This is a genomic window from Streptomyces sp. NPDC040545 (assembly GCF_055595065.1).
Window position 1 is genome coordinate 114371 of the sequence record NZ_JBVIWA010000016.1, and the last position, 56461, is coordinate 170831.

50 protein-coding genes and 1 tRNA gene (2 of these 51 cut by a window edge) are annotated in these 56461 nt (G+C 71.5%); 26 read left to right on the top strand and 25 right to left on the bottom strand.

What is annotated here, in order from left to right:
* Positions 1-1004: the 5' portion of a serine-threonine protein kinase gene (locus ACZ573_RS27285; protein ID WP_471308667.1), read on the bottom strand. 346 nt of this gene lie to the left of the window's left edge; only the first 1004 of its 1350 coding nucleotides appear in the window; it begins with the start codon at positions 1002-1004; the stop codon falls past the left edge of the window.
* 83 nt (positions 1005-1087) lie between these two features.
* Positions 1088-2374: an exo-beta-N-acetylmuramidase NamZ family protein gene (locus ACZ573_RS27290; RefSeq protein WP_471308670.1), complete on the bottom strand. Its 1287-nt coding sequence runs from the start codon at positions 2372-2374 to the stop codon at positions 1088-1090.
* A gap of 53 nt (positions 2375-2427) precedes the next feature.
* Between ACZ573_RS27290 and ACZ573_RS27295 the strand changes: the two genes are divergently transcribed.
* The 3 genes from ACZ573_RS27295 to ACZ573_RS27305 all read left to right on the top strand — a co-directional run bounded on the left by ACZ573_RS27295 (position 2428) and on the right by ACZ573_RS27305 (position 5689).
* Positions 2428-3234: an SDR family oxidoreductase gene (locus ACZ573_RS27295; RefSeq protein WP_471308674.1), complete on the top strand. Its 807-nt coding sequence runs from the start codon at positions 2428-2430 to the stop codon at positions 3232-3234.
* Positions 3219-5015 carry a class I adenylate-forming enzyme family protein gene (locus tag ACZ573_RS27300; protein ID WP_471308677.1) on the top strand — a complete coding sequence of 599 codons (1797 nt, stop codon included), beginning with the start codon at positions 3219-3221 and terminating at the stop codon, positions 5013-5015. Before ACZ573_RS27295 ends, ACZ573_RS27300 begins: the two co-directional genes overlap by 16 nt.
* Before the next feature lie 68 nt (positions 5016-5083).
* Positions 5084-5689, top strand: coding sequence for a TetR/AcrR family transcriptional regulator (locus ACZ573_RS27305; RefSeq protein ID WP_030010409.1), 606 nt, complete (start codon positions 5084-5086; stop codon positions 5687-5689).
* Positions 5690-5783: 94 nt separating this feature from the next.
* On the opposite strand, the gene ACZ573_RS27310 is transcribed toward ACZ573_RS27305, so the two are convergent.
* The 8 genes from ACZ573_RS27310 to ACZ573_RS27345 form a co-directional block, all read right to left on the bottom strand.
* The gene (locus ACZ573_RS27310; protein WP_471308680.1) at positions 5784-6983 is read right to left on the bottom strand and encodes a S8 family peptidase; all 1200 of its coding nucleotides are present in this window, start codon (positions 6981-6983) and stop codon (positions 5784-5786) included.
* Positions 6984-7172: 189 nt separating this feature from the next.
* Entirely contained in the window at positions 7173-8417 is a 1245-nt protein-coding gene (locus ACZ573_RS27315; protein WP_471308684.1) for an acyl-CoA dehydrogenase family protein, read from the bottom strand.
* Positions 8418-8428: 11 nt separating this feature from the next.
* Entirely contained in the window at positions 8429-9487 is a 1059-nt protein-coding gene (locus ACZ573_RS27320; RefSeq protein WP_471308688.1) for a phosphotransferase family protein, read from the bottom strand.
* A gap of 177 nt (positions 9488-9664) precedes the next feature.
* Positions 9665-10576, bottom strand: a complete 912-nt coding sequence (locus ACZ573_RS27325; RefSeq protein WP_471308691.1) for an MBL fold metallo-hydrolase — start codon at positions 10574-10576, stop codon at positions 9665-9667.
* A 182-nt stretch (positions 10577-10758) separates the two neighbouring features.
* A complete protein-coding gene (locus ACZ573_RS27330) occupies positions 10759-11055 on the bottom strand; it encodes a hypothetical protein (protein WP_471308694.1) in 297 nt (98 codons plus the stop codon).
* 86 nt (positions 11056-11141) lie between these two features.
* On the bottom strand, positions 11142-11459 hold the full coding sequence (locus tag ACZ573_RS27335; RefSeq protein ID WP_471308697.1) for a DUF202 domain-containing protein: 318 nt from the start codon (positions 11457-11459) through the stop codon (positions 11142-11144).
* Positions 11456-11854, bottom strand: coding sequence for a YidH family protein (locus ACZ573_RS27340; protein ID WP_471308700.1), 399 nt, complete (start codon positions 11852-11854; stop codon positions 11456-11458). Before ACZ573_RS27340 ends, ACZ573_RS27335 begins: the two co-directional genes overlap by 4 nt.
* A gap of 9 nt (positions 11855-11863) precedes the next feature.
* Entirely contained in the window at positions 11864-12385 is a 522-nt protein-coding gene (locus ACZ573_RS27345; protein WP_471308702.1) for an NUDIX hydrolase, read from the bottom strand.
* A gap of 85 nt (positions 12386-12470) precedes the next feature.
* On the opposite strand from ACZ573_RS27345, the gene ACZ573_RS27350 reads away from it, so the two are divergent.
* On the top strand, positions 12471-14126 hold the full coding sequence (locus ACZ573_RS27350; protein WP_471308704.1) for an FAD-binding dehydrogenase: 1656 nt from the start codon (positions 12471-12473) through the stop codon (positions 14124-14126).
* Between the two features lie 70 nt (positions 14127-14196).
* Here the strand turns inward: ACZ573_RS27350 and ACZ573_RS27355 are convergent, their stop codons facing one another.
* On the bottom strand, positions 14197-14622 hold the full coding sequence (locus ACZ573_RS27355; RefSeq protein ID WP_471308709.1) for an ASCH domain-containing protein: 426 nt from the start codon (positions 14620-14622) through the stop codon (positions 14197-14199).
* A 265-nt stretch (positions 14623-14887) separates the two neighbouring features.
* On the opposite strand from ACZ573_RS27355, the gene ACZ573_RS27360 reads away from it, so the two are divergent.
* The 5 genes from ACZ573_RS27360 to ACZ573_RS27380 all read left to right on the top strand — a co-directional run bounded on the left by ACZ573_RS27360 (position 14888) and on the right by ACZ573_RS27380 (position 20207).
* Positions 14888-15835, top strand: a complete 948-nt coding sequence (locus ACZ573_RS27360; protein ID WP_471308713.1) for a hypothetical protein — start codon at positions 14888-14890, stop codon at positions 15833-15835.
* Between the two features lie 117 nt (positions 15836-15952).
* Positions 15953-17524, top strand: coding sequence for an APC family permease (locus tag ACZ573_RS27365; RefSeq protein WP_471308716.1), 1572 nt, complete (start codon positions 15953-15955; stop codon positions 17522-17524).
* 228 nt (positions 17525-17752) lie between these two features.
* Positions 17753-19192: an amino acid permease gene (locus ACZ573_RS27370; protein WP_437184661.1), complete on the top strand. Its 1440-nt coding sequence runs from the start codon at positions 17753-17755 to the stop codon at positions 19190-19192.
* A 140-nt stretch (positions 19193-19332) separates the two neighbouring features.
* Positions 19333-19800: a hypothetical protein gene (locus ACZ573_RS27375; RefSeq protein ID WP_471308718.1), complete on the top strand. Its 468-nt coding sequence runs from the start codon at positions 19333-19335 to the stop codon at positions 19798-19800.
* A gap of 44 nt (positions 19801-19844) precedes the next feature.
* The gene (locus tag ACZ573_RS27380; RefSeq protein ID WP_471308721.1) at positions 19845-20207 is read left to right on the top strand and encodes a hypothetical protein; all 363 of its coding nucleotides are present in this window, start codon (positions 19845-19847) and stop codon (positions 20205-20207) included.
* On the opposite strand, the gene ACZ573_RS27385 is transcribed toward ACZ573_RS27380, so the two are convergent.
* Both ACZ573_RS27385 and ACZ573_RS27390 read right to left on the bottom strand, forming a co-directional pair.
* Entirely contained in the window at positions 20204-21973 is a 1770-nt protein-coding gene (locus ACZ573_RS27385; protein WP_471308724.1) for a SpoIIE family protein phosphatase, read from the bottom strand. The two genes, ACZ573_RS27380 and ACZ573_RS27385, sit on opposite strands and share 4 nt — an antisense overlap.
* A 105-nt stretch (positions 21974-22078) precedes the next feature.
* The gene (locus tag ACZ573_RS27390) at positions 22079-22462 is read right to left on the bottom strand and encodes a hypothetical protein (protein ID WP_471308727.1); all 384 of its coding nucleotides are present in this window, start codon (positions 22460-22462) and stop codon (positions 22079-22081) included.
* Positions 22463-22584: 122 nt separating this feature from the next.
* On the opposite strand from ACZ573_RS27390, the gene sigJ reads away from it, so the two are divergent.
* Positions 22585-23514, top strand: a complete 930-nt coding sequence (sigJ, locus tag ACZ573_RS27395; RefSeq protein WP_471308732.1) for an RNA polymerase sigma factor SigJ — start codon at positions 22585-22587, stop codon at positions 23512-23514.
* Positions 23515-23631: 117 nt separating this feature from the next.
* On the opposite strand, the gene ACZ573_RS27400 is transcribed toward sigJ, so the two are convergent.
* Positions 23632-23719, bottom strand: a tRNA-Leu gene (locus tag ACZ573_RS27400).
* A gap of 165 nt (positions 23720-23884) precedes the next feature.
* Here ACZ573_RS27400 and ACZ573_RS27405 point away from each other — a divergent pair.
* The 3 genes from ACZ573_RS27405 to ACZ573_RS27415 all read left to right on the top strand — a co-directional run bounded on the left by ACZ573_RS27405 (position 23885) and on the right by ACZ573_RS27415 (position 26553).
* Positions 23885-25210: a M20/M25/M40 family metallo-hydrolase gene (locus ACZ573_RS27405; RefSeq protein WP_266598360.1), complete on the top strand. Its 1326-nt coding sequence runs from the start codon at positions 23885-23887 to the stop codon at positions 25208-25210.
* Positions 25211-25340: 130 nt separating this feature from the next.
* Positions 25341-25574: a chaplin gene (locus ACZ573_RS27410; RefSeq protein WP_301372169.1), complete on the top strand. Its 234-nt coding sequence runs from the start codon at positions 25341-25343 to the stop codon at positions 25572-25574.
* Positions 25575-25734: 160 nt separating this feature from the next.
* Positions 25735-26553 (top strand): chaplin, encoded by an 819-nt coding sequence (locus ACZ573_RS27415; protein WP_471308738.1) that lies wholly within the window; start codon positions 25735-25737, stop codon positions 26551-26553.
* A 39-nt stretch (positions 26554-26592) separates the two neighbouring features.
* Here ACZ573_RS27415 and ACZ573_RS27420 read toward each other — a convergent pair whose 3' ends face one another.
* A complete protein-coding gene (locus ACZ573_RS27420; RefSeq protein ID WP_030009118.1) occupies positions 26593-26781 on the bottom strand; it encodes a DUF5703 family protein in 189 nt (62 codons plus the stop codon).
* Between the two features lie 47 nt (positions 26782-26828).
* On the opposite strand from ACZ573_RS27420, the gene ACZ573_RS27425 reads away from it, so the two are divergent.
* Positions 26829-27479, top strand: coding sequence for a hypothetical protein (locus ACZ573_RS27425; RefSeq protein ID WP_471308741.1), 651 nt, complete (start codon positions 26829-26831; stop codon positions 27477-27479).
* A gap of 74 nt (positions 27480-27553) precedes the next feature.
* On the opposite strand, the gene ACZ573_RS27430 is transcribed toward ACZ573_RS27425, so the two are convergent.
* The gene (locus ACZ573_RS27430; RefSeq protein ID WP_471308743.1) at positions 27554-29806 is read right to left on the bottom strand and encodes a hypothetical protein; all 2253 of its coding nucleotides are present in this window, start codon (positions 29804-29806) and stop codon (positions 27554-27556) included.
* Complete coding sequence (locus ACZ573_RS27435; protein WP_471308745.1) at positions 29803-30786, bottom strand: aldo/keto reductase; 984 nt, start codon at positions 30784-30786, stop codon at positions 29803-29805. Before ACZ573_RS27435 ends, ACZ573_RS27430 begins: the two co-directional genes overlap by 4 nt.
* Positions 30787-30886: 100 nt before the next feature.
* On the opposite strand from ACZ573_RS27435, the gene ACZ573_RS27440 reads away from it, so the two are divergent.
* Both ACZ573_RS27440 and ACZ573_RS27445 read left to right on the top strand, forming a co-directional pair.
* A complete protein-coding gene (locus ACZ573_RS27440; protein WP_471308748.1) occupies positions 30887-31936 on the top strand; it encodes an LLM class F420-dependent oxidoreductase in 1050 nt (349 codons plus the stop codon).
* 211 nt (positions 31937-32147) lie between these two features.
* Positions 32148-32978: a ferritin-like domain-containing protein gene (locus ACZ573_RS27445; protein ID WP_471308751.1), complete on the top strand. Its 831-nt coding sequence runs from the start codon at positions 32148-32150 to the stop codon at positions 32976-32978.
* Here ACZ573_RS27445 and corA read toward each other — a convergent pair.
* Positions 32956-33948: a magnesium/cobalt transporter CorA gene (corA, locus tag ACZ573_RS27450; RefSeq protein ID WP_471308753.1), complete on the bottom strand. Its 993-nt coding sequence runs from the start codon at positions 33946-33948 to the stop codon at positions 32956-32958. The two genes, ACZ573_RS27445 and corA, sit on opposite strands and share 23 nt — an antisense overlap.
* A gap of 54 nt (positions 33949-34002) precedes the next feature.
* Here corA and ACZ573_RS27455 point away from each other — a divergent pair, with 54 nt between their 5' ends.
* The 4 genes from ACZ573_RS27455 to mshC all read left to right on the top strand — a co-directional run bounded on the left by ACZ573_RS27455 (position 34003) and on the right by mshC (position 37547).
* The gene (locus tag ACZ573_RS27455; protein WP_471308755.1) at positions 34003-34722 is read left to right on the top strand and encodes a histidine phosphatase family protein; all 720 of its coding nucleotides are present in this window, start codon (positions 34003-34005) and stop codon (positions 34720-34722) included.
* 79 nt (positions 34723-34801) lie between these two features.
* Complete coding sequence (locus ACZ573_RS27460) at positions 34802-35392, top strand: DUF3090 domain-containing protein (RefSeq protein ID WP_030011536.1); 591 nt, start codon at positions 34802-34804, stop codon at positions 35390-35392.
* A complete protein-coding gene (locus tag ACZ573_RS27465) occupies positions 35356-36207 on the top strand; it encodes an SCO1664 family protein (protein WP_471308758.1) in 852 nt (283 codons plus the stop codon). The genes ACZ573_RS27460 and ACZ573_RS27465 overlap by 37 nt, the downstream gene beginning before the upstream one ends.
* 110 nt (positions 36208-36317) lie before the next feature.
* Complete coding sequence (mshC, locus tag ACZ573_RS27470) at positions 36318-37547, top strand: cysteine--1-D-myo-inosityl 2-amino-2-deoxy-alpha-D-glucopyranoside ligase (protein WP_471308759.1); 1230 nt, start codon at positions 36318-36320, stop codon at positions 37545-37547.
* A 293-nt stretch (positions 37548-37840) separates the two neighbouring features.
* Here mshC and ACZ573_RS27475 read toward each other — a convergent pair whose 3' ends face one another.
* From ACZ573_RS27475 to ACZ573_RS27495, 5 genes are all read right to left on the bottom strand, one after another.
* Positions 37841-38866, bottom strand: a complete 1026-nt coding sequence (locus ACZ573_RS27475; protein ID WP_471308762.1) for a PAC2 family protein — start codon at positions 38864-38866, stop codon at positions 37841-37843.
* A 127-nt stretch (positions 38867-38993) separates the two neighbouring features.
* The gene (locus ACZ573_RS27480; RefSeq protein ID WP_301372185.1) at positions 38994-40601 is read right to left on the bottom strand and encodes a glycerol-3-phosphate dehydrogenase/oxidase; all 1608 of its coding nucleotides are present in this window, start codon (positions 40599-40601) and stop codon (positions 38994-38996) included.
* Positions 40602-40642: 41 nt separating this feature from the next.
* The gene (gene glpK / locus ACZ573_RS27485) at positions 40643-42169 is read right to left on the bottom strand and encodes a glycerol kinase GlpK (RefSeq protein WP_390801643.1); all 1527 of its coding nucleotides are present in this window, start codon (positions 42167-42169) and stop codon (positions 40643-40645) included.
* A gap of 81 nt (positions 42170-42250) precedes the next feature.
* Positions 42251-43033 (bottom strand): MIP/aquaporin family protein, encoded by a 783-nt coding sequence (locus ACZ573_RS27490; RefSeq protein WP_301372187.1) that lies wholly within the window; start codon positions 43031-43033, stop codon positions 42251-42253.
* Between the two features lie 313 nt (positions 43034-43346).
* Entirely contained in the window at positions 43347-44114 is a 768-nt protein-coding gene (locus ACZ573_RS27495) for an IclR family transcriptional regulator (RefSeq protein ID WP_382538375.1), read from the bottom strand.
* 277 nt (positions 44115-44391) lie between these two features.
* Between ACZ573_RS27495 and metH the strand changes: the two genes are divergently transcribed.
* The 4 genes from metH (at position 44392) to ACZ573_RS27515 (ending at position 52572) form a co-directional block, all read left to right on the top strand.
* Positions 44392-47916 carry a methionine synthase gene (gene metH / locus ACZ573_RS27500; protein WP_471308766.1) on the top strand — a complete coding sequence of 1175 codons (3525 nt, stop codon included), beginning with the start codon at positions 44392-44394 and terminating at the stop codon, positions 47914-47916.
* Between the two features lie 113 nt (positions 47917-48029).
* Positions 48030-48731 carry an HAD family hydrolase gene (locus tag ACZ573_RS27505; protein WP_471308767.1) on the top strand — a complete coding sequence of 234 codons (702 nt, stop codon included), beginning with the start codon at positions 48030-48032 and terminating at the stop codon, positions 48729-48731.
* A gap of 581 nt (positions 48732-49312) precedes the next feature.
* Positions 49313-50917 (top strand): ABC transporter substrate-binding protein, encoded by a 1605-nt coding sequence (locus ACZ573_RS27510; protein ID WP_471308769.1) that lies wholly within the window; start codon positions 49313-49315, stop codon positions 50915-50917.
* A 71-nt stretch (positions 50918-50988) separates the two neighbouring features.
* Entirely contained in the window at positions 50989-52572 is a 1584-nt protein-coding gene (locus tag ACZ573_RS27515; protein WP_471308772.1) for an ABC transporter substrate-binding protein, read from the top strand.
* 104 nt (positions 52573-52676) lie between these two features.
* On the opposite strand, the gene ACZ573_RS27520 is transcribed toward ACZ573_RS27515, so the two are convergent.
* Together ACZ573_RS27520 and ACZ573_RS27525 are read right to left on the bottom strand one after the other, a co-directional pair.
* Positions 52677-53348 (bottom strand): response regulator, encoded by a 672-nt coding sequence (locus ACZ573_RS27520; protein WP_030016364.1) that lies wholly within the window; start codon positions 53346-53348, stop codon positions 52677-52679.
* Positions 53349-53412: 64 nt separating this feature from the next.
* Positions 53413-54306: a RecB family exonuclease gene (locus tag ACZ573_RS27525; RefSeq protein WP_471308775.1), complete on the bottom strand. Its 894-nt coding sequence runs from the start codon at positions 54304-54306 to the stop codon at positions 53413-53415.
* 221 nt (positions 54307-54527) lie between these two features.
* On the opposite strand from ACZ573_RS27525, the gene ACZ573_RS27530 reads away from it, so the two are divergent.
* Positions 54528-55661 (top strand): site-2 protease family protein, encoded by a 1134-nt coding sequence (locus tag ACZ573_RS27530; RefSeq protein ID WP_471308861.1) that lies wholly within the window; start codon positions 54528-54530, stop codon positions 55659-55661.
* Positions 55662-55679: 18 nt separating this feature from the next.
* Positions 55680-56461, top strand: the 5' portion of a protein-coding gene (locus ACZ573_RS27535) for a tRNA (adenine-N1)-methyltransferase (RefSeq protein ID WP_202202287.1). Its footprint extends 115 nt past the window's final position; only the first 782 of its 897 coding nucleotides appear in the window; it begins with the start codon at positions 55680-55682; its stop codon lies off the right edge, out of view.

Consider the following 56461-nt stretch of genomic DNA (forward strand, 5'->3'; position numbering starts at 1 on the left):
AGCCCGCGCAGGGCACCGCCGTTGCCCTTGTCGTGCGGCAGCCGGTCGGCGAACGCGTAGTGGGAGAAGGCTCCCTGGAGCAGGGTCACGGATTTCACGTACCGGGCCCGGTCCGGCACCGCGCGCAGGGAGAAGGAGACGACGCGCGCCCCGAAGCTGTGCCCGATCAGATGGAACCGCAGGGCGGGGCGGGCGGCCGCCAGCTGGGCCAGCACGGGGCCGAGGCCACGTTCGCCGACCACACCCGCCCGCTTCTTCATCTTGTAGTACGTCGCCTGCCGCAGCAGTTCCTTGGCGCCGCCCCACAGCCCGCGAAGCCCGCCGCCGACCGTGAGCCCCGGACCGTAGGGGCCCGCCGCGGCCGGTGCCCCCGGCGTGCCCGCCCTGACCAGGGCGAGGGAAAGGGCCCGGCACACCTCCAGCACGTCGTCCGTGAAGATCGCGGGTACCGCCGGCACGACCACCGCGGGCACCGCGTCCACCCCGGCCAACTCGCGTACCAGGGCGCCGAACTCGATGAAGGCGGCCGCCGAATCCGGCTGTTCCTCCAGCAGTTCCGCCACCCGGTCCAGCTCCGCCCGCCGCTCCGGCCAGAACTCCCCGAGCGCCCGGCGGGTGAGCGGGTCCAGCGCGCTGCCGAGGCCGGGCTCCGCGAGGACGCCCGGTGGGTCGAAGTCCGGTATCGGCTCGTCGGAGAAGCGCATCGCGGGCCATACGACACCCACGTACCCCAGGCGCACCCCCGACCCCACCAGCCCCTCGAAGGGTGCGAAGAACCGGTCGTAGAGGCGCGTCGCCGTGGACCGGTCGCTGTTCCAGCCGTGCGCGAAGACCAGCAGGTCGGTCGCCTCCATCCGGGACACCGCCCCCTGCGTGACCCGGTCCACGTCCCCCTCGGAGTCGAAGGTCAGCTCCGCGTACGGCCGCACCCCGACGCCGATCCCGACCCCGAACCGGCCCCCGACCCCGCCCCCGACCCCGAATCCGCCACCGATGTCCGCCATGACGTCCCCCTCCACGCCGTGCCTCCGGTGCAGTCAGCATCCTGCTGCGGCGCCCGCCCGGCCAGTCCCCCGACGCGGTCGGATCACGGATACAGCAGGTACCCCTCGCGCACCGCCCCGAAGCGCGCCAGCCCCGCCGCCCAGTCACCGGCCACCTCGTCCACGTCCGCCCCCGCGTCCACCAGCGTCCGCACCCGGTCCGAGCCGGTCAGCCGGTCGATCCAGTGGTCCGCGCGCCAGCCGAATCCGCTCCACACCCGCCGCGCCGTGATCAGCAGTCCGATCCCGGCCCGCACCGGGTCGAAGGCCTCCCGGTCGTGCACGATCAGCCGGACCCCGCCGCACACCTTCCCCACGTGCTTGGAGAAGGTCGGCGTGAAGTACGCCTCCCGGAACCACACCCCGGGCAGCCCCAGCGCGTTCGCCGCCTCCGCCCACCGCCGGTCGATCCCCTCCGCACCGACCACCTCGAAGGGCGTGGTCGTCCCGCGCCCCTCGGAGAGGTTCGTCCCCTCGAACAGACAGGTGCCGGCGTACGCGAGGGCCGTGTCCGGGGTCGGCATGTTCGGGCTCGGCGGCACCCAGGGCAGCCCGGTCTCCGCGAAGAACGACTCCCGCCGCCACCCGGACATCGCCACCGTCCGCAGCCTGGCCGGGCGGTCCGTCAGGAACTCTGCGTTGAAGAGCCGGGCCAGTTCGGCCGCCGTCATCCCGTGCGCGAGGGCGATCGGCTCCCGGCCGACGCTCGCGTACGGCCGCTCCAGCACGGGCCCCGCGGCCCGCCGACCGCCCACCGGATTGGGCCGGTCCAGCACCACGACCGCCTTGCCGGCGAGCGCGGCCGCGCGCATGCAGTCGTAGAGGGTCCAGATGTAGGTGTAGAAGCGCGCCCCGACGTCCTGGATGTCGAAGACGACGGTGTCGATCCCCGCCGCCGTGAACACGTCCGCGAGCTTCTGCCCGCTCTTGTCGTACGTGTCGTACACCGGCAGCCCGGTCGCCGGATCCCGGGAGGCCCCCTCCGAGTCGCCCGCCTGCGCCGTTCCGCGGAAGCCGTGCTCGGGCCCGAACACCGCCACCAGGTCGACCCGTTCGTCCGCGTGCAGCACGTCGACCAGGTGCCGGGCGTCGGCGGTGATCCCGGTGGGGTTGGTGACCACCCCGACCTTCTGCCCGGCCAGCGCGGCGTACCCGTCCGCGGCGAGCCGCTCGAAGCCGGTACGCACCCGGCCGGCCGCCGCAGCGGCCCCGGCCGCCCCGCCCGCGCCGGACCCGGCGGGCCCGGACCGTCGCGGCCCCGCCGCCCCCAGGGCGCCCGCCGATCCGATGGCCCCCGCCAGTCCCAGCACCCCGCGTCGCGACAGCGTCATCCCGCCACGCTAAAGGCCGCGCCCCTTTCCTCCTGACATACCGACCAGTTAGTATGCCCGCCATCCGGCATCCGGCCGCACGAGAGGTGGACCCCGTGAGCGCGTACCAGGACCAGCGAGTCGTCGTCACCGGCGCGGGCGGCGGCATCGGCGCCGCCCTCGCCCACCGCTTCGCGGCCGAGGGCGCCACGGTGGTCGTCAACGACCTCGACCCGGCCAAGGCCGCCGCGGTCGCGGCCGCCATCGGCGCGCAGGCGATCCCGCTTCCGGGCGACGCCTCGGCGATCGTGGCCGAGGCCCGCGAGGCCCTCGGCGGCACGGTCGACGTCTACTGCGCCAACGCCGGACTCGCCTCGGGCGGTGACGCCTTCGCCGACGAGGCCGTCTGGGAAGCGGCCTGGGACACCAACGTCATGGCCCACGTCCGCGCCGCCAGAGCGCTGCTGCCGGACTGGCTGGAGCGGGAGAGCGGCCGCTTCGTGTCCACCGTCTCGGCCGCCGGGCTCCTGACCATGATCGGAGCGGCCCCGTACAGTGTCACCAAGCACGGTGCGCTCGCCTTCGCCGAATGGCTCTCGCTGACCTACCGCCACCGCGGGCTCCAGGTCCACGCCATCTGCCCGCAAGGGGTGCGCACCGACATGCTGACCGCCGCGGGCTCGGCGGGCGAACTCGTGCTCGCGCCGACCGCGATCGAGCCGGAGGCGGTCGTGGACGCGTTGTTCGACGGCATGGAGAAGGGCCGGTTCTTGATCCTCCCGCACCCCGAGGTCGCCGATTTCTACGCCGCCCGCGCCACCGAGCCGGACCGCTGGCTGAGCGGCATGAACCACCTCCAGCAGAAATGGGAGACCCGGTGACCCCCTCCCGGCACGCCTCCGACGCCTCCCGGTACGCTGCCAAGCCGTGGCTCGGGCTGCTCGCCGCGGCCCAGCGGGCGCCCGTCGCCCCGCCGCCCACCGTGCTGCACGCCTTCCGCGAGGCCGTCGCCCGGGCCCCCGGACGCGTCGCCCTCGCCTACTTCGACGGCCGGATCGGCTACGCGGAGGCCGACGCGCTCTCCGACTCCGTCGCAGGCCACCTCGCGGCGCGCGGCATCCGCCGCGGGGACCGGGTCGCCGTCATGCTGCAGAACACCCCGCACTTCGTGCTCGCCGTCCTCGCGGTATGGAAGGCCGGGGCCGTCGTCGTCCCGCTCAACCCCATGTACAAATCAGGCGAGGTCGGGCACATCCTCCGCGACTCCGGGGCCGCCGCACTGGTCTGCGACGGCGGCGCGTGGCCGGCGTACCTGCGCGAGGCCGCGCGGGACAGCGCCGTGCGGACCGTGCTGACCGCGTCGGAGCTGGACTTCCAGACGCGCAACGACCCGCGCGTCTTCGGCCCGGAGCGGGACCGGGACACGGCCCCCGCCCGGCCGTTCGTGCCCGCCCAGGCGGACGCGCCGGACACACCGGAAGCGCCCGACGCCGTGCCCCACCGGGACCGGCCGGCCGGCCCGGACGCCGTAGGCCCGAGCACCGCCGACCTCCTCACCGTGGCCCGCGGCAGGCGACCCGCCCCGGCCGACCCCTCCCTCACCGCCGCGGACATCGCCCTCATCAGCTACACCTCCGGCACCAGCGGCACCCCCAAGGGCGCGATGAACCCGCACGGCGCGCTCACCTACAACGCCGTCCGGCAGGTGACCTCCCACCCCCTCCCCGAGGGCGCCGCCTACTTCGCCCTCGCGCCCCTCTTCCACATCACCGGCATGGTCTGCGAGCTCGCCGCCTGCCTCGTCAACGCTGGCACCCTGGTCCTCGCCCACCGCTTCGACGCCGGCGCCGTCCTCGACGCCTTCCTCGAACACCGCCCGGCCTACACCGTCGGCCCGGCCACCGCCTTCATGGCCCTCGCCGCCCACCCCGGGGTCACCCCGGACCACTTCGCCTCGTTCCAGGTGATCTCCTCCGGCGGCGCCCCGCTCCCGCCCGCGCTCGTCGAGCGCCTGCGCACCGCCTTCGGCTTCTACCTCCGCAACGGCTACGGCCTCACCGAGTGCACCGCACCCTGCGCCAGCGTGCCCGTCCACCTCGAAGCCCCCGTCGACCCGGCCTCCGGCACCCTCTCCGTGGGCCTGCCCGGCGCCGACACCGTGGTCCGCATCCTCGACGAGCAGGGCGCCGAGGTCCCCTTCGGCGAGACCGGCGAGATAGCCGTCCGCGGCCCCCAGGTGGTGCCCGGCTACTGGGGTCTGCCCGCGGAGTCCGCCCAGGCCTTCCCCGGCGGCGAACTGCGCACCGGCGACGTCGGATTCATGGACCCCGACGGCTGGCTCTACGTCGTCGACCGCAAGAAGGACATGATCAACGCCTCCGGGTTCAAGGTCTGGCCGCGGGAGGTCGAGGACGTGCTCTACACGCACCCCGCCGTCCGTGAGGCCGCCGTGGTCGGCGTCCCCGACGCGTACCGCGGGGAGAGCGTGAAGGCGTACGTGAGCCTGCGTCCCGGCACCGCGGTGGAGCCGGCGGAGCTCGCCGCCTACTGTGCCGAGCGCATCGCCGCGTACAAATACCCGCGCCAGGTCGAGATCCTGCCTGTCCTTCCGAAGACGACCAGTGGCAAGATCCTGCGACGGGAACTGCGCGATCGCGGCTGAAAACAGTCGGACGGTCGTACAGCTGGTCGCCGTGACCAGGCAGGAACGAGGAAGGGAAGGTCAGCGCCATGGCGGCACGGACCACGGAACCCGCAGGCACGCACGAGGCCCCGGTACCGCAGCGGCTGCTGGCCGTCGCCACCCGGCTGTTCGCCGAGCGCGGCTACGACCGCACCTCGGTCCAGGAGATCGTCGAGGCGGCCGGTGTCACGAAGGGCGCGCTCTACCACTACTTCGGGTCCAAGGACGATCTGCTGCACGAGGTGTACGCGCGGATGCTGCGGCTCCAGCAGCAGCGCCTGGACGCGGTGGCCGATTCCGACGCACCCGTCGAGGAGCGGCTGCGCACCGCGGCCGCCGACGTGGTCGTCACGACCATCGAGAACCTCGACGACGCGATGATCTTCTTCCGGTCGATGCACCAGCTCAGCCCGGAGAAGTCCAAGCAGGTGAGGGCCGAGCGCCGGCGCTACCACGAGCGCTTCCGGGCGCTGGTCGAGGAGGGCCAGCGTACGGGTGTCTTCTCCAGCGCCACCCCGGCCGACCTGGTGGTGGACTACCACTTCGGCTCCGTCCACCACCTGTCCACCTGGTACCGGGCGGACGGCCCGCTCACGCCTCAGCAGGTCGCCGATCACCTCGCCGACCTGCTGCTGCGCGCGCTGCGTCCGTAGGACCGGCGCACGGGGCCCCCGCCTCGTACGGATCCCCCCGGGTCCGTACGAGAAGAGGGCCCCTGGGAGCTTCGGGACGCCTATCGGGTCACCGCTACGGGGTGACCTTCAGCAGCTTGTTCGCCGTGCCCGCGGACGGGTTGGTGACCGCCCCGGACGTGGCCGCCCCGGTCAGTGCCGCGGCTGCCTGCGCCGGAGTCGCGGACGGGTGGCCCGCCAGGTAGAGCGCCGCGGCCCCGGCCGCGTGCGGGGCCGCCATGGACGTGCCGGAGATGGTCTTCGTCCCCGTGTCGCTGTCGTTCCAGGTGGACGTGATGTCCGAGCCCGGCGCGTACAGGTCGACCACGGAGCCGAAGTTCGAGAACGAGGACTGCGCGTCGTCGATCGTGCTCGACGCCACCGTGATCGCCTCCGTGACCCGGGACGGCGAGCCCTGGCCGGCGTCGGCCGACTCGTTGCCCGCCGCCACGGTGAAGGTGACACCCGCGGCGACGGCCCGGCGCACCGCCTCGTCGAGGGCCTCGTCGGCGCCGCCGCCCAGGCTCATGTTGGCCACCGAGGGCCCCGAGTGGTTCTTCGTGACCCAGTCGATCCCGGCGACCACCTGCTCGGTGGTGCCGGAGCCGTTGTCGTCCAGCACCCGCACCGCGACGACCTTCGCCTTCTTGGCGACGCCGTGCGTGGTCCCCGCGATGGTGCCGGCCACGTGCGTGCCGTGGCCGTTGCCGTCGTCGGCGCTGTCGTCGTTGTCCACCGCGTCGAACCCGGACGTCGCACGGCCGCCGAAGTCCTTGTGGGTGGTGCGCACGCCGGTGTCGATGACGTACGCCGTCACGCCCTCACCGCCGCCGTCGGGGTAGGTGTACTTCTTGTCGCCCGCCTTCGCGGTCTGGTCGATCCGGTCCAGCCCCCATGACGGCGGGTCGGTCTGGGTGGCGTTGATGGTGAACTTCTTGTTCTGCACGACCTTGCCGACGGCCGGGTCCGCGGCGAGCCGCTTCGCCTCGGTCTCGCTGAGGCCCGAGGCCGAGAAACCGTTGACCCCGGAGCCGTAGGAGCGCTTCAGCTCGCCACCGTACTTGCGGGCGAGCTGTTCCTTGTTCGCGGATGCGTCGAGTATGACGACGTAACTTCCGCTGATCGCGCCGGGCGCGCCGAGGCCGTACACCGTGCCTTCGGGCGGTGTCGCCGCTCCCGCGAGGGGGGTGGCGAGCAGGGCCACGGCAGCGGCTGTGGCCACTCCCGTGCCCACTGCCGCGTACCGGAAACCGCGCGAGCGCTTATGAGTTGCCATCTGGAGGGTTCTCCTCGTGTTGACGTTGGGGGCGTCAGACCTTCTGGAGAACCCTGTTCCGATTGACAGGCGCAAATCAAGAACGCTTTGGGGTTACGGGGTTGTTCAACAAGGTTTCTTAAAGGGTCCCCCGCACCGCCTTCACCTCGCACACGAGTTCATATGAACTCCCGCACGATTCCCACACGTTCACGAGCGGCCGGCCGCGTACCGCTTCAACTCCCGCCTCGCCAAAGACCGCTGGTGCACCTCGTCCGGCCCGTCGGCCAGCCGCAGGGTCCGCGCCGCCGCCCACAGTTCGGCCAGCGGGAAGTCCTGGCTCACCCCGCCCGCGCCGTGCAGCTGCACCGCGTCGTCCAGGATCCGCACCACCGCCCGCGGGGTCGCGATCTTGATGGCCTGGATCTCGGTGTGCGCGCCCCGGTTGCCGACCGTGTCCATCAGCCAGGCCGTCTTCAGCACCAGCAGCCGCAGCTGCTCCACCGTCACCCGGGCGTCGGCGATCCAGTTCTGCACGACGCCCTGGGCGGCCAGCGGCTTGCCGAACGCGGTACGTTCCACCGCGCGCCGGCACATCAGCTCGATGGCCCGCTCCGCCATCCCGATCAGCCGCATGCAGTGGTGGATGCGGCCCGGGCCGAGCCGGGCCTGGGCGATGGCGAAGCCGGAGCCCTCCTCGCCGATCAGGTTCGCCGCCGGGACCCGGGCCCCGTCGAAGACCACCTCGGCGTGGCCGCCGTGGTCGTGGTCCTCGTACCCGTACACCTTCATGGCCCGGTGCACCTCGACCCCCGGGGTGTCGCGCGGCACCAGGACCATCGACTGCTGGCGGCGCGGATCGGCGCCTTCCGGGTCGGTCTTGCCCATCACGATGAAGATCTCGCAGTCCGGGTTCATCGCCCCGGAGATGAACCACTTGCGGCCGGTGACCACGTACTCGTCACCGTCGCGCTCGATGCGGGTCTCGATGTTCGTCGCGTCCGAGGAGGCCACCTCGGGCTCGGTCATCGCGAAGGCGGAGCGGATCTCGCCGGCCAGCAGGGGCTCCAGCCAGCGCTTCTTCTGCTCCTCGTTGCCGAACTGGGCGAGCAGCTCCATGTTCCCGGTGTCCGGGGCCGCGCAGTTGGTGGCCATCGGCGCCAGGTGCGGGCTGCGGCCGGTGATCTCGGCGAGCGGCGCGTACTGGAGGTTGGTCAGCCCCGCGCCGTGCTCCGCGTCCGGCAGGCTGTGCTGGTCTACGAAGAAGAGGTTCCACAGGCCCTGTCGGCGCGCCTCGGCCTTCAGTTCACCGAAGACGGCCGGGGTGTCCCAGGGCGAGGCCAGCCGTGCGCGCTGCTCGGCGGCGACGGGCTCCGCCGGGTAGACGTACTCCTCCATGAACGCGAGCAGCCGCTCGCGGAGTTCCTCGGTCCGGGTGTCGAATGCGAAATCCATGGGTGAGTGCCTCAGCCTTCCTGGCGGTCCTGGCGGTCCTGGAGAGTGGTCAGTCCGTGCTCGATGAAGACCGGGACCAGCTCGCCGATCCGGTCGAAGCCCGCCCCGACGGTCTGCCCCAGCGTGTAGCGGTAGTGGATGCCCTCGAGGATCACGGCGAGCTTGAACCACGCGAAGGCCGTGTACCAGGCGATGGCCCCGGTGTCCCGGCCCGAGCGGGCGGCGTACCGCTCGACGAGCTCGGCCGGCGTCGGATGGCCCGGCGCCCCGCTCGTCGTACTCACCGGCGATCCGGTCAGGCCCAGGTCCGAGCTGTACATCACCAGCAGCCCGAGGTCGGTCAGCGGATCCCCGAGCGTGGACATCTCCCAGTCCAGCACGGCCCGGATGGTGTCGGTGCCGGACGGGGATCCGCCGATCAGGACGTTGTCGAGCCGGAAGTCCCCGTGCACCACGGTCGGGGCGGGGGAGTCGGGCAGCGCCCGGCCGAGCGCGCCGTGCAGCTCGTCGATCCCGGCGAGCTCCCGGCCCCGGGAGGCCGCGAGCTGCTTGCCCCAGCGGCGCAGCTGCCGGTCCAGGAAGCCCTCGGGCCGCCCGAAGTCGCCGAGGCCCACCGCTTCCGGGTCCACCGCGTGCAGGTCGACCAGGGTGTCCACCAGTCCCAGCACCGCCCGCCGGGTCCGCTCCGGGCCGATCGCGGCGAGCTGCCCGGCCGTCCGGTACGGCACCCCGTCCACGAACTCCATGACGTAGAACGGCGCCCCGAGCACGGCCTCGTCCTCGCACAGGAGCAGCGGCTCGGGCACCGGCACGGCCGTGCCGTGCAGCGCCTCGATGACCCGGTGCTCGCGCCGCATGTCGTGCGCGGTGGCCAGGACGTGGCCCAGCGGCGGCCGGCGGACCACCCAGCGGGCGGTCCCGTCGGTGATCTCGTAGGTGAGATTCGACCGGCCGCCCTCGATGAGCCGGCCGCGCAGCGCCCCGGACACGAGTCCCGGCCGGGCCCGGTCGAGATGACCGCGCAGCCGTTCCAGATCCAGGCCGCGCGGGTCGTCCGGGGCTGAGGTCATGGTGCGCACCTCCGTGCGATTCGACGGGACGAGGGGAAGGGCGACGGTGCGTCGGAGCACCGTCGCGAGCCATCATGCCGACCAGTCGGTATGTCGTCCAGAGGCCGGGCGGAAAGAAAACTCTCCGCCCGGTGAGATCCGGTGGGATCCGGTGGTCTCCTGGGGTCTCCGGCGACGTCAGGCGTGGCAGAGGATCGGTGTTCCGCCGTTCATCACGGTCATGTCCGTCAGGACCGCCAGGATGTCCAGCGGCGCGCCCTCCGGCCGACCGGCCAGCTCCGCGTACGCCCGGTGCACGTTCGCCACCAGCCGCTCGCTCTCCCGCCAGGAGCCGAACTCGCCGAGGTCGGCCTGCTGGGCCACCTCCAGCGGGGACAGCCCCTTCACCCGCCCCTCCCGGGCGAGCTCGGCCACGTACCGCAGGTAGCGCTCGGTGGAGTCGTACGCCGAGGGGTCGGTCAGGGGTCCGTGGCCCGGTACGACGGTCTCCGCGTCCAGCGAGCGCAGCAGCTCCAGCGCCCGCAGCGAGCCGGCGAGGGAGCCCATCGCCAGGAACGGGGTCCCCCCGGCGAAGACCAGGTCGCCGGTGAACACCACCCGCTGCCCGGGCAGCCACACGACCGAGTCCCCGGTGGTGTGTGCGACACCCGGATGGATGACCCGCACCTCCGTCCCGCCGACGTGCAGGGTCGCCCGGTCGCTGTAGGTGAGGTCGGGCGGGACGATGTCGATCGCGCCGAAGTCCGTGGCGGGCCAGATCAGCTCCAGCTGGTGCCCGGCCGCGAGCTGCTCGGACCGTGCGTTGTCGTGTCCGAGGATCAGGGCCTCGGGGGCGAAGACGCCGTTTCCGTACGTGTGGTCGCCGTGGTGGTGGGTGTTGACCACGGTGCGGGGGAGCGGTGCCCCGGCCGCCACGATCGCGGCGCGCAGGGCCAGGGCCCGGCGCTCGGTGGCGGCCGTGTCCACGAGAAGGGTCCGGCTCCCGTCGGTCACGAATCCGGCGTTGTTGAGGCACCAGCCGCCGTCCGGCTGGACGTAGGCGTACACCCCCGGTGCGGGCTGGACGAGGTAAGGCTCTTCGACGGACATGTGCGCTCTCCCCGGGTCGCTTCGGCGAACGGTCGGCATCCTGCCAGCCGTTGCCGCGCCGGGGGAGGGCGGGTACCGCTCCTGACCGGAACCTTCGGCCGGTGGCCCGGCCGGCGATCCGGCCGGTGATCCGGTCAGCGGTCAGATCAGCAGTCAGATCTGTGGTCGGGCCGGTCGTCGGGTCAGTGGTCGTCGTAGTGTCCGTCGTGCTCCGCGTGCCGGTGCCCGTCGTGCAGGTAGTCCACGTGATCGCCGTGCCGGACCGTCTCGTGCCCGCAGTCCGTGCCGTGCGCGTGCGCGTGGCCGTCGTGCGTGGTGTGCCCGCTGGGCTCGCATTCGTCCCAGTGCCCCGAGTGCTCCCGGTGCAGATGGCCGTCGTGCGCGTAGTCGACGTGGTCGCCGTGCGCGACCGCCTGGTGCCCGCAGTCCGTACCGTGGGTGTGCTGGTGCGTGGGGTGCTCGTGGTGCAGGGTCGTCATGGCGCCGAGGTTAGTGCGGATTGCCGGATATCGCCCGTTGTGTCGCAATGGCGCGGCGAAGCGCGATCATCACACCGGCGGGCGGCTCAGAGGATCACCGTCATCGCGAAGACCGCCAGTGCCACCGTGCACGCCACCACCGCCAGGGCCGCCTGCGGCGCCAGCTCCCGCGGCCGGCCGGCCGCCAGCGTCCGGATCCGCCGGTGGGCCACCCACAGGAACGCCAGCCAGATCAGCGCGATGGCCGCCGCCCCGGCCAGCTCCACCGGCGCGCCCGTCCCGCGCAACGCCTGCCGCAGCGCCAGGACCGCCACCACCGAGCAGGCCAGCGTCGTACGCCGCCACGCGAGCCGGGTCCGCTCGGGCTGCAGCCCGGCATCGCGGTCCGTGCCCGAGGCGCTCACCGCCCGGTCGTCCAGCCCAGCAGCACGACCACCACCATCGTCACCGCCACCAGCCCCACGCCCAGGCTCAGCAGCACCGGGAAGCGCGACAGCGGCAGATCCTCGCCCCGCCGCATCGCCCGCTCGCACCGCACCCAGTGGTTCACGGCCCGCAGCGCACACGCCGCGCCCACCGCGAGCAGCGTGAAGGCCATCCCGACCCGCACCCCCCAGCGCAGGTCCGGCAGGAACTGGTCGACGGCGAAGCCGCCGCCCACCAGGGCCAGCGAGGTCCGGATCCAGGCGAGGAAGGTCCGTTCGTTGGCCAGCGAGAAGCGGTAGTCCGGGGTCTCGCCCTCGTCCCTCAGCCGCGAGGGTGCGAACCAGAGGCGCACGTCCTTGGCGAAGTCGATCACCCGATAAATCTACAAGCGGGATTCCGGATGCGCGCGCAGCCGCCGGTACGCCTCCAGGCCGTCCGGCACCCAGGCCCACCCCCCGCCGTCCACCCGCCGGTCCAGCTCCTCCTGCGTGAGGTACGTGTGCCAGTCGACCTCGGAGACCTGGGGGGCCACGGGCAGCTCGCACCGCACCTCGTGCACGTACGACCACCAGGCCCCGCCCGGACCCTCGTACAGGAACTTGAACAGCGGCGTCGGCTGCGCCAGCCCCCGCACCCCCAGCTCCTCCTCGGCCTCACGCAGCGCGGCCTGCGCGTAGCTCTCGCCGGCGCCCAGCACCCCGCCCACGAACATGTCGTAGTGCGAGGGGAAGACCAGCTTCGAAGCGGTCCGCCGGTGTACGAAGATCCGCCCCTCCGCGTCCCTGGCCTGCACGAACACACAACGGTGGAGCAGTCCCCGGGCGTACACCTCGCCCCGCGGGGCCTGCCCGACGACCCGGTCGTCCCGGTCCACCACGTCCAGCACTTCGTCAGCGGCACTCATACAGGTCATCCAATCACCGCTGTTGACTGGTTACCGCTCCGTAGCCAAGGATCTGCCCCACCACCGACGGAGGACGGGTATCCGCATGACGTACGACGCAGACGTGATCGTGATCGGAGCCGGGCTCGCGGGGCTCGTGGCCACCGCCGAGCTCGTCGACGCGGGCCGCAAGGTCATCCTGCTCGACCAGGAGCCGGAGCGGTCGATCGGCGGCCAGGCGCACTGGTCCTTCGGCGGGCTGTTCTTCGTGGACTCGCCCGAACAGCGCCGGATGCGGATCAAGGACAGCCACGCGCTCGCCCTCCAGGACTGGCTGGGCACCGCCGGCTTCGACCGCGAGGAGGACGCCTGGCCGCGCCGCTGGGCCGAGGCCTACGTGGACTTCGCGGCCGGCGAGAAGCGCTCCTGGCTGCACGCCCAGGGCGTCCGCTTCTTCCCGGTGGTCGGCTGGGCGGAGCGCGGCGGCTACGACGCCAACGGGCACGGGAACTCCGTACCGCGCTTCCACATCACCTGGGGCACCGGCCCCGGCCTGGTGGAGCCCTTCGAGCGGCGGGTGCGGGCCGGTGTGGCCCGCGGCCTGGTCCGGTTCGCGTTCCGCCACCGGGTCACCGGGCTCTCCGCCACGGCCGGCGCGGTGGACACCGTGACGGGCGAGATCCTGGAACCCTCCGACGCCGTACGCGGCACCCCCAGCAGCCGCGAGGCCACCGGCACCTTCACCCTGCGGGCCCAGGCCGTGATCGTCACCAGCGGCGGCATCGGCGGCAACCACGACCTCGTCCGCGCGCAGTGGCCCGCCCGGCTCGGCACGCCGCCGCGGCGGATGCTCTCCGGGGTTCCGGCGCACGTCGACGGTCTGATGCTCGGCATCGCGGAGCGGGCGGGCGCCAGCCACATCAACAAGGACCGGATGTGGCACTACACGGAAGGCATCCAGAACTGGGACCCGATCTGGGCCCGGCACGGCATCCGCATCCTGCCCGGCCCCTCCCCGCTGTGGCTGGACGCGACGGGCAAGCGGCTGCCCGTGCCGCTCTTCCCGGGCTTCGACACCCTCGGCACGCTCGACCACATCATGAAGACCGGCCACGACCACACCTGGTTCGTGCTCAACGAGCGCATCATCGGCAAGGAGTTCGCCCTCTCCGGCTCCGAGCAGAACCCGGACCTGACCGGCAGGTCGATCCGCGACGTCTTCACCCGCGCGCGCCAGGCCGTACCCGCCCCGGTCCGCGCCTTCATGGACAACGGCGCCGACTTCGTCGTCGAGCGGGACCTGTCGGCACTGGTCCGCGGGATGAACGCGGTCACCAAGGAGGACCTCCTCGACGAGGCCACCGTCCGGGGCGAGATCGTGGCCCGCGACCGGGAGATCGCCAACCCCTTCACCAAGGACCTGCAGGTCACCGCCATCCACGGCACCCGCAGATACCTCGGCGACAAGCTGATCCGCACGGCCGCCCCGCACCGGATCCTGGACCCCAAGGCCGGCCCGCTGATCGCGGTGCGGCTGTCGATCCTGACCCGCAAGTCCCTGGGCGGCCTGGAGACCGACCTCTCCTCACGCGTCCTGACCGCGTCCGGCGAACCGCTGCCGGGCGTCTACGCGGCGGGCGAGGCGGCCGGATTCGGCGGTGGCGGGGTGCACGGGTACCGGGCTCTGGAGGGCACCTTCCTCGGCGGGTGCATCTTCTCGGGCCGGGCGGCGGGCCGCGCCGCGGCCCGGGCCGTCGGCTGACGTCCCCCTGCGGCGACGCCTGACGTCCCCCGCCGGCGAGGCCTGACGTCCCCTGCGGCGAGGCTCGCCGTCAGGCCAGCCGTTCGGTGACCCGGAACCGCTCCGCGACGACGAGGGTGTCGTCGTCGACCGTGAACCCCGGGTCACCGATCACTGCGCGCACCGGCTCGCTGTGCCAGAACTCCTCGTGTGCCGTACGCCATTCGGCCACCGACGTGTACCCCTCGCCCTCGTCGAGCGCGTGCGGCAGCCCGATGTCCCCGAGCCGCAGCACCTCCACGGCGGTCACCTCCACCACCGCCACCCCGCGCTCCGCGGAATCCACCAGCAGGGACCGGGCACCCGGCCGCGGCAGCGGCTCGTCCTCGGCCTCGTACTCCGCGAGCAGGCCGGTGGCGCTGGTCTTCGCTCCGCTCAGTACGGCCGCGACCAGCTGGTCGCGCAGCGGACCGGGGAACCCCAGCAGATACGGGGGAAGATCGTCGCAGGTGGTCATGCGGCCACCCTACGAGACGGCGCGGACACCCACAGATCCGGCCAGTCCGCCTCAACTCGTACCACCGTCGGAGCAGTTGAAACCCGCCACGCAGTGGACCGGACCTTGACGCGGAGCTGGGCGTACCGCTTTGCTGTGCGTGATCACCGGCGCGCTCACCGTCGCGATCCCCCGCCCCACCCGGCCGAAGCCCTCGCGTGCGCCTTGCGCGGGTATCCGGCCACCGCACCCCTCGTCCGCCCGCGTCCTGGAGGGAAACCCGCGGATGTCCCCGCCTCCGCCGCCCCTCGGCCGCGCCCGCAAGCGGGAGGCCCAGCTCTTCGACCCGGCCCTGTGTGACGCCGAACTCGTCGACGTGCGCTCCCAGTTCACTCAAGGCCGGTGGACGCGGGCCCGTTCCCTCCTCGTCGGTACCGGCGACGACTGGGACCGCCGCGGCCACCGCGTCGTCGTCCTCGCGCAGACCCCGGCGGCCGCCGCCTGGGCCCGTGAGTGGCTGCTCGCCGAACCGGAGAGCGCCGACGCCGCCACCCTGCTCGCCTGCGCCGCCGTCTTCACCGCCCTGCGCCAGAAGGGCACCCCGGCCGCGGCCGAGGAAGCCTGCCGCCGGGCCGCCGCCCTGCACCCGGCGGACCCGACGCCCTGGCTCGGGCTGCTCCTGCTCTCCCGCGCCTTCGGCAGCGAGGAGGAGTTCAGCCGCCACTTCGACCAGGTCCGGGCCCGCCACCGCGAGCACCACCACGCCCATCACCTGATGGTCGCCAGACTGGCCGAACGCACCCTCGGCTCCGGCCAGGACCCGCTCCACGAGGTCTACGACTTCGCGTCCTGGGCCGCCGAGGAGTCCCCGGCCGACTCTCCGCTCGCCGTGCTCCCCGTCGTCGCGCACGCCGAGCGGTACCGGGTGCTGGCCGCCATGCACGGGCACTCGCCCGAGTCGGCCGCCGCCCACTGGGCGGGCCGCCGCGCCCGCCAGGTGCTGCGCTCCGCCTTCGACTGGTGGCTGGAGTGGGAGCGCGAGGACCACCCCCGCAACCGCGTCGACCTCAACTTCCTCGCCCACGCCAAACTCTGCGAGGGCCGCCCCGCCGAGGCCGCCGCCCTCTTCCACCGCATCGGCAGCCATGCCACCCGCGCCCCCTGGTCCTATCCGGACCGGGACCCGCAGAAGGCCTTCCTCGCCGCCCGGGGCGTCGCACTCGGCACCGCCTGACCGCACCGCCTGACCGCACCCCCGATCGCGCCGCCCGACCGCACCGCCCGCGGACGCCCCGAAGACGCCCCCCGAGTGCCCATCCCCCGAGCACCACGCCCCCGAAAGGACGCCGCCATGCCGACGGGCAGATCCTCCACGCTCCAAGACCCGGCCGAGATCCGTACGTACAAGGGCCAGGACCGGGCCCTGCGCGCCGACCGCCTCGGCACCGCAGGACTGCTCCTGTCCGTGCTCGCCGCCAGCGCGCCCCTGATGGTCGTCGCCGGTGTCATGCCCACGACCTTCGGAGTCATGGGCATCGTCGGCCAGCCCCTGCTCTTCGTCATCCTCGGCGCCGTCCTCGCGCTCTTCAGCGTCGGCTACGCCGAGATGAGCCGCCACGTCCACAACGCCGGCGCCTTCTACGCGTACATCGCCCGAGGCCTCGGCCCCACCGCCGGCGCGGGCGCCTCCCTCGTCGCCCTCGTCGCGTACAGCGCCATGCAGGTCGGCGTCTTCGGCATCCTCGGCTTCGAGATATCCGGCCTGTTCGCCACCTACCTGGACACCGAACTCGCCTGGTGGATACCGGCCCTGCTCGCCGTCGCCGTCACCGGCGCGCTCGGCTGGCTCAAGATCGACCTCAACGCGAAGGTCCTCGGGGTCCTCCTCCTCGTCGAGTGCCTCCTCGTCGTCGTCTTCGACATCGCCGCCATCGGCAAGCCGGGCGCCGAAGGCCTCTCGCTCCACGCCTTCAACCCCGAGACCCTGGGCGGAGCCGGCTTCGGCACCGCGCTCTGCTTCTGCATCGCCGCCTTCGTCGGCTTCGAGCAGTCCCCGGTCTACGCCGAGGAGACCAGCAAGCCGCACATCGTCGTCTCCCGCGTGATGTTCCTCGCCGTCGGTTTCGTCGCCCTCTTCTTCGCCGTCAGCGCCTGGGCCCTCACCGTCGCCACCGGCCCCTCCGAGGTCGTCAAGACCTCCGCCGAGGCTGGCCCCACCCTGCTCTTCCAGCTCACCGAGAGCCGCCTCGGCACCACCTTCACCGACGTCCTGCACGTCCTCTTCGTGACCGGCATGTTCGCGGCCATGCTCAGCTTCCACAACGTGGTCGCCCGCTACGCCTTCGCCATGGGCCGCGAGGGCCTGCTCCCGGCCACCTTCGGCCGCACCAACGCCGGCACCGGCGCCCCCGCCACCGGCTCCCTGCTGCAGACCGGCATCGCCGCCCTCGTCGTGATCGCCTTCGCGCTCACCGAGGACAAGGCCCCCGCCGATCCCGCCCTCGCCGTGCAGCCGCCCGACCCCACCACCCCCGTCCTGCACCTGTTCACCTGGATGGGCAGCGTCGGCGCCCTCGGCGTGACCCTGCTCATGGCCGCCGCCTCCTTCGCCGTCATCGCCTTCTTCGTCCGCCGCGGCACCGCCGGCGCCCAGGTCTGGCGCCTCGTCGCGGCCGGCACCGCGGGCCTCGCCCTGCTCGCCATCGCCGTCTACACCGTCAAGGACTTCGGCGTCCTGGTCGGTGCCGAGAAGGGTTCCGCGCTCAGCTGGGCGCTGCCCGGCATCATCGGCGCCGCCGTCGTGATCGGCCTGGTCTACGGAGCCGTGCTGCGCCGCAGCCGCCCCGAGGTGCACGCCCGTATCGGCCTCGGGAACGAGGCCTTCCGCCTTGACCAGGCGGCGGAGGGCACCCCGGGCGACTGACCTCACATCCTCGCTTTCCAGCATCCATGAAGCCCCCGACACCCGTTTCCATGGTCGTCGGGGGCTTCGGCGTGCGGGGGGTGCTTTTGGAGGGGAGCGGAGCCTCATGGTCTCCTGTTGCGACCAAACCACCCGGATCGCAGCACAGGGGACACCACCCAGCTCCCCTGCGCGGCGGTCAGGGGCTGCCTTGTCCCACCCACGAAGGCGAAGTCCTACATGAGTGACCTGAGTGACCGCACCTTGACCGAGGCACCCGCCCCGGCGCCGACCCGCCATGTCGACGCCGGCGACGAGGGCTACAGCAAGGACCTCAAGTCCCGCCACATCAACATGATCGCGATCGGCGGGGCCATAGGCACCGGCCTCTTCCTCGGCGCGGGCGGCCGCCTCGCCGGCGCCGGCCCCTCCCTCGCGATCGCCTACGCGGTGTGCGGAATCTTCGCCTTCTTCGTCGTCCGGGCGCTCGGCGAGCTCGTCCTCTACCGCCCCTCCTCCGGCGCCTTCGTCTCCTACGCCCGTGAGTTCATGGGGGAGAAGGGCGCCTACACGGCAGGCTGGCTGTACTTCCTCAACTGGTCCACGACCACCGTCGCCGACATCACGGCCGCCGCGACCTACGCCCACTTCTGGTCGCTGTTCACCGATGTCCCCCAGTGGGTCCTCGCCTTCATCGCCCTCGCCATCGTGCTCACCGCCAACCTGATCTCGGTGAAGTACTTCGGCGAGATGGAGTTCTGGTTCTCGCTCGTCAAGGTCGCCGCGCTCGTCGTCTTCCTGATCGTCGGCATCTGGCTCGTCGCCACCAGCCACGACATCGGCGGCAGCACCCCGGGCCTCGCCAACATCACCGACAACGGCGGCCTCTTCCCCTCCGGCGTCCTCCCGATGCTCCTGGTGATCCAGGGCGTCGTCTTCGCGTACGCCTCCGTCGAGCTCTGCGGAGTCGCCGCCGGCGAGACCGAGAACCCCGAGAAGATCATGCCGAAGGCGATCAACTCGATCATGTGGCGCGTGGGCCTCTTCTACGTCGGCTCGGTCGTGCTCCTCGCCCTCCTGCTGCCCTACACCGCGTACAGCTCCGACCAGAGCCCCTTCGTCACCGTCTTCGACAAGCTCGGCGTCCCCGGCGCCGCGGGCATCATGAACCTCGTCGTCCTGACGGCCGCCCTCTCCAGCCTGAACTCCGGCCTCTACTCCACCGGCCGCATCCTGCGCTCGATGTCCCTGTCCGGCTCCGCACCGAAGTTCACCGGCGTCATGAACAAGGGCAAGGTCCCCTACGGCGGCGTCCTGTTCACCGCCGCGTTCGGCCTCGCGGGCGTCGGGCTCAACGCCTTCATGCCGAAGGACGCCTTCGAGCTCGTCCTGAACTTCGCCTCCCTGGGCATCCTCGGCACCTGGGCGATGGTCATGATCTGCTCGCTGTTCTTCTGGCGCCGCTCCCGGGAGGGCCTCGTGGAGCGCCCCTCGTACCGCCTGCCCTGGGCCCCGTACACCCAGATCGTCACCCTGGTCTTCCTGCTCGCCGTGCTGGTGCTGATGTGGTGCGACGGCGGTGTCGGCCGCACCACGGTCCTGTTCGTCCCGGTCATCGGCGCCGCCCTGGTCGGCGGCTGGTACCTGGTCCGCGGCCGCGTGGCCGAACTCGCCACCACCCGCCGCTGACCCCGCACACCCCCAACGGGGCTCCCGCGCCGGTGCCCGGTGCGGGAGCCCCGTCATTTGCGCCACCCGCGCACACCTCGTCCGACGACGCCCGGTGTGCCCTTGACACCCCTTCGCGGGCTGGTGAAGCTGATCCGGATATGAGTCGATCTGAACTTCCCCCCGGTCAGGGCGCGTTCACCGAAGCCTCCGCCGCCCGCGCGGTGCTCGAGGCAGTACGCATGGCGGGCGCTCCACAGCCCCACGATCTGGAGCTGCTGAGACTCGGGGAGAACGCCCTCTTCGCCAGTCCGGCTCAGGGCCTCGTGTACCGCGTCGCACGGTCCGACAGCCTTTCCGCCAAGGTGGAGAAGGAGCTCGCCACAGCGCGATGGCTCGTGGGACAGGGCTTCCCGGGCCTGCCTCCCCGTGACGAGTTCCCGCAACCGTTGTCCGCCGAGGGCCGGCTGATCACTTTCTGGCAGTACGTACTGGAGCTGGAGCTCGGATACAGCGTCGAGATCCCCGCAGACCTCGCCACCCTCATTCCGTCCCCGAGGCCGGCGGCCTACCACGCGGCGCTCTCCAGACCCTCCAGCGCCTCGGCAATGCCACAGGCGCCGAGCTGACCTCGGTCGAGTCCGCCGAGCAGAGGGCGGCGGACCGGCGCCGGGTGCGGACCGTCGTCGCCGTCACCTTCGTCACGACCGTGACGGCGACCCTGGGCCTGCTCTTCGCCTTCTTCGGTATCAACGCCAGCGAAGTCGACGAGCGGCGCTCGATGTTCGACCTCGCCTACGCCCCGGTGTACGCCGTCATCGTGATCGTCCTCGTCTTCGGCTTCCTGCTGTACGCCCTCCTCCAGGCATTCGACCGGGCCGCCCTGCGCCGCAGCCACACCGCGCAGGCCCCGACCTGGCACGGCACGCACCGGCTGCTCGCGAGCGAACTCGGTACGGCGCTCCTGGACGGCCACCCCGCCCGCGTCCCCGAGCCGCGCAATCCGCCGAGCACCGACCGGACGGATGCCCCCTAGGGTCCTGGCCGTCCGGTGGTGCGGGCGGCCAGGACCGTCACGTCGTCCTCCGCGTCGGTGACCCGCAGTGCCGCCAGCACGGTGTCGATGACCTCGTTCAGGGCCCCGTCCACCAGCAGCGGGATGCCGGTCAGCCGTCGCAGCGAGGCGTCGATGTCCTCGCCCCGGCGCTCGACCAGGCCGTCGGTGAACATCATCAGGACGCAGCCCGGCCGCAGGACGAAGGACGCGGCCTCGTACCGGCCGTAGCCCGTGCCCAGCGGCGGGCCCACCGGGACCGGTGCCAGGAACGGACCCTGCCCGCGGCCGATGACCATGGCGGGCAGGTGCCCGGCGCTCGCGTGGACGCAGGTCCCGGCCGCATGGTCGACCAGGACGAGCAGGCAGGTCGCCACCCGGTCCAGGCCGCCCGCGAAGACCACATGGTCCGCCTCGCACAGGATCTCCGCCGGCGGATGCCCGGACGCGGCCAGCGCGCGGACGAGGGAGCGGTAGTGGCTCATGGCGACCGCCGCCTCGACCCCGTGGCCCATCACATCGCCCATCACCAGCAGGGTCCGGCCGCCGGGCAGCGCCAGGCAGTCGAACCAGTCCCCGCCCACCAGGACACCCGTGCCGGAGGGCAGGTAGCGGGAGGCCACTTCGAGATCGCCGTGCGGGAAGGTGGGCTCGGACAGCAGCGCCTGCTGCAGTTCGAGGGCCATTCCCTGCTCCCGGGCGAACCGCTCCGCCTTGGCGAGGCTGGCGGCCGCCCGTTCGGCCAGGGTCCGGGCCACGACGACGTCCTCGCGGCCGAAGGCCGGCGAGTCCCCGGCACGCACCAGGGTGAGGGTGCCGATCGGCCGGTCCTGGGCGATCAGGGGGACCACGACACCCGAGTGGATGCCCGCATCCCGGTACGCGGAGACCCGGTCCGCGCTCGGCGCCGCCCGGCTGAAGGCCTCGTCGGAGGAGAAGTTGCCCAGCCACGGTTCGCCGCTCTCCAGGCACTGCCTGACCGCCGAACCGGGCTGATAGTCCACGTACTCCCCGGCCGCGCCGAGCGCCCGCACCCGCGGCGAAAGTTCCCGTACCGAGGCCACCGCCACCCGCCGCAGCCGCAGGGCCCCGCCGTCGGGCAGCTCCCCGCCCGGCCCCTCCCGCGGGATGAGCTCCACGCTCGCGGCGTCGGCCAGCCCGGGCACCAGGAACTCGGTGAGCTCACGACAGGTGGTGTCCAGATCGAGGGTGGTGCCGACCCGCACCGCGGCGGTGTCCAGCAGGAGCAGGCGCCGGTTGGTGCGCGACAGCTCCCGCTGCCGCTCCCTGGGGGCGCTGACCTCCAGGCCGATCCCCGCCAGCCCCAGCACCCGCCCGTCCTCCTCCAGCCGGTGGTAGGTCCCCCGCCACACCCGCGACTCGTACGGGGAATCGGCCAGGGTGCGGCCCTCCAGGACCAGCTCCCTGGGTTCCCCGTCCCGCAGCACCTCGTGCAGCACCTCGTCAGGACGCTCGACGTCCGGCAGCACCTCGTTCAGCGTCCGCCCCAGCAGCGCCTCGGCGGGCAGGCCGTTCATCACGGCCATGTGCGGGCTGACGTACAGATAGCGCAGGTCGGTGTCGAGCAGGGCGATCCCCGCCCGGGCCCCGTCGAGCACCTGCCGCAGCAGCCGGTACTCACGCACCAGCCGGTCCACACCGGACGGAGCACCCGCCAGGGCGGCGGCGACCACCTCGTCCGCGTCCTCGCCGAACAGCGGACGCGGGCCGGCACCCTCAGCCCACATCACGGGACCTCCATCAGCCGGTCTGCCCCTCCGATGTGGTCCCAACATAGCAAAAGGGCAGGTCAGAGCGGCATTGCGTCGCTCTGACCTGCCCTGTTGCACCGATCAGGACCGGTGGGCCGACGGTCTGCGGCTCAGCGCCAGCAGGCTCAGGGCAAACATCAGGACACCCAGGGGGACATGGACCGACGGCACGCGCGCGATGCCCAGGACCACCTGCACCGAGGCGAGGACCAGGAAGCCCGACGAGTACAGGACGGGCCGGGGCGACCCGCCGCCCGGCCGCCATGCCAGCACCGCGGCGATCACGTACAGCATCGTCGCCCCGTACATCACGCGCGCTCCGATGCCGTGCAGCAGCTCGCCGTGGGCCGAGGACAGCAGCACCCCGGCGGTGGCCGCCTGGAAGAAGATGGCCAAGGTCTGCAGGGCGACGGTGACTTGCAGGAAAGTGAAGGTACGCGGCTTCTCCGTGGTCAGTGCGGCCATGGTGACGGTCCCCTCTTCTGCCTCACGGCGTAGATCGATATGGTCTCGGTAGTCCGACGACGTGGGCCCGCGAAATGTGAGGCGAGGCACCGAGAGACGGGCCAGGGGGAGCAGTCGTGATCATGGGTACGTCGTCCGATCCGCACCTGGACGTGATCGTCGGAGAGCGGGGACGCCTCACCAACCTCGCCTACCGGCTGCTCGGTTCGCTGTCCGAGGCCGAGGACGCGGTACAGGAGGCCTACGCGCGCTGGTACGCGATGCCGCGGCAGAAGCAGGAGGCCGTCGAGTCGCCCGGCGCCTGGCTGACGACGGTCGCCGGCCGGATCTGCCTGGACCTGCTCGGCTCGGCGCGGGCGCGCCGCGAGCGCTACGTCGGTGAATGGGTCCCCGAGCCGCTGCCCGACCGCGCGGAGTGGATCGGCGGCCTCCCGGGCGGCGGGGCCGGGCCGGTCGACCCGGCCGACCGGGTCACCCTGGACGAGTCGGTCAACATGGCCTTCCTCGTCGTACTGGAGTCGATGACCCCGGCCGAACGCGTCGCCTTCATCCTCCACGACGTCTTCCGCTACCCCTTCGCCGAGATAGCCGAGATCGTCGGCCGGACGCCGGCGGCCTGCCGGCAGCTGGCGACGTCGGCCCGCCGGCGGGTGAGCGCCGCGCAGGTGCCGACGGCCCCGACGGCCGGACAGGCGCCGCTGGTGCGGAACTTCAAGGAGGCGTGGGAGGCCAGGGACATCAAGGCCCTCGTCGGCCTGCTGGCCCCCGATGCCGCGATGATCGCCGACGGCGGCGGACTCGTCGGCGCCGCCCTGCGTCCGATCGAAGGCGGCGCGCGCATCGCCGAGTACCTGATCCAGATCGCCGACAGGGCTCCCGGACTGGAACTCCTGGAACGCTCGGTCAACGGCCGGCCCGGCCTGGTCGCGCAGTACAGGGGGATCACCGTGACCGTGGCCGCCTTCGAGCTCGGCGGCGATCGCGTGACCCGCATCTGGGCGGTCCGCAATCCGGAGAAGCTCCGCCCCTGGGTGGAGGACGGACAGGGCTGACCCGGCGCGCCCCCGGTGACCGGCCGCACCGGGGGCGCCGCCCGCCGCAAGACGACGAAAGAGCCGGTCAGTGCGACTTCGCGTCGCTCTGACCGGCTCTTCCAGGTCGTTTGACCATGGTGTCCGAGGGGGGACTTGAACCCCCACGCCCGATAAAGGGCACTAGCACCTCAAGCTAGCGCGTCTGCCATTCCGCCACCCGGACAAGGTGTCTGTCTCGCGTCCCTCGCGGGCCGTTCCGACGTGGAAAACATTACCAAACATTCCGGGGTCCTCGATCACACCCCCCGACGGCCGGGGATCGCCCTTGGGGAGAACGGCCGGGAGCGGGAGGATGGGGGTCCGGTACTGATCAGTGGGAGGAAGCAGCGTGAGCGAGTCGAGCACGGGCAGGACCGTCTCCGGCGAGGACGAGGTGGTCGACCTCTGCCGGGACCTCATCCGGATCGACACCAGCAACTACGGGGACCACTCGGGCCCCGGGGAGCGCAAGGCGGCGGAGTGGGTCGCCGAGAAGCTCGCCGAGGTCGGGCTGGAGCCGCAGATCTTCGAATCGCACAAGGGCCGCGCCTCGACCGTGGCGCGGATCGAGGGGGAGGACCCCTCGCGGCCGGCGCTGCTGATCCACGGGCACACCGACGTGGTTCCGGCCAACGCCGCCGACTGGACCTACGACCCGTTCGCGGGTGAGATCGCCGACGGCTGCCTGTGGGGTCGCGGCGCCGTCGACATGAAGGACATGGACGCGATGACGCTGGCCGTCGTACGCGACCGGATGCGCAGCGGGCGCAAGCCCCCGCGGGACATCGTGCTGGCCTTCCTCGCCGACGAGGAGGCGGGCGGCATCTACGGGGCCCGGCACCTCGTCGACAAGCACCCGGGCCTGTTCGAGGGCGTCACCGAGGCCATCGGCGAGGTCGGCGGCTTCTCCTTCACGGTCAACGAGAACCTGCGGCTCTACCTCGTGGAGACCGCCCAGAAGGGCATGCACTGGATGCGGCTCACGGTGGAGGGCACCGCGGGCCACGGCTCCATGACCAACAGCGACAACGCCATCACGGAGCTGTGCGAGGCCGTGGGCAGGCTCGGCCGCCACCAGTGGCCGGTCCGCGTGACCAAGACGGTGCGCAGCTTCCTGGACGAGCTCTCGGACGCGCTCGGGACCCCCCTGGACCCGGACAACATGGACGCGACGCTCGCCAAGCTCGGCGGCATCGCCAAGATGGTCGGCGCGACGCTGCGCAACTCGGCCGCCCCGACGATGCTCGGCGCCGGCTACAAGGTCAACGTCATCCCCGGCCAGGCGACGGCCCACGTCGACGGCCGCTTCCTGCCGGGCTACGAGGACGAGTTCTTCGCCGACCTGGACCGGATCCTCGGCCCGCGCGTGAAGCGGGAGGACGTGCACGGCGACAAGGCGCTGGAGACGGACTTCGACGGCAGGCTGGTGGATGCCATGCAGGGCGCCCTGAAGGCCGAGGACCCGATCGCGCGGGCGGTCCCGTACATGCTCTCGGGCGGTACGGACGCCAAGTCCTTCGACGACCTCGGCATCCGCTGCTTCGGCTTCGCGCCGCTGCAGCTGCCGCCGGAGCTGGACTTCGCCGGGATGTTCCACGGTGTGGACGAGCGGGTGCCGGTCGACGGACTGAAGTTCGGCGTGCGGGTGCTCGACCGATTCATCGACAACGCCTGAGATTCGAGAAGGTGTGCGCATTCCACTGAGAAGAGTGAATGCACTCATACGCTCGTAGCCCCGGTGATCCCTCCTCGTTACAGGTGTTGCGGTCCGCGGCTGGGACCGCATTTGCCTACTAGGAGGAACAATGATCAAGAAGGTTGTCGCCGCTGCGGCTGCCACCGGTGGCCTGGTTCTCGCGGGTGCGGGCCTGGCCCACGCCGATGCGGGTGCGCAGGGTGCGGCCATCGGCTCGCCCGGTGTCCTGTCCGGCAACGTGCTGCAGGTTCCGGTCCACATCCCCGTGAACGTCTGCGGTAACTCGGTCTCCGTGATCGGCCTGCTGAACCCGGCCTTCGGCAACACCTGCGTCAACGCCTGACGCGTCTGAAGTCTTCGGCCCCGGAGCGCATCCCAGCGCTCCGGGGCCACCGGGCTTTCCGGCCCGGATTCTTCCCACTTCCGGCGTACCAGGCAGGGGAGCCAGGTGGGCCGAGCCGTCGGACGACGGCCGAAACGTACACACCAGGGGACGAGTACAGATGCGACGACCGGCACAGGTCACCAGGAAGACCCTGATCACCATGGCGGCCGCGGGGGGTGTCCTCGCGATGGGCGGGGGCTACGCACACGCGGACTCCAGCGCCTCGGGCCACACCGCTAACTCTCCGGGCCTGCTGTCCGGGAACAACCTGCAGGCGCCCGTGGACGCGCCGGTGAACGTCTGCGGGAACACGATCGACGTGTTGGGAGCTCTCAACCCGGCCTTCGGGAACCACTGCGTGAACGGACCGGGCCACGCCAAGCCGCCGAAGCCCGGCCGGCCCGGCGAGCCGAACCACCCGGGCAACCCCGGCCACCCGGGCGACGACGAACCGTGCGACGACCACCCGGGCGGTCCCGGTGGCCCGGGTAACCCCGGTAACCCGGGCGGTCCGGGTAACCCCGGCAACCCTGGCGGCCCCGGCAACCCGGGTAACCCCGGTACCCCGGGCCATCCCGGTGGTCCGGGCACCCCCGGCAATCCGGGTGGACCGGGTAACCCCGGCGGTCCGGGCACTCCCGGTAACCCCGGTGGTCCGGGCACCCCGGGCCATCCCGGCGGTCCGGGCACCCCCGGCGCCCCCGGCAACCCGGGTGGACCCGGTACGCCCGGCACCCCGGGTACGCCGACCACGCCCGGCAGCGGTTCCGTCACCCCGGTCACGCACCCCGGTCCGGGGACCGGGAACAACCCGGGACAGGCCGGCGGTCTCGCCGCCACCGGGTCCGGTGACGTCCTCACCGCCGGGCTGCCGCTCGCGGGGGGCCTGCTCCTCGCCGGCAGCGTGCTCTACCGGCGGGCCCGCAACGCCGCCTGACGCATGGTCATGGCGCGGGCCCCGCCCCCGGGGCCCGCGTCACCAGGTCGCTCTGACCTGACGGATGATCCGGCGGCGCAGTCGCACACGGCGGCTGCCGTCCCGGTACAGGCTCAGCCGGTCGAGTTCCCAGTTCCCGTACTCGGCATGATCGGTCAACAGGCGGGTCGCCTCCTTGCGAGGAACACCGCGGGGCACGTACACGTCGACAAATTCGTATTCCGGCATCGCATCTATTGTGCGGGCAGAGCCCTGCTACGGATAGCGTCTCCTCTATGTCTGATGCCGATCTGCCCACTGTTGCCGAGGTACGCGCCGCCGCCGAGGCGGTCAAGGCCGCGCTCGACCGCCACCTCGCCGCGGTCGAGCGCAGGATCGGGGACGAGGACCCGGACGTCTACGCCGCGTTCAACGAACTCGCCGCCGCGGCCGAGGTGTACGACGAACTCCTCTACGACCGTTACGACGAGGTCACCCCCTTCGAGATCCCCACGCCCGAGGACGGCGTCCCGTACACCGGGCCCGCCGAGCCCGCCGCCTTCAGCGTGCTCATCCGCCGCGACTACGCCGTGGTCGAACCGGCCCGGCTGATCGCCCAGGCCGAGCGGGTCGCCGCGCACGACCGGGACGCCGAATTCGTGGGCGACGGCGGCAGCGCCGACGCGCTGGGCGTCCTCTTCGGGGAGTACGAGCCCGACGAGATCGCCTCCCGCTCCAAGGACTTCGGGCTGGAGGAGGGTGACTCCACGCTCTGGATCGCGGCCTCGGAGGAGGTGGCGGAACCGGGGGAGTGGCTGGGCTCGCCCTTCGGGCACATCGATCCGCAGGACGTGCTGCACCGGTTCGACGTCAGCTCCGTCTTCGACGAGGAGGCCGACGAGTTCGACGAGGACGAGGCCGCGGAGCCGGGGCTGACCCCGGCCTGACCCCGGCCGGTCGCGGCCCCGCACGAGCCGGACCCCGTGGCCCCCGCCCTTCCGGGCGGGGGCCACGGCCGGTTTCACTCCGGCTGCGCGCCCGCCGTCGCGAGGGCCGTCAGCAGGCCGGTCAGGCGCGTCGTACGCGGCTTCGCCGGCACCTCGGCCACCGCGTGCGGCAGCGCCTGGTCGACCCCGTGCACCACGGACAGGTGCCGCTCGCCCCGCCCGAAGGCGGTGTAGACCCAGTCCCGCGACAGTGCCTGCGCCGCGTCCCCCGGCAGTACGACGACCACCGCCGGCCAGCGCGTGCCCACGGCCTGGTGTGCCGTCACCGCCCAGCCGTGCCGCACCTGGGACTCGACGAGCTCCTTCGGCACGACGATCCGCGCGCCCGCCCGGTCCAGGTGCAGGCCCTCGGCGTCGGCCGACACCACCCGGGCCGCCAGCGCCCGCCCGGCGGACGGCACGTGGACGACCCGGTCACCGGGGTCGAAGCCGCCGAAGCGGCCCGGACCGGGGTTCAGGCGCTCCTTCAGGGCGGTGTTCAGCGCCCGGGTGCCCGCCGGGCCGCCATGGCCCGGGGTGATCACCTGCACGCCGTCCGCCGGGATCCCGAAGGCCCGCGGCACGGATTCCGCCACCAGCTGAACGGCCCGGTGCACCGCTTCCCCGGCGTCCTTCACCGGGACGATGACGACCTCCTTGCCGGGGGCGTCGACCTGGTTCAGCTCCCCGATGCCGATCCCGGAGACGAGCTCACCGAGGGGGCCCGGGTCGGGGGTGCGGGAGACCAGCTGCGGGCAGGTACGGGCCGCCAGCACATCGGCGAACACCCGCCCGGCCCCGGCGGACCCGAGCACGCCGGGGTCTCCGGAGAGCACCAGCCGGGCCCCGTCCGGGATGGACTCCACCAGCGCGGCCGCGGTCTCCACGTCCAGCTGCGGCGCGTCCAGCACCACCAGCAGGTCCAGCGCGAGCTGCCCGTCCGCGTCCCGCCCGGGCCCCTCGGCCCCGGACAGCAGCCCCGCCACGGTCACCGGGTCCGGGCCGCCGCCCGGGGCGTGCGCGGCCACGCAGACCCGCAGGCCCAGCTCCCGGGCCGCGGCGGCCAGGGCGACCGGTTCGGCGCGGGCGGCCTCGCCGCCGGTGTGGGTGACCAGGCCGTGGCCCGCCACCGCGCGGATCAGCCCGGCCGCGGAGGGGCTCGGTGCGGACCCGGCGGCCCGCTCCCACTCCGCCGCGTCGTCGAAGGTGCCGGCGGCCAGCCGGGCCAGGCCGTCGGCCAGGCTCTCCTCGGCCATGGCGGCGCCCTCCAGGCCCACGAGCACCCGTACGGGCTGCTCCGCGTCCTCGGTGTCCTCGGCGTCCTTGCCGGCCGGCGGCCCGAGGGGCTCGTGGAATACCAGCACCGAGCCTTCGCCGATGGCCTGTTCCAGCGCTTCGGCCGGATCCGGTACGCCGTACTGGGCCAGTGCCTTCTCCAGCACCGGGGCCTCCAGGGCGGTGTGTCCCTTCAGCCCGGCCTGGGCCAGCAGCCAGCCCACCAGGACGGTGGTGCGGCGCTCGTCCCCGGGACCCGCCTCGGGGCCCAGCAGGGCCCGGGCGAAGCCGTCCGCCTGGGCCGGACGCACGGCGGTGAGCGACAGCAGCCGCCAGGGGTTCTCGGCGAGCTGCCCGGCGGCGTCCTCGCCCAGGGCCGCCGCGGCGGGGGCGGCCAGGGCCTCGGGGGCGCCACCGCGGGCCAGTACGGCCCGTACGCCCTCGACGGTGCCGGCGGAGGGTGCCGTCGCGGCCACCGGCGCCGGGGCGGCCGGGCGCGGCGCGGCGGGGGCGGGGGCCGGCCTGCGGGGCGCGGCGGGGGCCTCGTCGAAGTACACGGCGGGGGGCTTCTCCCCGCTCTCCACGGCCCGTACGGCGGCGAGCAGGTCGGCGGCCTTCCCGCTGAGCTTCGCCCCGGCCTCGACGGGCGCCTCCCGCTCGGCCTTGCGCCGGGCGATGCGCTCCCGCTCGATCTTCTGGGCGGCCAGTTCGGCCTGTGCCTCGGAGAGCGCGGGCGTCGCCTGGGCCTCGGCGGCCGGCCCGGCGGGTTCCGCGGCTTCGGTGGCGTCGGCGATGGTTTCGGCGTCGGCCTCGGTCCCTGCGGGGCTCTCCCCCTCCCCGCCCCTTCCCGAAACCGGGGGCTCCGCCCCCGGGCCCCCCTCACCGGCTTCGGCGGAGCCGGGCTCGTGCGCGTCTTCCGGGGCCGCTTCCGCTTCGCCGACTGCGGACGGCTCGGCCTCCTGGGCGGCCGGGTCCTCCGCGGCAGCGGTATCGGCCTGAGGGTCCGTACTCACAGCGTGCTCCAGTCCTGATCGGGGTAGCGGTGCACCGGAGCCGAAACATCGTCCAGCGCCCGGCAGATCTCCTCGGGAAGACTAAGGGCCTCCACCGACAGTGCCTCCCCGAGCTGCGCGGACGTCCGCGCACCGACGATCGGCGCCACCACCCCCGGCCGGTCCCGGATCCACGCCAGGGCCACCTGGAGCGGGGTCACGGCCAGCCCCTGGGCCGCCGTCACCACCGCGTCCACGATCCGCCCCGCCGCCTCGTCGAGGTACGGGTCCACCAGCGCGGCCAGCGACTGCGAGGCGCCCCGGGAGTCGGCCGGGGTGCCGTCCCGGTACTTGCCCGTCAGCACCCCGCGGCCCAGCGGCGAGGAGGGCAGCAGGCCGATCCCGAGGTCCAGCGCGGCCGGCAGCACCTCCCGCTCCACGCCCCGCTGGAGCAGGGAGTACTCCATCTGCGTCGAGGCGATCCGGGTGCGCACCCCGGGGGCAGCGAGCTGCCAGGTCGCCGCCTTAGCCAGCTGCCAGCCGCAGAAGCCCGCCAGCCCCGCGTACCGGGCCCGCCCGCTGCTCACCGCCAGGTCCAGCGCCTGCAGGGTCTCCTCCAGCGGGGTCGCGGGGTCGAAGGCGTGCACCTGCCACAGGTCGACGTAGTCGGTACCCAGCCGGTCCAGGGAGGCGTCGAGGGCGGCGAGCAGGTACCCGCGCGAGCCGTCGAACCTGCGGTCGGGGTCCGGCACGCTGCCCGCCTTGGTCGCGATCACCAGGTCCCGGCGCGGGACGAGCCCGCCCACCAGCTGCCCGAGGAGGTACTCCGCCTCACCGCCGCCGTACACGTCGGCGGTGTCGACGAGCGTGCCGCCCGCCTCCCAGAACGCCTTCACCTGCTCGGCGGCGGCTTCCTCGCCGGTGTCGCGGCCCCAGGTGAGGGTGCCGAGGCCGATCCGGGAGACGCGCAGTCCGGTGCGGCCGAGATGCCTCTGCTCCATGAGCGCTGAGACTACTGGGGCGCTGACGCGGAGGACCTTGGCGCGCTACAGTCCCCGCACACCAACGTTACTGATCGGTAAACCGGTAAGGGGACGACACATGCGGCTCGGCATCAATCTTGGTTACTGGGGCGCGGGCATGGACGCCGACAACCTCGCCGTCGCCCAGGAGGCCGACCGCCTGGGATACGACGTCTGCTGGGCCGCCGAGGCCTACGGCTCCGACGCCCCGACCGTGCTCGCCTGGGTGGCCGCCCAGACCGAGCGCATCGACGTGGGTTCGGCGATCCTGCAGATCCCGGCCCGCCAGCCCGCCATGACCGCCATGACCGCGGCCACCCTCGACTCGCTGACCAAGGGCCGCTTCCGGCTCGGCCTCGGCGTCTCCGGACCGCAGGTCTCCGAGGGCTGGTACGGCGTCAAGTTCGACAAGCCGCTGGCCCGCACCCGCGAGTACGTGGAGATCGTCCGCAAAGCCATGTCCCGCGAGCGACTCAGCTACGAGGGCGAGCACTGGACGCTGCCGCTGCCGGACGGCCCGGGCAAGCCGATCAAGCTGACCGTGCACCCCGAGCGCGAGCACATCCCGCTCTACATCGCCGCCATCGGGCCGAAGAACCTGGAGCAGACCGGCGAGATCGCCGACGGCGCCCTGCTGATCTTCCCGGCCGCCGAGCACCTGGAGGCCACCGCCCTCACCCACATCCGGGCGGGCCGCGAGAAGGCCGGGCTGACCATGGAGGGCTTCGACGTCTGCCCGACCGTGCCGCTCGCCCTCGGCGAGGACGTGAACGCGCTCGCGGACATGTTCCGCCCGTACACCGCCCTGTACGTGGGCGGCATGGGCAGCCGGAAGCAGAACTTCTACAACCAGCTGGCCCAGCGCATGGGCTACGAGAAGGAAGCCGCCGAGATCCAGGACAAGTACCTGGCGGGCGACAAGAACGGCGCGGCCGAGGCCGTCCCGCACAAGCTGATCGACTCGACCACCCTGCTCGGCCCGGTCGCCCGGATCGCCGACGGGATGCGCGCCTACGCCGAGGCCGGGGTCACCACCCTCACGCTCGCCCCGGCCGGATTCACCCTGGACGAGCGGATCGCCGCCCTGCGCGCCGGTACCGAGGCGATGGAGCTGGCGGGTCTCGCCTGATCCGGGAAGTCGGCGCGGATCCGCGCCGACCGGAGCTTCTGCGGCCGTGGTGGGGGCTCGGGGGGTCTTCCCCGCCACGGCCGACACAGCGAACAACGCCTGGGACGCCCGCCGGGTTACGCGTGGCGGCCCAACCGCCGATTTCGTTCATTCGGACGAGCGGTGCGACCCGTCGGTTGCCCGCCCCGCCCACCGGCGTTTGACTCGTTCCATGCTCTCTGCCCGCAGCCTGTTCCAGGAGATCGTCGACAACGACGACTCCTTCCAGCTGTTCTGCTCCATCGCCGCCAGCGGGGAGACCCAGGGCGGCTGGGAGAACGCCCGTATCGCCGCCCTGGTGCCGGACGGCATGCGCGACCTCGCGCCCAAGATCACCCGGCACGGCGCCGACGAGGACAAGCACGGCCGGATCTTCCACGCCCTGCTCCGCAAGCGCGGCCTGCCCGCCGTCCCGGTACCCGCCGAGACCGACTACACGATGCTGCTGGAGCGCCGCGGCATCGGCCTCGCGCACGAGAAGCTCCGCCGCGAGGTGCCACTGACCGAGGAGGACATCGTCGTCTACCTCGCGCACAGCCGCGTCACCGAACAGCGCGCCGCCGACCAGATGGACATGCTGGTCAGGTACTTCGGCCACCACCCCGAGGTGGGCAAGGCGATCCACATGATCAGCCACGACGAGGACAACCACCTCGCCTACTGCCACGAGGAACTGCTGCGCCTGGCCCGCTCCGGCCACGGCCGGACCATCCATCGGGTGCTCCGCGAGAGCGCGCTCGCCGAGATCTCCGTCTACCGCGACGTGAGCCTCGCCGTCATGAGCCACATGGGACGGCTGCTGCACTGGCCCGCCCCGAAGGCGGCCGCGCTGGCCGCCGGCATCCGCGCGATGTACGCGTACGAGCGGTTCAGCGGCTGGCACCGGATGGTGAACCTGCGGCTGCCGGAGCGCCTGGACGCCCTCGGCGGCGCACCGGCCGCCGCGGGCGGTCTCGCCTACGCCCCCCGCGAAAGGGAACTCAGAGCCAGCCCCGGCGCTTGAACAGCCGGTGCAGGCCCAGGCACGCCCCCGCCATGACCACCAGCACCGCCGGATAGCCCCAGGCGTGCCGCAGCTCCGGCATGTGGTCGAAGTTCATCCCGTAGATCCCCGCGACCATCGTGGGGACGGCCGCCATCGCCGCCCAGGCCGAGATCTTGCGCATGTCGTCGTTCTGCCGGAGGCCCATCTGCGCGAGGTGCGCGGCGAGCGCGTCCGACAGCAGCCGGTCCAGGCCCTCGATGTACTCGTTCGCCTTGGTCAGGTGGTCGGCGACATCACGGAAGAACGGCTGGGCGTGCTCGTGGACGAAGGGGACCTCCCCGAAGGCCAGCCGGTCCATCGGCTGGAGCAGCGGGCTCGTCGCCCGCCGGAACTCCAGCACCTGCCGCTTGAACCCGTAGATCCGGGCGGCGGTGTTCTTGGTGTCCGAGGCGTTCGGGGCGAAGACCTCGGCCTCCAGCTCCTCCAGGTCCCCCTGGAGCTCGGCCGCCACCTCGATGTAGTGGTCGACCACCGCGTCGGACACCGCGTACAGCACCGCCGTCGGGCCTTGCCGCAGCACGTCCGGCTCCTGCTCCAGCCGGTGGCGCACGGCTGCCAGCGGGGCCCCCTCGCCGTGCCGGACCGTGACGACGAACGAGTCCCCTATGAAGACCATCAGCTCGCCCGCGGTCACCGTGTCCGTGTCCTCGTCGTACCGCACCGGCTTGAGGACGACGAACAGCGAATCGTCGTACACCTCCAGCTTCGGGCGCTGGTGCGCGGTCAGCGCGTCCTCCACCGCCAGCGGGTGCAGACCGAACTCCTGGCTGACGTGGTCGAATTCCTTCGCCGTCGGCTCGTGCATGCCGATCCACAGGAAGGCGTCACCGGTCGCCCGCGCCTCGTCGAGGGCGTCCGAGAAATCGTCCGGTCCCTCGGTACGGCGGCCGTCCCGGTAAATCGCGCAGTCCACAATCACGCGGGGCATTCTTCCCTGCCCACGGCCCGCCCGCACACCCGCGGCAGCGCATACGCTGGCCCCATGGCCACGCTGATCCTCGTACGACACGGGCGGTCCACCGCCAACACCGCTGGGCTGCTCGCCGGATGGACCCCCGGAGTGGCCCTCGACGAGCGCGGCGCGGAGCAGGCCGCCGCACTGCCCGGCCGGCTGGCGGGCGTACCGCTCGCCGCCGCCGTCACCAGCCCGCTGCAGCGCTGCCGGGAGACCCTCGCACCCCTGCTGGCCGCCCGGCCGGAGCTGGAAGTGCACACCGACGAGCGGATCGGTGAGTGCCACTACGGCGAATGGTCCGGCCGCAAACTGTCCGAGCTCTCCGACGAACCGCTGATGAAGATCGTCCAGCAGCACCCGTCGGCCGCCGCCTTCCCCGGCGGCGAGTCCATGCGCGCCATGCAGGCGCGCGCCGTGGAGGCCGTACGCGACTGGGACGCGCGGATCGAGCAGGAGCACGGCAGCGACGCCGTCTTCCTCATGTGCTCGCACGGCGACATCATCAAGTCCCTTGTCGCGGACGCCCTGGGCATGCACCTGGACCTCTTCCAGCGCATCCACGTCGACCCCTGCTCGGTGACCGCCGTCCGGTACACCCCCACCCGCCCCTTCGTGTTCCGGCTCGGCGACACCGGGGACTTCGGATCGCTCGTCCGGCGCCCCGCCGCACCCGAGACGGTCGCATCGGACAAAGACACCGAAGACGCCGGGAACGCCGTCGTGGGAGGCGGTGCGGGCGCGGCTTGATCGCCCGGCGCAGTAGGGTGGACGGGCCAACAACAAGGGCGCAGACCTGCCCCCTGCCGCCGAGACTTGGAGACTGGACGTGCCCCGTCAGGTGTTCCTCTACGACCCCCCGGACCGCTTCGTGGCCGGCACGGTCGGTCTGCCGGGGCGCCGTACGTTCTTCCTGCAGGCCTCCGCCGGCCCCCGCGTCACCAGCGTCTCCCTGGAGAAGACCCAGGTCGCAGCGCTGGCCGAGCGGATGGACGAACTGCTGGACGAGGTCGTACGGCGGACCGGGGGCAACGCCCCGGTCCCGGCCGTCGCCCCCGCCGAGGCCGCCGACACCGCGCCGCTGGACGTCCCGGTCGACGAGGAGTTCCGCGTCGGCACCATGGCCCTGGCCTGGGACGGCGAGGAACAGCGCATGATCGTCGAGGCCCAGGCGCTGGTCGAACTCGACGCCGACTCCGACGAGGACCTCGCCGAGGCCGAGGAGCGGCTGCTCCAGGACGAGGAGAACGGCCCGCCGATGCTGCGGGTCCGCCTCACCGGCGCCCAGGCCCGGGCCTTCGCCAAGCGGGCCCTGGACGTCGTCAACGCCGGCCGCCCGCCGTGCCCGCTGTGCAGCCTCCCGCTGGACCCGGAGGGGCACGTGTGCCCGCGCCAGAACGGCTACCGGCGCCAGGCGTGACGGACACGGGGGAGAAGATGGAGGAACTGCTCGCCCAGGGCGAGCTCACCGTCATAGGCCGGATCCGCGAGGCGTCCAACGCGGTCCTGCTGTGCAGCGTCACGTACGGGGGCGTGAGCGCCGACTGCGTGTACAAGCCGGTCAAGGGCGAGCGGCCGCTGTGGGACTTCCCCGACGGGAACCTCGCCCGCCGGGAGGTCGCCGCCTACCTGATCTCCGAGGCCACCGGATGGGGCCTGATCCCCGCCACTGTGCTGCGCGACGGGCCGTACGGCGAGGGCATGGTCCAGCGGTGGATCGACGCGGAGCAGCCGGACGAGGACTCCCCGCTGGGTGCGCTCCTCGGGCTCGTCGACGGCGAGGAGGCGGGGGAGGGCTGGAAGGCCGTCGCCCTCGCCGAGGTCGGCGAAGGCCGCACCGCGCTGCTCGTGCACGCCGACGACCCCCGGCTGCGCCGGCTCGCCGTCCTCGACGCCGTGATCAACAACGGCGACCGCAAGGGCGGCCACCTGCTGCCGGCGCCCGACGGACGGCTCTACGGCATCGACCACGGTGTGACCTTCCACGCCGAGGACAAGCTGCGCACCCTCCTGTGGGGCTGGGCGGGCGAGCCGCTGACCGACGAGGCGCGCGAGGTGCTGGCCGCCCTGGCCGAGGGCCTGGCCGAGGGAGCCCCGCTCGCCACCCGGCTGGCCGAACTGATCACGCCGGCCGAGCTGGCCGCCGTACGGGACCGGGTGGAGCACCTGCTGCGCACCGGAACCCATCCCCAGCCGTCCGGACAGTGGCCGGCGATCCCCTGGCCACCGGTCTGAATCAGCCATCGGCCATACGCACAGAACCGGCCAGACCGCAAGAGTGCCGATCAAGACAACAGTGCAGGTCCAGTTCGTTTCCGGAACATCAGTCCGGTTAGGCTCGACACATGCATGCCTGGCCCGCTTCTGAGGTCCCCGCCCTTCCTGGCAAGGGCCGCGACCTCCAGATCCACGACACCGCGACCCAGTGGACGATCACCCTCGCCCCCGGTCCCGTCGCCCGCATCTACGTCTGCGGCATCACTCCGTACGACGCGACCCACATCGGTCACGCGGCGACCTACAACGCGTTCGACCTCGTGCAACGCGTGTGGCTCGACACCAAGCGGCAGGTCCACTACGTCCAGAACGTCACGGACGTGGACGACCCGCTCCTGGAGCGGGCGCTGCGCGACGACCAGGACTGGACCGCGCTGGCGGAGCGCGAGACCGCACTCTTCCGCGAGGACATGACGGCCCTGCGGATGCTGCCCCCGCAGCACTACATCGGAGCCGTCGAGGCCATACCCGGAATCGTGCCGCTGGTCGAGCGGCTGCGGGACGCGGGCGCGGCGTACGAACTGGACGGCGACACCTACTTCTCGGTCGAGGCCGACCCGCACTTCGGCGGGGTCTCGCACCTCGACGCCGAGGCGATGCGGCTGCTCTCGGCGGAGCGGGGCGGCGACCCCGACCGGCCCGGCAAGAAGAACCCGCTGGACCCGATGCTGTGGATGGCCGCGCGTCCGGGCGAGCCGAGCTGGGACGGCGGCTCGCTGGGCCGCGGCCGGCCGGGCTGGCACATCGAGTGCGTGGCGATCGCCCTGGACCACCTGGGCATGGGCTTCGACATCCAGGGCGGCGGCTCCGACCTGGCGTTCCCGCACCACGAGATGGGCGCGTCGCACGCACAGGCACTGACGGGCGAGTTCCCGATGGCCAAGGCGTACGTGCACGCGGGCATGGTGGCGCTGCACGGCGAGAAGATGTCGAAGTCGAAGGGCAACCTCGTCTTCGTGTCGGCGCTGCGGCGCTCCGGGGTGGACCCGGCGGCGATCCGCCTCGCGCTGCTGTCGCACCACTACCGGGCCGACTGGGAGTGGACCGACGAGGTCCTCGCCGAGGCCGTGGCCCGGCTGGAGCGCTGGCGCGCGGCCGTGTCCCGGCCGGACGGCATCCCGGCGGACGCGGTGCTCGAAGAGGTCCGCGAGGCCCTGGCGAACGACCTGGACGCCCCTGCGGCGCTGGCGGCCGTGGACCGCTGGGTGGAGCTCCAGAACGCCACCGACGGCGACGACGAGTCGGCCCCGGGCCTGGTCTCCCGGACCGTGGACGCCCTCCTGGGCGTGGCCCTCTAGCAGGACAGGCACACGAGGAAGCGCGCTCCCGGCCGGGTGCCGGGGGCGCGCTTCCTCGTTCACCGCGTCACGTCACCGCACGACGGTCACCGGCGGGTGCCGGGGATCGGCGGGGCACACGTTCTCGTGCACGGTGGGCGCGCCGGGCCCCGGGTGCAGCCGGGTGGCGGTCCGGGACATCCCCGCGAGCTCCGGGAACACCGAAGCGACGTCGAACGGCCGGGGCGGGGTGGTACGTGTCCTGCTTCCCTCTCTCGGAACGGCAACCCGTATCCCAGCAGGGCGTACTGACACTAGGTCCCGGGGGTCTCCCCGTCGCCTTCCCCGTCGCCCTCGGCGGGACCGTCCGCGGCGCCGTCCGGCCCCGGCGGGGCGTCCTGGTCCGGCGTGTCGTCCGGCTTCGGCTTCGGCGTGGGGCGGCCACCGGACAGGTCCCGGAAGTACGAACCCGTGTCCGTGGCCGTCTCCGGGCCCGCCGCAGGGTCACGCCGCCGCAGGTACCGCTCGAACTCCCGGGCGATCGCGTCGCCCGAGGCCTCCGGCAGATCGGCCGTGTCCCGCGCCTCCTCCAGCGTCTGGACGTACTCCGCCACCTCGCTGTCCTCGGCGGCCAGTTGGTCCACGCCCAGCTGCCACGCCCGCGCGTCCTCCGGCAGCTCGCCCAGCGGGATCCGGATGTCGATCAGATCCTCCAGCCGGTTCAGCAGGGCCAGCGTCGCCTTCGGGTTCGGCGGCTGGGAGACGTAGTGCGGCACCGCCGCCCACAGGGACACCGCCGGGACACCCGCGTGCGTACAGGCCTCCTGCAGGATGCCCACGATGCCCGTCGGGCCCTCGTACTTGGTCTCCTCCAAGTCCATCGTCCGCGCCAGGTCCGCGTCCGAGGTGACCCCGCTCACCGGCACCGGCCGGGTGTGCGGGGTGTCCCCGAGCAGCGCGCCCAGGATGACCACCATCTCCACGCCCAGCTCGTGCGCGAACCCGAGGATCTCGTTGCAGAACGACCGCCACCGCATGGACGGTTCGATTCCCCGCACCAGCACCAGGTCGCGCGGCTTGGCACCGCCGATCCGGACCACCGACAGCCGTGTCGTCGGCCACGTGATCTTCCGTACCCCGTTGTCCAGCCACACCGTCGGCCGGTTGACCTGGAAGTCGTAGTAATCCTCGGCGTCGAGTGCCGCGAAGACCTCGCCCTTCCACTCCCGGTCCAGGTGTGCGACCGCACCGGAGGCCGCGTCACCCGCGTCGTTCCAGCCCTCGAACGCGGCCACCATGACCGGGTCGATCAGCTCGGGCACGCCCTCAAGCTCGATCACCCAGGTCTCCTTCCGAAGTTCCCTTGCGTACGTGGGTCAGCCTAAGCCTTGATGAGGCACCGGCCACAGCCCACGACAGAGGGGCGGTTCCCCTCGGAACCGCCCCTCTTCCCCACCTGCGCAGGAGCTATGCCTTGCGGCCCAGCATCTCCTCGACCCGGGCACGTACGGACTCGTCGTCCAGGCCGCGGATCGTCACCGTCGTACGGCGGCGCAGCACGTCGTCGACCGTCTCGGCCCACTCGTTGTCACGGGCGTAGGCGACCTGCGCCCAGATCTCCGGACCGTCCGGGTGGATCCGCTCGGCCAGCGCCGGGTCCTCGTTCGCGATGCGCGCGATGTCGAAGGCCAGCGAGCCGTAGTGGGAAGCCAGGTGGCGGGCCGTCAGCGGGTCCATCCGCGTCCCCGGCTCCCGGTCCACCAGCAGCCGGTGCGCGACCGCGTTCGGGTTGGCGACACCGGGCAGCGCGATCCGGCGCACCAGCGACTTCACCGGCTCCATGTCCTCGGTCAGCGGGCTGCCCGGGAGCTTCGCCAGCTTGTCCATGACCACACGGCCGATGTGGCGGTACGTCGTCCACTTGCCGCCGGCCACCGACAGCATGCCGCCGGCGCCCTCGGAGACGACCGTCTCGCGCTTGGCCTTCTCGACGCCGCCGGGACCGCCGGGCAGCACGCGCAGGCCCGCGAAGGCGTACGTCATCAGCGAGCGGTCCAGGTCCGCGTCCTTCACCGAGAAGGCCGCCTCGTCCAGGATCTGCGCGATGTCGGACTCGGTGGCGCGCACGTCCGCCGGGTCGCCCTCGTACACCTCGTCGGTGGTGCCGAGCAGCAGCTGGTCCTCCCACGGGAGGGCGAAGGTGATGCGGTACTTGTCGATCGGGGTGGCCATGGCGGCCTTCCACGGCGACTTGCGCTTCATGACGATGTGCGCGCCCTTGGAGAGGCGGATCGACGGCATGGAGTGCTTGTCTTCCATGCGCCGCAGGTGGTCCACCCACGGGCCGGTGGCGTTGAGCACGACGCGCGCGTCGACCCCGAACTCGGTGCCGTCGAGACGGTCCTTGAGCTCGGCACCGGTGACCCGGCCGCGCGTCTTGCGCAGTCCGGTGACCTCGGCGTGGTTGAGGACGACCGCGCCCGACTCGACGGCCGCGCGGACCGTCATGACGGCGACGCGGGAGTCGTTCATCTGGTGGTCGTAGTAGACCGCGACGGCCTTGAGGTTGTCCGTCTTCAGACCCGGGTTGTCGGCGACGGCACGGGCGGGGGATATGACCTTGCCCATGCCGTCGCCGAAGGCCGAGAGGGCGGAGTAGGCGAAGACGCCCGCGCCCAGCTTGGCCGCACCCACCGGACCGCCCTTGTAGACCGGCAGGTAGAAGGTGAGCGGGTTGACCAGGTGCGGGGCCACGTCCTTGGCCAGCACCCGCCGCTCGTGGTGGTTCTCGGCGACCAGCTTGACCGCGCCGGTCTGCAGGTAGCGCAAGCCCCCGTGGACGAGCTTGGAGGAGGCCGAGGAGGTGGCGCCGGCGAAGTCGCCGGCGTCCACCATGGCAACCCGCAGGCCCGACTGCGCGGCGTGCCACGCCACGGAGGTGCCCAGGATTCCACCACCGATGACCAGCAGGTCGTACGTGGCCTTCGACAGCTGCTCACGGGTCTGGGCGCGGCTGACGTTGGCACCGGCGGTCGGGTGCGTGCCCAGTGCGGGAACGCTCTGCAGGCTGCTCATATCTCTCTTAGCTCCTCGTCGATTGACTCAGCTGAGTGCGGTCAGCTGGCGTCTTCGTCGTCGACCCAGCCCATGGACCGCTCCACGGCCTTGAGCCAGCTCTTGTACTCGCGGTCCCGCTGGTCGGCGGGCATCCGCGGGGTCCACTCCGCCGCGCGGCGCCAGTTGGCGCGCAGGGCGTCGGTGTCGGGCCAGAAGCCGACGGCCAGGCCGGCGGCGTAGGCGGCGCCGAGGCAGGTGGTCTCGGCGACCATCGGGCGCACCACGGGGGCGTCCAGGAAGTCCGAGAGCGTCTGCATCAGCAGGTTGTTGGAGGTCATGCCGCCGTCGACCTTGAGGGCGGCGAGCTCGACGCCCGAGTCCTTGGTCATGGCGTCGGTGATCTCGCGGGTCTGCCAGGCGGTGGCCTCCAGGACGGCACGGGCGATGTGCGCCTTGGTGACGTACCGGGTGAGGCCGGCGACCACGCCGCGGGCGTCGGAGCGCCAGTACGGGGCGAAGAGGCCGGAGAAGGCCGGCACGAAGTAGACGCCGCCGTTGTCCTCGACCGACGAGGCCAGGGTCTCGATCTCGGCCGCGGACTTGATCAGGCCCATCTGGTCGCGCATCCACTGGACGAGCGAGCCGGTGACGGCGATGGAGCCCTCCAGCGCGTAGACCGGCTTCTGGTCGCCGATCTGGTAGCCGACCGTGGTCAGCAGGCCGCTGTAGGAGTTGATGATCTTGTCGCCGGTGTTCATCAGCATGAACGTTCCGGTGCCGTACGTGGACTTGGCCTCGCCCTCGGCGAAACAGGTCTGGCCGAAGAGGGCGGCCTGCTGGTCACCGAGCGCCGAGGCGACCGGGACACCGGCGAGGACGCCCTCCTTGACGTGGCCGTAGACCTCGGCGGAGGACTTGATCTCCGGAAGGACGTTGAGCGGGACGCCCATGGACTCGGCGATCTTGTCGTCCCAGGCCAGGGTGTGCAGGTTCATCAGCATGGTGCGCGAGGCGTTGGTGACGTCCGTGACGTGCACACCTCCCTGCGGGCCACCCGTGAGGTTCCAGATGATCCACGAGTCCATGGTGCCGAAGAGGATGTCGCCGGCCTCGGCGCGCTCCCGCAGGCCCTCGACGTTGTCGAGCAGCCAGCGGACCTTCGGGCCGGCGAAGTAGCTCGCCAGCGGCAGGCCGGTCTCGCGGCGGAAGCGGTCCTGGCCGACGTTGCGGCCGAGCTCCTTGCACAGGGCGTCGGTGCGGGTGTCCTGCCAGACCAGCGCGTTGTGCACCGGCTCGCCGGTGTGGCGGTCCCACAGGACCGTGGTCTCGCGCTGGTTGGTGATGCCGACGGCCTTGACGTCCGCGGCGGTGATCTCCGCCTTGGCGATCGCGCCGGCCACGACCTCCTGGACGTTGGTCCAGATCTCGGTGGCGTCGTGCTCGACCTGGCCCGGCTTCGGGAAGATCTGCTCGTGCTCCTTCTGGTCGACGGCGACGATGCGGCCGTCGCGGTCGAAGACGATGCAGCGGGAGGAGGTCGTGCCCTGGTCGATCGCGGCGATGAAGGGGCCGGTGCTGGTGGTCATGTTGGCTGCTCCTGGCAGGTCGGGTGAGTAGGCGGAATCAGGAGGGCGGTGCGGATCTTACGATCTTGCCGGTACTGCTGATCAGGCGAACGCGATGTTGTAGAGACCACCGGCGAGCGCGGCACCGACGAGCGGGCCGACCACCGGGATCCAGGAGTAACCCCAGTCGGAGCCGCCCTTGTTGGGCAGCGGCAGCAGGGCGTGAACGATACGCGGACCGAGGTCGCGCACCGGGTTGATGGCGTAGCCGGTCGGGCCACCGAGCGAGAGACCGATGCCGACGACCACGAACGAGGTGATCAGGACGCCGATGACACCGAGGCCCTTGCCGCCGTCCTGGAGGCCCTGGGTCAGGATCGCCAGGATCAGGACGGCGGTACCGATGATCTCGGTCGCAAGGTTCTGCACGACGTTACGGATCTCGGGGCCGGTGGAGAAGATGCCGAGCACCGGGCCGGCCACATCGTGCGGGTGCGGGTCCTCGGGACCGAGCTTGGCGTCGCGGATGTGCTCCGGGTCGGCCAGGTGGACGCGGAACTGTCCGTAGTAGGTGATCCACATCAGGACCGCTCCGAGCATCGCGCCCAGCAGCTGGCCGGCGAAGTAGACCGGGGTGTCACCCCACTCGCCGCTCGTGACGGCTATGCCGACGGTGACCGCCGGGTTCAGGTGCGCACCGGACAGCGGCGCGGAGACGTAGGCGGCGATCAGTACGGCGAAACCCCAGCCGAACGTGATGGCGAGCCAGCCCGCATTGCGGGCCTTGGAGCTCTTGAGTGTCACTGCGGCGCAGACGCCACCGCCGAGCAGTGTGAGCAGGGCGGTACCGATGGTCTCGCCGATGAAGATGTCGGAGCTGGACACCCGCGACTCCTTTGTACGTCCAGGGGTGAGCGGACACCGGGTCCCTCCGGTGGTTCCGCGCACTCGGTGAGTGCTGCACCGGTCCGTGGCCTTGTCGCATCCTAGCGCGTATTGCCGGTAGGTGTTCGACAATGCCGACCGATGAACGGCAGTTTTCCGCCCAAGTGAAGAACGCGTCAAGGGTCGGCCAGGCCAAAGTGTCGGATCGTTACCAGTAGGTGCGATCAGCCAAAACCAGCCATCCCATGGTCGGCTTCTGGCGAAAAATGGGCATAGAGAGGCCAGGGTGTGGCCTGGACCTGTTAAAGGAAGCTCAGAACCGGCCCGCGCCGAGATCGCGTGAAACCGCGCGCGCACAGTCCCGCACCGACGCCACCAGGGCCGCACGGGGCTCTCCGGCCTCGCCGCAGACCCGTTCCACGGCGCCCGCGACCGCCACCGCGCCGACCGGCATCCGGCGCCGGTCGTGGATCGGCGCCGCCACCGAGGCGATGCCCTCCCAAGTCTCCTCGACGTCGGAGGCCCAGCCGCGCGCCCGGGTCAGGCCCAGGATCTCCTCGAAGCCGGGACCGTCCGTGACCGTGCGGGGGGTGAAGGCCTCGCGCTCGACCTCGTGCGCCTGGGTGTGCGCCACGGGGTCGTAGGCGGAGAGCACCTTGCCCAGGGCGGTCGAGTGCAGCGGCTGCATGGCCCCGACCTCCAGCACCTGACGGCTGTCGTCGGGCCGGAACACGTGGTGCATGATCAGCACCCCGCTCTGGTGCAGCACGCCCACGTACACGCTCTCGCCGCTCGCCCGGGCCAGGTCGTCCGTCCACACCAGGGCGCGGGCGCGCAGTTCGTGCACGTCGAGGTAGCTGTTGCCCAGGCGCAGCAGCTCCGCGCCCAGCTGGTACCGGCCGGAGGCCGGGTCCTGCTCCACGAAGCCCTCGGCCTGCAGGGTGCGCAGGATGCCGTGGGCCGTGCCCTTGGCCAGGCCCAGCGAGGACGCCACGTCCGAGAGTCCCAGCCGGCGTTCGCCGCCCGCCAGGAGTCGCAGCATCGCAGCGGCTCGTTCGAGCGACTGGATGTTCCGTGCCATCGCGCAGCCTCCTGCAGACCTTCGGTAGTACTGACCATCTTGACGCGGTTCGACAATGCTGAACAGTATCGGTCGATGTCGACCTTGCGCACCGTCGGACAGCTGTTCGCCGTACCCGCCGCCGGGACACCCCCGGGAAAGTCCTCGCCACAGAATGCAGTCCGCCACGTGGGACACCCACACCGGGGCGGGTGCCTCGCGGTTACCCTGGCCGCGTGCACCCTTGACACAGAGGGGGTGCAAAGCCGACAGCCGTCGCATCCCAGGGAGCACAACCATGGCTTCGTTGCCCACCTTGCCCGCTGACACCCAGACCCGGGCCGATGCCCTCCGGGAGGCGCTCGCGACCCGTGTGGTCGTCGCCGACGGAGCCATGGGAACGATGCTCCAGGCGCAGGACCCCACCATGGAGGACTTCCAGCAGCTCGAAGGCTGCAACGAGGTCCTCAACATCACCCGCCCCGACATCGTGCGCTCCGTCCACGAGGCGTACTTCTCGGTGGGCGTGGACTGCGTCGAGACCAACACCTTCGGCACGAACTACGCGGCGCTCGCCGAGTACGACATCGCCGAACGCAATTTCGAGCTGTCGGAGGCCGGCGCGCGCATCGCCCGCGAGGTCGCCGACGAGTTCACCGCCTCCACCGGCCAGCAGCGCTGGGTCCTCGGCTCCATGGGCCCCGGCACCAAGCTCCCCACGCTCGGCCACATCAGCTACGCCCAGATCCGCGACGCCTACCAGATCAACGCCGAGGGCCTGCTCTCCGGCGGCGCCGACGCGCTGCTCGTCGAGACCACCCAGGACCTCCTGCAGACGAAGTCCTCGATCATCGGTGCCCGCCGGGCCATGGAGGCCCTCGGCGTCACCGTCCCGCTGATCTGCTCCGTCACCGTCGAGACCACCGGCACCATGCTCCTCGGCTCGGAGATCGGCGCGGCCCTGACCGCGCTGGAGCCGCTCGGCATCGACATGATCGGCCTGAACTGCGCCACCGGCCCCGCCGAGATGAGCGAGCACCTGCGCTACCTCGCGCGCAACGCCCGCATCCCGATCTCCTGCATGCCCAACGCCGGCCTGCCCGTCCTGACCAAGCAGGGCGCGCACTACCCGCTCAGCGCCCCCGAGCTGGCCGACGCCCAGGAGACCTTCGTCCGCGAGTACGGGCTCTCCCTGGTCGGCGGCTGCTGCGGCACCACCCCCGAGCACCTGCGCCAGGTCGTCGAGCGCGTCCGCGGCACGGCGATCACCGAGCGCACCCCCCAGCCCGAGCCCGGCGCCGCCTCGCTCTACCAGACCGTGCCCTTCCGCCAGGACACCTCGTACATGGCGATCGGTGAGCGCACCAACGCCAACGGCTCCAAGAAGTTCCGCGAGGCCATGCTGGAGGCCCGCTGGGACGACTGCGTGGAGATGGCGCGCGACCAGATCCGCGAGGGCGCGCACATGCTCGACCTCTGCGTGGACTACGTGGGCCGCGACGGCGTCGCCGACATGGAGGAGCTCGCCGGCCGCTTCGCCACCGCCTCCACCCTGCCCATCGTCCTGGACTCCACCGAGGTCCCCGTCATCCGGGCGGGCCTGGAGAAGCTCGGCGGCCGCGCGGTCATCAACTCCGTGAACTACGAGGACGGCGACGGACCCGAGTCCCGCTTCGCCAAGGTCACCCGACTGGCCCAGGAGCACGGCGCCGCGCTCATCGCGCTGACCATCGACGAGGAGGGCCAGGCCCGCACCGTCGAGCACAAGGTCGCCATCGCCGAACGGCTCATCGAGGACCTGACGGGCAACTGGGGGATCCGCGAGTCGGACATCCTCATCGACACCCTGACCTTCACGATCTGCACCGGCCAGGAGGAGTCCCGGAAGGACGGCATCGCCACGATCGAGGCGATCCGCGAGCTCAAGCGGCTCCACCCGGACGTCCAGACCACCCTCGGCCTGTCCAACATCTCCTTCGGCCTCAACCCGGCCGCCCGCGTCCTGCTGAACTCGGTCTTCCTCGACGAGTGCGTCAAGGCCGGCCTGGACTCCGCCATCGTCCACGCCTCCAAGATCCTGCCGATCGCCCGCTTCGACGAGGAGCAGGTCACCACCGCCCTCGACCTGATCTACGACCGGCGCGAGGGCGACTACGACCCCCTGCAGAAGCTGATGGCCCTCTTCGAGGGCGTCAACACCAAGTCGCTCAAGGCCGGCCGCGCCGAGGAACTCCTCGCCCTGCCCCTGGACGAGCGACTGCAGCGCCGCATCATCGACGGCGAGAAGAACGGCCTGGAGGCCGACCTCGACGAGGCCCTGGTGACCCGCCCCGCCCTCGACATCGTCAACGACACCCTCCTGGAGGGCATGAAGGTCGTCGGCGAGCTCTTCGGCTCCGGCCAGATGCAGCTCCCCTTCGTCCTGCAGTCCGCCGAGGTCATGAAGACGGCCGTCGCCTACCTCGAACCGCACATGGAGAAGACCGACGACGAGGGCAAGGGCACGATCGTGCTCGCCACCGTCCGCGGCGACGTCCACGACATCGGCAAGAACCTCGTCGACATCATCCTCACCAACAACGGCTACAACGTCGTCAACATCGGCATCAAGCAGCCCGTCTCCGCGATCCTCGAAGCCGCGCAGGAGCACAAGGCCGACGTCATCGGCATGTCCGGCCTGCTCGTGAAGTCGACCGTGATCATGAAGGAGAACCTGGAGGAGCTGAACCAGCGCAAGCTGGCCGCCGACTACCCGGTGATCCTCGGCGGCGCCGCCCTCACCCGCGCCTACGTCGAACAGGACCTCCACGAGATCTACGAGGGCGAGGTCCGCTACGCCCGTGACGCCTTCGAGGGCCTGCGCCTGATGGACGCCCTCATCGCCGTCAAGCGCGGTGTCCCCGGCGCGACCCTGCCCGAGCTCAAGCAGCGCCGCGTCGCCAAGCGCACTGCGGCACCGGGGGGCCCGGACCTCCAGACCGACGAGGCCGAGGAGCCCGGAGGCCGCTCCGACGTCTCGGTCGACAACCCGGTCCCCACCCCGCCGTTCTGGGGCACCCGCGTGGTCAAGGGCATCCCGCTCAAGGACTACGCCTCCTGGCTCGACGAGGGCGCCCTCTTCAAGGGCCAGTGGGGCCTCAAGCAGGCCCGCGCGGGCGGAGCCACGTACGAGGAGCTCGTCGAGAGCGAGGGCCGTCCGCGGCTGCGCGGCCTCCTGGACAAGCTGCACACCGAGAACCTGCTCGAAGCCGCGGTCGTCTACGGGTACTTCCCCTGCGTCTCCAAGGGCGAGGACCTGATCATCCTCGACGAGGCCGGCAACGAGCGGACCCGCTTCACCTTCCCGCGCCAGCGCCGCGGCCGGCGCCTGTGCCTCGCCGACTTCTTCCGTCCCGAGGAGTCCGGCGAGACCGACGTCGTCGGCCTCCAGGTGGTCACCGTCGGCTCCAGGATCGGCGAGGCCACGGCCAAGCTGTTCGAGTCGGACTCCTACCGCGAGTACCTGGAGCTGCACGGCCTCTCGGTCCAGCTCGCCGAGGCCATGGCCGAGTACTGGCACGCCCGCGTCCGCGCCGAGCTCGGCTTCGGCGGCGAGGACCCGGCGAAGGTCGAGGACATGTTCGACCTCAAGTACCGCGGTGCCCGCTTCTCGCTCGGCTACGGGGCCTGCCCCGACCTGGAGGACCGCGCGAAGATCGCAGACCTCCTGGAGCCGGAGCGGATCGGCGTCCACCTGTCGGAGGAGTTCCAGCTCCACCCGGAGCAGTCCACCGACGCGATCGTGATTCACCACCCCGAAGCGAAGTATTTCAACGCACGCTGAGCTCCACCGACGTACACTTGTCGGTCCCATACAGGCCGGTCGCCTGTTCCCCGGGGTGGTATGCCCCGCGGAAGAGGTGACCGGCCTTCTCGTCCCTTCTGAGAGGCATGCGCATGACGAGCACCGTTCCCGCCCCCGTCGCCCGTACGGCCGACGGTTCTGCCCTGCAGGCGGTGCTGCTCGACATGGACGGCACCCTCGTCGACACCGAAGGCTTCTGGTGGGAGATCGAGGCGGAGATCTTCCAGGAGCTGGGCCACCGCCTGGAGGAGTCCTGGCGCGACGTGGTCGTCGGCGGCCCCATGAGCCGCAGCGCGACCTTCCTGATCGAGTCGACCGGCGCCGCCATCGGCCTCGCCGAGCTGAGCGTCCTGCTCAACGAGCGGTTCGCGGCCCGCATCGCCGACCGGGTGCCGCTGATGCCCGGTGCCGAGCGGCTGCTGTCCGAGCTCGCCCGGCACAACGTGCCCACCGCGCTCGTCTCCGCCTCCCACCGCCGGGTCATCGACCAGGTCCTGCTCACCCTCGGCCGCGACCGCTTCACGATGACCGTCGCCGGCGACGAGGTGGCCCGTACCAAGCCGCATCCCGACCCGTACCTGTTCGCCGCGCGCTCCCTGGGTGCACACCCCTCGAGGTGCGCGGTCATCGAGGACACCCACACCGGGGTGGCGGCCGCCGAGGCCGCCGGGTGCCGGGTCGTGGCCATCCCCTCGGTCGGCGTGATCGAACCCGCCCCCGGGCGCACGGTCGTCCGCTCGCTGGAGGACGTGGACCTGGCGTTCCTGCGCTCGCTCATCGCCCCCATGAACTGAGAGTGACGACCCCGCCCTCCGGCGGGCCCGCACTCCACCCAAGCGGACACATCGGCATGCACTGGTCCACATCGGTATGCATTGCCACGCACCGGCACCTCCCGAACACGCTCCGTGCCGAACGGAATGCCGCCTGGCTGCACCCTGGCGGAAGGATCTTCCGTCACGGGCCCCGGAGGCTGAAATTCCATCCCCTCTGGGGTTGTTGCGCAGCGTGACCTTGCTCACGCTCCGCACCCTCCACGGGTCCATCCCGGGGCCCCCACGGCTTCCAATGTGTCCACATTGATCAGCCCCTGACCGAATCTGCGCAGCCCTGCACGTGAACAGGCAGTTCGCTCCGATCACGGTGCGATTACGCCTCAAGTCCGGTCAGTTCCAGCCATCCCGTCCCGGGCCACTAGTGTCGACGCGGGCACTACGCCGCACCTCAGTCGTCCCCGGCACACACCCCTGTGCCGGGAACGCGTGGACCGATCGTCACAACACCGGCCCGATCGTTCCGCCCCGAACGGGCGACCGCCGCGAAGTGCCCTCTACGCCGCTTTGAACAAGTGCCGGTTACAGGGAGTACTTCCAGCATGAACCGCAAGACCATGGTGCTGACGGCCGCGGCCGGACTGCTCACCCCCGCGCTGGCCGCCTGCGGCAGCGCGAGCGGTGGAGGAGCAGGATCCGCAGCGATCGTCGTCGGAACCACCGATCGGTTCGAGGCCGCAGACTTCGCTCCCGCCCCCTTCGACCCGGCCTACGCCTACGACGCCGGCGCCTGGAACATCCTGCGCCAGACCGTCCAGACGCTGATGCACACCCCGCGCGGCGGCGGCCAGCCCGTCCCCGAAGCAGCCTCCGCCTGCCGCTTCACCGACGCCGGCAACGAGAGCTACCGCTGCACCCTGCGCCCCGGTCTGAAGTTCGCCGACGGTGAGCCCCTCACCGCCAAGGACGTCAAGTTCTCCATCGACCGCGTCCTCGCCATCAAGGACGAGAACGGCCCCTCCTCGCTGCTCTCCACCCTCGACAACGTCGAGGTCAAGGGCGCCGACACCGTCGTCTTCCACCTGAAGACCCCGGACGCGACCTTCCCGTTCAAGCTCTCCACCCCCGCCGCCGGCATCGTCAGCGAGAAGAACTACGACGCCAAGAAGCTCCGCGAGGGCTTCGCCGTGGACGGCTCCGGCCCGTACACGATGAAGGCCGAGGTCAAGGGCAACCGGCTGGTCCGCGCCGTCTTCACCAAGAACCCGCACTACAAGGGCGACATCAAGCTGCAGAACGACAAGGTCGAGCTGCGCACGTACCCCGACTCCCCGGCCATGGGCAAGGCACTCACCGACGGGAAGATCCACATGGTCTCCCGCACCCTGTCGCCCGCCCAGATCACCGAGTTCAGCGCCCAGCCGCCCAAGGGCGTCAAGCTGGTCCCGATGCCCGGCCTGGAGATCCGCTACCTCGGCTTCAACACCGACGCGCCGGTCGTCAAGGACAAGGCCGTACGGCAGGCGCTCGCCGCCGCCGTCGACCGCGGCCAGCTCATCTCCAAGGTCTACGGCAAGTCCGCCCAGCCGCTCTACTCGCTGGTCCCCACCACCGTGACGGGCCACGTCAACTCCTTCTACAACAAGTACGGCGACGCCAACACGCCCAAGGCAGCCGCCCTGCTGAAGGAGGCCGGGATCAAGACCCCGGTCAAGCTGACCCTGCACTACACCAGCGACCACTACGGCGACGGCACGGCCGCCGAGTTCGAGGCCCTCAAGGCCCAGCTGAACTCCACCGGCCTGTTCGACATCACCGTCCAGGGCAGCGAGTGGGCGGACTTCCGCCCCGCCCAGAAGAAGGGAGACCACCCCGCCTACGGGCTCGGCTGGTTCCCCGACTACCCGGACGCCGACAACTTCCTCGCCCCGTTCCTGGAGCAGGACAACTTCCTGGGCACGCCGTACGCGAACAACGCCGTACGCAGCAAGCTCATCCCCGAATCCCGGCGGGCGGTCGACCGTACGGTCGCCGTCTCCGCGATCACGGAGATACAGGACATCGTCGCCGAGGACGTGCCCGTCCTGCCCCTGTGGCAGGGCAAGCAGTACGTCGCCGCACGCGACGGGATCACCGGAGTGGAGTGGTCGGTCAACGCCATCTCCGACCTCCAGCTGTGGGAGCTCGGCCGTGGCGTAAGCGGCTGAGCAAGGCAACGACCGGCAGCGGAAGTCGCGGGCCGGACCAACGAAACAGTTCGACTGTGAAGGACGTTCGCGTGAATCGACGTAACCAGTGGCTGGCGGCCCCGCTCGGCGCAGCCACCGCCGCCGCGCTGCTCAGCGGTTGCGGTTCGACCGATGGCTCCAATGCCGGCAGCGGCAAGGGCGTGGTCATGGGCATATCCGACAAGGTGAAGTCCGTCGACCCGGCATCGGGCTACGACCCGGGCTCCTGGCTGCTGTTCAACAACGTCTTCCAGTCGCTGCTGAGCTTCCCCAAGGGCGGCACCACCCCCGAGCCCGACGCCGCCCAGGCCTGCGGCTTCGAGGGCGCCGACAGCAAGCTCTACAAGTGCACCCTGCGGGACGGCCTGAAGTTCAGCAACGGCCACAGCCTCACCTCGAAGGACGTCAAGTTCTCCTTCGAGCGCACTCTGAAGATCAACGACGCGAACGGCCCGGCCGTGATGCTCGCGTCCATCGCGAGCATCGACGCCCCGGACGACAAGACCGTCGTCTTCAAGCTCAAGACCTCCGACGCCACCTTCCCCAGCAAGATCGCCTCGGGCGCCGGCTCCATCGTCGACCACACCGAGTACCCGGCCGACAAGCTGCGCGCCGACAACAAGGCCGTCGGCTCCGGCGTCTACAAGCTCGACTCCTTCGGCGAGAAGAGCGCCACCTTCTCCGTCAACGAGTCCTACAGCGGCAAGGCCAAGGCCAAGAACACCGGCGTCACGCTGAAGTTCTTCAACGGCGACCAGGCCGGCCTCAAGACCGTCCTGGAGAGCGGCGACGTCGACTTCGCCTTCCGCGGCCTCGCCGCCAAGGACATCGCCGCCCTCGCCTCCAGCAAGACCGGCGACAACAAGGTCGACGTCGTCCAGGGCACCGGCGCCGAGGTCGAGCACATGGTGTTCAACGTCAACGACCCCGTCGTCGGCAAGCTCCCCGTGCGCAAGGCCATCGCCTACCTCATCGACCGCGAAGCCCTCGTCCGGGACGTGTACGCGGGCACCGCCACCGCGCTCTACTCCATCGTGCCGACCGGCATCGCCGGCCACACGACCCCCTTCTTCGACCGCTACGGCGGCACCCCCCAGCCCGAGAAGGCCAAGGCCGTCCTCAAGGCCGGCGGCATCAACGGCAAGGTCAAGCTGACCCTGTACTCCACCCCGTCCCGCTACGGCCCCTCCACGGACCAGCAGTTCGAGGTCATCGCCAAGCAGCTCAACGACAGCGGTCTCTTCGACGCCGACGTCAAGTCCGTCGAGTACGAGCAGTACGAGAAGGACATCCAGGCCGGCAAGTACGGCGTGTACGTCAAGGGCTGGGTGCCCGACTACCCGGACGCCGACAACTTCACGCAGCCGTTCTTCGGCCCGGACAACGTGCTGAACAACAACTACGAGAACAAGGAGATCACCGGGACGATCATCCCGTCGACCTCCGCGAAGTCCGACCGCACCGCGGCCAACACCGACTACAACCGCCTCCAGGACATCGTCGCCGACGAGCTCCCGCTCATCCCGCTCTGGCAGGGCAAGCAGTACGCCGTCACCCGCCAGAACGTGAGCGGCCTGCAGTGGTCCCTCGACGCCTCCACCGTCTTCCGCTTCTGGGAGATCAGCAAGGGCTGAGCCACCGGAGCCGGGCCCGCCGCAGCGCGGGCCCGGCACCAACCGAAGGGGGCCGTACGTGATGTCACGTACGGCCCCCTTCGTGCATGCGCGCCCCGCCCGGCCTACTGGGCCCCGGGGCGCACCAGACCGCTCTCGTACGCGTACACCGCCGCCTGGACCCGGTCCCGCAGCCCCAGCTTCGTCAGCACGTGCCCCACATGCGTCTTGACCGTCGTCTCGCTCACGAACAGATCCGCCGCGATCTCCGCGTTCGACAGCCCCCGCGACACCAGCTTCAGCACCTCGACCTCACGCTCGGTCAGCGTCCCCAAGGTGTTCGGAAGGCTCTCCTCACCCGACGGAAGATGCCCCGCGTACTTGTCCAGCAGCCGCCGCGTGATACTCGGCGCGAGCATCGCCTCACCCGCCGCGACCACCCGGATCGCCTGCACCAGCTCGTTCGCCGGCGCATCCTTCAGCAGGAACCCGCTCGCCCCCGCCCGCAGCGCCTCCACCACGTACTCGTCCAGATCGAACGTGGTCAGCACCAGCACCTTCGCCGGCCCGTCGCGCTCCGGACCGGTGATCTGCCGGGTCGCCTCCACCCCGTCCATCCGCGGCATCCGGATGTCCATCAGCACCACATCGGGCTGCAGCGCCCGCACCTGGTCCAGCGCCTGCAGACCGTCCCCGGCCTCACCGACCACCGCCAGGTCCTCCTCCGCCTCCAGGATCATCCGGAAGCCGGTGCGCAGCAGCGGCTGGTCGTCGACCAGAAGGACGCGGATCGCCACGGGGTCTACCTCGTATTCGTCGGACGGCTACGGCGGGCCCGTCCATTCTGCCCTGACACCAAGATCAGGATTCCGCCGGGCGCTCCGTCCCCGGCCGCGGGGAGATCACCAGAGGATAGGGCGGGGGAGTGCCGCCGAACTCCGGACACACCGCCCGATGATCACACCAGCCGCACAGCTTCGTCGGCCGCGGCCGCCACACACCGGACTCCGTCGCCTCCCGGATCGCCTCCCACAACGCGAGCAGCTTGCGCTCCACCCGCTCCAGATCCGCCACCACCGGGTCGTACGTCAGCACATCCCCACTGCCCAGATACACCAGCTGCAGCCGCCGCGGCACCACCTGCTTCAGCCGCCACACCACCAGCGCGTAGAACTTCATCTGGAACAGCGCACCCTCGGCATACTCCGGCCGCGGCGCCTTCCCCGTCTTGTAGTCGACGATCCGCACCTCACCCGTCGGCGCCACGTCCACCCGGTCGATGATCCCGCGCAGCCGCAGCCCCGACTCCAGCTCCGTCTCCACGAAGAACTCCCGCTCCACCGGCTCCAGCCGCGTCGGGTCCTCCAGCGTGAACCACCGCTCGACCAGCGCCTCGGCCTCCGTCAGCCACCGCGCCAGACCCGCCCCCTCGTCACCCTCCGGGAACAGTTCCGTCAGCTCCGGCTTCGACTCCAGCAACCGGTCCCACTGCCCCGGAACCAGCGCCTTCGCCCGCGGCGCCGTCCGCTCCTGCGCCGGATGATCGAAAAGCCGCTCCAGCACCGCATGCACCAGCGTCCCGCGGGTAGCAGCGGCACTGGGCTTCTCCGGCAGCCTGTCGATCACCCGGAACCGGTACAGAAGAGGGCACTGCATGAAATCGCTCGCCCGCGAAGGGGAGAGCGAAGAGGGCGCCACAGCGCTCCGCGCATCGGCATCGGCTGCGCCAGGCACAGCACCGGGGCTCGTCGTCATGGACAAAACCCTACGACCCGCCACCGACAGGACGCGCATACCATCGACGCCAAGCCCCCTCGCACTGCATGATCGGAGCATCACAACCCGCTACAGCACCACCCCGTACGCGAACAGAACACACTGGAAACACCAGCACCGAACGAAGGACAGCCGTGGCAGACACCGACGAAACCGGCGAGCGCTCGGGCGGCCGCTCCCGACCGGGCGGCGGACTCCTCATGGGCCGCCCCTTCGGCGTACCCGTCTACGTCTCGCCCAGCTGGTTCCTCGTCGCCGCCCTCATCACCTGGGTCTTCGGCGACCAGCTCGACCGCGTCCTGCCCGACCTCGGACCCGTCCGCTACCTCGTCTCCCTCTTCTTCGCCGTCGCCTTCTACGCCTCCGTTCTGGTCCACGAACTCGCGCACACCGTCGCAGCCCTCCGCTTCAAGCTCCCCGTGCGCCGCATCCAGCTCCAGTTCTTCGGCGGAGTCTCCGAGATCGAGAAGGAATCCGAGACACCCGGCCGCGAATTCGTCCTTGCCTTCGTCGGCCCCCTGCTCTCCCTCCTCCTCACCGGAGCCTTCTACCTCGGCATGAAAGCCGTCGACCCGGCCACCGTCCCCGGCGTCCTCCTCGCCGGCCTGATGATCTCCAACCTGCTGGTCGCCGCCTTCAACCTGCTCCCCGGCCTCCCCCTCGACGGCGGCCGCATGCTCCGCGCCGTCATCTGGGGCATCACCGGCAAACCCATGGCCGGCACCGTCGCCGCCGCCTGGGTCGGCCGCGGCCTCGCCCTCGCCGTCCTCCTCGGCCTCCCCCTCCTCACCCACACCGGAGTCCTCGGCAACCGCACCGAGGAAATCGGCGGCATGAACACCGTCATGGACGCCCTGCTCGCCGCCATCCTCGCCGGCATCATCTGGACCGGCGCCGGCAACAGCCTGCGCATGGCCCGCCTGCGCGAACACCTCCCCGAACTGCGCGCCCGCACCCTCACCCGACGCGCCATCCCCGTCGAGAACGCCACCCCCCTCTCCGAAGCCCTCCGCCGCGCCAACGAAGCCGGCGCCCGCGCCCTCGTCGTCGTCGACGGACAAGGCGACCCCACCGCCATCGTCCGCGAAACCGCCATCGCCTCCGTCCCCGAACACCGCCGCCCCTGGGTCGCCGTCAGCACCCTCGCCCAGGACCTCACCGACGGCATGAAGGTTTCAGCGGACCTCACCGGCGAAGAACTCCTCGACCACCTCCGCGCCACCCCCGCCACCGAATACCTCGTCCTCGAACACGGCGGCGCCATCTACGGCGTCCTGTCCACCCTCGACGTCGAAAAGGCCTTCGTGAAGGCCATGGCACGGCCCCAGTCCTGAAGCCAATACACTGGTCACATGTCCGAACCGACCGGTGCCGCCCGCCGACGCGGGCCCTTCGAGGTCGGGGACCAGGTACAGCTCACCGACCCCAAGGGCCGCCACTACACGTTCACGCTCGAAGCCGGGAAGAATTTCCACACCCACAAGGGTTCCTTCCCGCACGACGAGCTGATCGGTGCTCCCGAAGGCAGCGTTGTCCGCACCACGGGCAACGTCGCATACCTCGCGCTGCGCCCCCTGCTCCCCGACTATGTCCTGTCCATGCCCCGCGGCGCCGCCGTGGTCTACCCCAAGGACGCGGGCCAGATCCTGGCCTTCGCCGACATCTTCCCCGGCGCCCGCGTCGTGGAAGCGGGAGTGGGCTCCGGCTCCCTGAGCAGCTTCCTGCTGCGCGCCATCGGCGACCAGGGCATGCTCCACAGCTACGAGCGCCGCGCGGACTTCGCCGAGATCGCCACCGCCAACGTCGAGCGGTACTTCGGCGGCCCCCACCCGGCGTGGAAGCTGACCGTGGGCGACCTCCAGGACAACCTGGACGAGACCGACGTCGACCGCGTGATCCTCGACATGCTCGCCCCCTGGGAGTGCCTGGAGGCGGTCAAGAAGGCCCTGGTCCCCGGCGGCATCCTCTGCTGCTACGTGGCGACCACCACCCAGCTGTCCAAGACCGTCGAGTCCATCCGCGAGATCGGCTGCTTCGCCGAGCCGCAGCCCTGGGAATCGATGATCCGCAACTGGCACGTGGAAGGCCTCGCCGTCCGCCCGGACCACCGGATGATCGGCCACACCGGCTTCCT

Bases quoted from the DNA above. Each gene is read 5' to 3' on its own strand.
- ACZ573_RS27385 (WP_471308724.1), bottom strand. From the start codon at position 21,973: ATGTGGGCTGAGGGTGCCGGCCCGCGTCCGCTGTTCGGCGAGGACGCG.
- ACZ573_RS27295 (WP_471308674.1), top strand. From the start codon at position 2,428: ATGCCCGCCATCCGGCATCCGGCCGCACGAGAGGTGGACCCCGTGAGC.
- ACZ573_RS27415 (WP_471308738.1), top strand. From the start codon at position 25,735: ATGCGACGACCGGCACAGGTCACCAGGAAGACCCTGATCACCATGGCG.
- ACZ573_RS27530 (WP_471308861.1), top strand. From the start codon at position 54,528: ATGGGCCGCCCCTTCGGCGTACCCGTCTACGTCTCGCCCAGCTGGTTC.
- ACZ573_RS27410 (WP_301372169.1), top strand. From the start codon at position 25,341: ATGATCAAGAAGGTTGTCGCCGCTGCGGCTGCCACCGGTGGCCTGGTT.
- ACZ573_RS27330 (WP_471308694.1), bottom strand. From the start codon at position 11,055: ATGACGACCCTGCACCACGAGCACCCCACGCACCAGCACACCCACGGT.
- ACZ573_RS27310 (WP_471308680.1), bottom strand. From the start codon at position 6,983: ATGGCAACTCATAAGCGCTCGCGCGGTTTCCGGTACGCGGCAGTGGGC.
- ACZ573_RS27435 (WP_471308745.1), bottom strand. From the start codon at position 30,786: ATGGAGCAGAGGCATCTCGGCCGCACCGGACTGCGCGTCTCCCGGATC.
- ACZ573_RS27510 (WP_471308769.1), top strand. From the start codon at position 49,313: ATGAACCGCAAGACCATGGTGCTGACGGCCGCGGCCGGACTGCTCACC.
- sigJ (WP_471308732.1), top strand. From the start codon at position 22,585: ATGGGTACGTCGTCCGATCCGCACCTGGACGTGATCGTCGGAGAGCGG.
- ACZ573_RS27300 (WP_471308677.1), top strand. From the start codon at position 3,219: ATGGGAGACCCGGTGACCCCCTCCCGGCACGCCTCCGACGCCTCCCGG.
- ACZ573_RS27355 (WP_471308709.1), bottom strand. From the start codon at position 14,622: ATGACCACCTGCGACGATCTTCCCCCGTATCTGCTGGGGTTCCCCGGT.
- ACZ573_RS27305 (WP_030010409.1), top strand. From the start codon at position 5,084: ATGGCGGCACGGACCACGGAACCCGCAGGCACGCACGAGGCCCCGGTA.
- corA (WP_471308753.1), bottom strand. From the start codon at position 33,948: ATGCCCCGCGTGATTGTGGACTGCGCGATTTACCGGGACGGCCGCCGT.
- ACZ573_RS27480 (WP_301372185.1), bottom strand. From the start codon at position 40,601: ATGAGCAGCCTGCAGAGCGTTCCCGCACTGGGCACGCACCCGACCGCC.
- ACZ573_RS27375 (WP_471308718.1), top strand. From the start codon at position 19,333: ATGAGTCGATCTGAACTTCCCCCCGGTCAGGGCGCGTTCACCGAAGCC.
- ACZ573_RS27320 (WP_471308688.1), bottom strand. From the start codon at position 9,487: ATGACCTCAGCCCCGGACGACCCGCGCGGCCTGGATCTGGAACGGCTG.
- ACZ573_RS27315 (WP_471308684.1), bottom strand. From the start codon at position 8,417: ATGGATTTCGCATTCGACACCCGGACCGAGGAACTCCGCGAGCGGCTG.
- ACZ573_RS27290 (WP_471308670.1), bottom strand. From the start codon at position 2,374: ATGACGCTGTCGCGACGCGGGGTGCTGGGACTGGCGGGGGCCATCGGA.
- ACZ573_RS27365 (WP_471308716.1), top strand. From the start codon at position 15,953: ATGCCGACGGGCAGATCCTCCACGCTCCAAGACCCGGCCGAGATCCGT.
- ACZ573_RS27445 (WP_471308751.1), top strand. From the start codon at position 32,148: ATGCTCTCTGCCCGCAGCCTGTTCCAGGAGATCGTCGACAACGACGAC.
- ACZ573_RS27455 (WP_471308755.1), top strand. From the start codon at position 34,003: ATGGCCACGCTGATCCTCGTACGACACGGGCGGTCCACCGCCAACACC.
- ACZ573_RS27525 (WP_471308775.1), bottom strand. From the start codon at position 54,306: ATGACGACGAGCCCCGGTGCTGTGCCTGGCGCAGCCGATGCCGATGCG.
- ACZ573_RS27425 (WP_471308741.1), top strand. From the start codon at position 26,829: ATGTCTGATGCCGATCTGCCCACTGTTGCCGAGGTACGCGCCGCCGCC.
- ACZ573_RS27505 (WP_471308767.1), top strand. From the start codon at position 48,030: ATGACGAGCACCGTTCCCGCCCCCGTCGCCCGTACGGCCGACGGTTCT.
- ACZ573_RS27420 (WP_030009118.1), bottom strand. From the start codon at position 26,781: ATGCCGGAATACGAATTTGTCGACGTGTACGTGCCCCGCGGTGTTCCT.
- ACZ573_RS27440 (WP_471308748.1), top strand. From the start codon at position 30,887: ATGCGGCTCGGCATCAATCTTGGTTACTGGGGCGCGGGCATGGACGCC.
- metH (WP_471308766.1), top strand. From the start codon at position 44,392: ATGGCTTCGTTGCCCACCTTGCCCGCTGACACCCAGACCCGGGCCGAT.
- ACZ573_RS27360 (WP_471308713.1), top strand. From the start codon at position 14,888: ATGTCCCCGCCTCCGCCGCCCCTCGGCCGCGCCCGCAAGCGGGAGGCC.
- ACZ573_RS27390 (WP_471308727.1), bottom strand. From the start codon at position 22,462: ATGGCCGCACTGACCACGGAGAAGCCGCGTACCTTCACTTTCCTGCAA.
- ACZ573_RS27345 (WP_471308702.1), bottom strand. From the start codon at position 12,385: ATGAGTGCCGCTGACGAAGTGCTGGACGTGGTGGACCGGGACGACCGG.
- glpK (WP_390801643.1), bottom strand. From the start codon at position 42,169: ATGACCACCAGCACCGGCCCCTTCATCGCCGCGATCGACCAGGGCACG.
- ACZ573_RS27350 (WP_471308704.1), top strand. From the start codon at position 12,471: ATGACGTACGACGCAGACGTGATCGTGATCGGAGCCGGGCTCGCGGGG.
- ACZ573_RS27495 (WP_382538375.1), bottom strand. From the start codon at position 44,114: ATGGCACGGAACATCCAGTCGCTCGAACGAGCCGCTGCGATGCTGCGA.
- ACZ573_RS27325 (WP_471308691.1), bottom strand. From the start codon at position 10,576: ATGTCCGTCGAAGAGCCTTACCTCGTCCAGCCCGCACCGGGGGTGTAC.
- mshC (WP_471308759.1), top strand. From the start codon at position 36,318: ATGCATGCCTGGCCCGCTTCTGAGGTCCCCGCCCTTCCTGGCAAGGGC.